This window comes from Phytoactinopolyspora alkaliphila (genome assembly GCF_010550695.1).
Lineage (GTDB): Bacteria > Actinomycetota > Actinomycetes > Jiangellales > Jiangellaceae > Phytoactinopolyspora > Phytoactinopolyspora alkaliphila.
In genome coordinates this window covers 400,489-458,159 of record NZ_JAAGOB010000003.1, presented here as the reverse complement: position 1 = coordinate 458,159, position 57,671 = coordinate 400,489, and the positions used below count along the sequence as shown (strand labels likewise).

The window sequence follows — 57,671 nt, the reverse complement described above, 5'->3', positions numbered from 1 at the left end:
GCGTGGTGGCCGTGGTCGAGAAGCTCAAGGGCCATCCGCTGTTCTCGCACATCACGCTGACACGCTCCGAGCGCTCCCCGATCGCGGCGCTGGTCACTGAGATGCTGGAACAGAACTCCGTCACCTAGCCCCAACCCCGCCGGTGTTGGTCACCTGATCGTCGAAGTGTCACCTGATCGCTACCGTGGAAACGATCAGGTGACCGAACACCCGCCTCGTGGCCCGTGTTGGTGACCTGATCGTCTCCACCATGTGGACAGAAGATGATCAGGTGACGAATCCGAGCGAACACGGCGAGTTGGTCACCTGATCGACTTCTCCTACGGCCGAGGTCAGGCCGCACGCCGACGAGCGCTGCCCCAAGGAAGCATGGTGTCGCGCCCGCACTGCCCCAAGGAAGCTTGGTGTCGTTATAGCGACATCAAGGAAGCACATTGCACGTGCGCCTCGGATGCTGTCCGATCCACAACGACGACCACCGCACCACAACGACGACCACCGCACCACCACGACGACCGCCGCATCGACAGCGACCACCGCGCAACCCGAGCAAAAGCGCGCTGAGCCTAGGGGTACGTCATGCGCAGGACGTCGAGCGCGTCGTCGAGCTGCTGCTCGGTGAGCTTGCCCTGCTCGATGTAACCACGCTCCACCACCACTTCGCGGATGGTCTTGCGCTCGGCCAGCGACTGCTTCGCCACCTTGGCAGCCTCTTCGTATCCGATGTACCGGTTGAGCGGCGTGACCACCGACGGGGACGACTCCGCGTACTCCCGGCAGCGGTCCTCGTCGGCCTTCAGCCCGGAAACGCAGCGGTCGGCGAAGAGCCGGCTGATGTTGGCCAGCAGGCGGATCGACTCGAGCACGTTGCGGGCGATGACCGGCAGCATCACGTTCAGTTCGAAATTACCGGCCGCACCCGCGAAGGTTACCGCCGCGTCGTTGCCGATCACCTGGGCGCAGACCATGCACAGCGCCTCCGGAATCACCGGGTTCACCTTGCCGGGCATGATCGACGAGCCGGGTTGCAGATCCGGCAGCGCCAGCTCGGCCAGACCGGTGCGCGGCCCGGAGCCCATCCATCGCACGTCGTTGGAGATCTTGTTGAGCGACACCGCTATGGTGCGCAGCTGGCCGGAGAGCTCGACCAACCCGTCACGAGCACCCTGGGCTTCGAAGTGGTTGCGCGCCTCGGTGAAGGGCAGGTCCGTGTCGGCGGCGAGCCGGCCGATCACCTTCTCGGCGAACCCGGGCGGGGTGTTGATGCCGGTGCCGACGGCGGTGCCGCCCAGCGGCAGCTCCGCCACCCGAGGCAGCGCCGCCTCCAGGCGCTCCACGCCGTACCCGATCTGCGCCGCGTAACCACCGAACTCCTGTCCCAGAGTCACCGGCGTGGCGTCCATGAGGTGCGTGCGGCCGCTCTTCACGACAGCGGCGAACTCTGCCGACTTCGCGCTCAGTGCGCGCTCAAGGTGCTGCAGCGCAGGTACGAGATCGCGTACGACGGCCGTCGTCGCGGCGACATGGATGGCTGACGGGAAGATGTCGTTGCTGGACTGGGACGCGTTGACGTGATCGTTCGGGTGCACGGGCGAGCCGAGCCGCTCGGTGGCCAGCGTGGCCAGCACCTCGTTCGTGTTCATGTTGCTCGACGTGCCCGAGCCGGTCTGGAACACGTCGACCGGGAAGTGGTCGTCGTACGTTCCGGACGCCACATCGGCGGCGGCCTCGTGGATCGCCGTCGCCACGTCCGCATCGACCACACCCAGCTCCGAGTTGACCGTCGCCGCGATCCCCTTGATGGACGCGAGCGCGTGGATCAGGGAGTTCTCGATGCGGGTACCGGAGACCGGGAAGTTCTCCACGGCCCGTTGCGTCTGGGCGCGGTACTTCGCCGCTGCGGGCACCCTGACCTCGCCCATGGTGTCGTGTTCGATGCGGTACTCGGTGTTGATGGCCTCGTCGCTCATGCCTGACATCATCCCGCGCCAGCTCCGCGATCAGGAGCCGGGGTCAGCGCGACGACGACATCTGGGCGGCAAGCTCGGCCGGGTCACTCGTGGGGCGCGAACACGCGAAGTGCCGGCAGACGTAAGCGGCGGGAGCGCCCTCGACCAGCGGGCGGTCTCGAAGCAGCGGGATGGCCGTGGTGTCTGTCCTGCCGGGCTCTCCGACGACGACGGCTGCGCCGGGCGACGGGTGCCGCAACGCGCTCCGGTGCAGTTCCGCCGTGCGTGCGTCGTCGATACCGCCGACGACGGCCACCTCCACCGGCCCGGCGAGCAGGGCCTCGGATACCGCCATCCCCCAGCCGGCGAAGCGCGGAGCCTGTGCCGCGAGGGCGTCGTAGACACCCAGCGCGGATTCCGCCGCGGCACGGTGCCGTGCAGAACCGGTGTACGCGGAGAACGACAGCAACGCGCCCGCAGCCGCCGAGCGACCCGAGGGCGCCGCGTTGTCGGTGGGGTCCTGGGGCCGGCGCACCTCGGCCAGCCGCTCATCCGTGGCGTCGTCCGCGGTGTCGAAGAAGCCTCCCTCGCCGTCACCGAAGTGCCCGAGCACCACTTCCAGCACCTGCTCCGCCAAGGACAGCCACGCCGGGTCCCCGGTCACGGCCACCAGCGTGAGGAAGCCCTCCGCCACGTCGCCGTAATCCTCGAGGACGCCGCTCGGCGCGCCCGCCTTGCCGTTGCGTGACACCCGCCGCAACCGGCCACGTTCGTCGAGATGGAGCCGGAGCAGCACGTCGGCACACTCGATCGCCGCGGCAATCCAGGCCGGCTCGTCGAGCAACGCGCCCGCGTCCGCGAGGGCGGCGATGGCCAGCCCGTTCCACGCCGTGACGACCTTGTCGTCGCGGGCCGGCTGTGGCCGCGTCGCTCGCGCGGTGAGCAGCGATTCGCGCACGCGTGCCCAACGCTCCCAGTCGTACGGGTCCTCGGGCAGCTGCAGGGTCGACGCGCCGTGTTCGAAGGTCCCGCGCTCGGTGACGCCGAACAGCTCGGCCGCCCAGCGGCCGTCCTCGGGGCCGAGGACGCGCTCCAGCTCGGCCGGAGTCCAGACATACGACGCTCCCTCCCGTGGATGTCCGCCCGGCACATCCGGCGCGTCGGCGTCCAGGGCACTCGCGAACGCCCCTTCGGGCGTGCGCAGATCCCGGAGCAAGAACCCGGCGGTCTCGCGGACCACCCTCTCCGCCAGCTCCGATCCGGTGGCTCGCCACAGGTGGGCGTACACCCGCAGCAATTGCGCGTTGTCGTAGAGCATCTTCTCGAAGTGCGGGACCACCCAGGCGTGGTCGACGCTGTACCGGGCGAATCCGCCGCCGATCTGGTCGTAGATGCCGCCGCGGGCCATTCGCTCACAGGTGGCCTCGGCTATGGCCAGCGCGTGGGAGTCACCGGTGCGGGCGTGATGACGCAGGAGAAACTCCAGGACCATCGACGGCGGGAACTTCGGCGCCGTTCCGAACCCGCCGAAAGTATCATCGAACGACGACGCCAGTCGCCGCATGGCCAGATCGAGCCGGTCCGCCCCCGGAGCCGCACCGTGTGGCAAAGCCCGCGGACCCCCAAGACGCTCCGCGATCTGTCCGGAGGCGCCGTTCACCTCGTCCCGGCGCTCCCGCCACGCGGCCTCGACCGCCTCCAGTACCTGCCGAAAAGACGGCATCCCCGATCGCGGCTCCGGCGGGTAATACGTCCCGGCATAAAAGGGTTTTCCCTGCGGGGTGAGAAAGACGGTCATCGGCCAGCCGCCTTGGCCGGTCAATGCCTGTACCGCCTCCATATAGACGGCATCGACGTCCGGGCGTTCTTCGCGATCCACCTTGATCGGCACGAAATGCTCGTTCAGATAGCCCGCGACCGCATGGTCCTCGAACGATTCATGGGCCATGACGTGACACCAGTGGCAGGCCGCGTAACCGACGCTGAGCAGGACGGGGAGATCCCGCCGCCGAGCCTCCGCAAAGGCGTCGTCGCCCCATTCCCACCAATCGACGGGATTATCCCGATGTTGTAGCAAATAAGGACTCGAAGCGTTGCTGAGACGGTTCACCCATGCCCTCCGGCCCGCGTCCACTGTGGTGGCCACATCTTTATCAGCTCTCACCCTCGGCGCTATCCACATTTCCACGTGTCGGCCGCGCGATGCAAAGCCGGGGCCGCCCAGCGCGACGCGTGATCAGCTGGATGCGGCGTCTTGCGCAGCGGCTCGGCCAAGCTGCGATACGTCCCATGGAGGTAGAGTCACTACGCTGGACGACACTTGGAGAGATCGATCTTGAGTGAGCACGCGTGCTGTGCGGCCACCCGGCCGGAGGGCGAATCCGTCGCGGGCCTGGAGCTGAATCCCCAGCCCTCGGCGCAGGCCGGAGCAGCAGGCCCGGCGCCGTCCGAGGCCGCCGGCACCTCCGGAATGGTGCAGCTGCCGGGTGGCAGCTTCATCATGGGCACCGACGCCGTGGACGGATATCCCGCGGATGGCGAGGGACCCGCGCGTGAGGTGACCTTGAGCCCGTTCTGGATCGACACCACCACGGTCAGCAATGCTGAGTTCACCACTTTCGTCGAGGCGACCGGGTGGATCACGGTGGCCGAACGGCTCGGCACATCCTACGTCTTCGCCGGCTTCCTTCCCGACGACTTCCCGCCCACCCGCGGTGTGCACGACGCGCCGTGGTGGCGAGAAGTACACGGCGCCGACTGGCGGCACCCTGAAGGCCCGCATTCGAACATCGAGGACCGGATGGATCATCCGGCCGTACACGTCAGCTGGCGAGACGCGCGAGCGTATGCCAACTGGGCGGGCAAGCGGCTGCCCACGGAGGCGGAGTGGGAGTACGCGGCGCGCGGTGGCCTGATACAGAACCGCTATCCCTGGGGCGACCAGCGCGAGCCGGGTGGCGAACACCGGATGAACGTGTGGCAAGGCACGTTCCCCACCAAGAACACGGCGGCCGACGGGTACACCGGTACCGCGCCGGTTGACGCCTACGAGCCCAATGGCTTCGGCTTGTACAACATGACCGGCAATGTCTGGGAATGGTGCTCGGACTGGTTCGACCCGGCGTGGCATCGCACCGGACCGCGCGTGGACCCGGCAGGCCCGCCACGCACCGGCCGTAAGGCGATGCGTGGCGGCTCCCACATGTGTCACGCGAGCTATTGCTTCCGGTATCGCGTGGACGCACGCAGTTCGAACACGCCGGACAGCTCCGCGGGCAACGTCGGCTTCCGGTGTGTCCGCTCGATACAGCGGTAGCTCTGGCGCGCCCGGCCGGTCGGCTGCCCCACCGCTCGGCTACCCCACCGCTCGGCTACCCCACCGCTCGGCTGCCGCCGCTCGGCTATCCGGCGTCGGAGCCGAACGCCTCGGCCATCGCCTTGGTGTCGAACGCCTTGTCGTTGCGTTCGTTGAGGCTGTACCAGTTTCCCGAGTTGTCCCGGAACACCGCCTCCACGCCATAGGGACGCTCGGCGGGCTCCTGGAGGAATTCCACGCCGCGGGCGGAGTACTCCTCGTAGGTGCGCCGGCAGTCGTCGGTGTCCCATGCCCCGGCGCTCAGCGCACCCTTCGCCATCAGAGCCCGGATGGACGCGGCGGTCTCTTCGTCGTGCATCGGCGGACCCGGAACGCTCAGCGCTACCTGTAACGTGGGACTGGCCGGCGGACCCACAGTCAGCCACCTGAAGCCGTTCTCCATGGTCACGTCGTGTCTTAACTCGAATCCCAGTTTGTCGATGAAGAACGCCTTCGCCTCCTCGTAGTCGGCGACGAAGACGCCTGCGACGCCCAATCCGGTGATCATGCGTATTCTCCTCTCGTCACGAGGCGATCGGTCTCATCCGACACGACCGGCCCGTTGGCACGACTCACCGCGAGAAGGAACGACGTTCCAGGCGCTCCCGCGGGGAGACCCGGGCCCGAATGTCCCGGCAACAGGAACACTAGGCACCATCGGCCGATGGTGGCTTCTCCGTGATTGCGCTCTTCCGCGGCACGCCCCACATGAGGACGTAACAGCCGGGAATCGGCGGAGGCCCGCCCCGCTGGTGTGCCGCGCGCTGGAAACGCGAGGGTGATACGCCGGCGAACTCGGTGAACAGGCTGCTGAATGAACCCAGGCTGGAGAAGCCCACGACGTGGCAGACCTCGGTGACGGTCAAATTGGCCGACCGCAGCAGCTCCTGAGCGCGCTCGATCCGCCGGCGAGTCAGATATCGCCCAGGGGTCTCGCCGTAGGCGGCCCGGAAGGCGCGAACGAAGTGATAGCGCGAGTACCCGGCGGCCTGCGCGAGCCGGTCGAGGTCGAGCGGCTCGGCGTAGTGACGGTCGATCAGGTCACGAGCTCGCCGTACAGCCACCAGCGTCTGCGCGGCCGCGGCCCCCGCCGGCGTGGCCATCCGACCGGGCTCAGCCGCCCTCGGTGTTCCGCTTAGCGCGGCCCATGCGCTCCTGATCGGTGGTGGCGTCCTCGTCGAAGTCGATGCGGCGGATCTGCTTGCGCATGCTCCGGTACAGCACGACCAGCACCAGAATCAGCGCGACGACGATCCAGAACCCGACCGACCCGGCGCTGATGGACAGGCCGCCATCGTCACGGCCGTCCCGGAACATGCCCACGGCAGCTACTACGTCCACGATGTCCACCCTACTCCGGCAACGTCGCGGTCTGCTCGTGGCCTGGTACGGCCTGCCTCGCCCACTCTCGCACGCCCGCGAACAGGTCCGTCTCGGGCGGATCGGACTCCACGACGCTGCGCACCAGCTCGTAGTCCTCGGTCGGCCAGGCAGCTTGGTGCACCTCGAGCGGCACGGCGAACCATGGGCCCTCGGGATCGATCTGGGTGGCGTGCGCGAGCAGCGCCTTGTCACGCACCGGGAAGTACTCGGCACACTCGACCTTCGTGGTCACCCGCCGGTCCCACTCCGGATCCGGCTTCCACTCGGCCAGGCGCTCGGCATACGGCGATTCCAGACCGCGGCGCTCCATCTCCTCGTGCAGGGCGACGAACCGCTGCCGATGGAACGAGTGGTGATAGTAGAGCTTCATCGGCTGCCAGGGCGCACCGGAATCCGGGTACCTGCCTGGGTCGCCGGCCGCGTCGAAGGCGGCCACCGTGACCTTGTGGCACATCACGTGATCCGGATGCGGATAGCCGCCGTTCTCGTCGTACGTCGTGACCACGTGCGGCCGGAAGCGCCGGACGATCTCGACGAGTGGCTCGGCGGCCGTATCGACGGGCTGGGCCGCGAAGCAGCCGTCCGGCAGCGGCGGAAGGGGGTCGCCCTCAGGGAAGCCGGAATCGACGAACCCCAGCCATTCCTGCCGCACTCCCAAGATCTCGCGGGCGGCGTCCATCTCCTGGCGCCGGATATCGGTGATGTTGGCCAGCACGTCGGGCCGGTCCATGTTGGGATTGAGAATGGAACCCCGTTCCCCGCCGGTGCACGTGACGACCAGCACGTCGACACCCTCGGCAACGTACCGCGCGGTGGACGCGGCACCCTTGCTCGACTCGTCGTCGGGATGCGCGTGCACGTGCATCAGCCGGAGTGCTTCTGCCATCGTTCTTCCTTCGTCACATGTGCGATTCGTCTACAAGAAGTCAACCGTACGACTATCCGCGGCTCTACGCGGGCTCCAGCCGGTGCCACCATGTACCGCCTCGGCGCCACCATGTCCCGCCGCGGGGACGCCATGTCCAGCCGGCGCCATCGCCTGCCCTGAGCGGCGGACGAGGCCAGCTCGCCCGCCCATCGGCTGAGCCCGGCCAGCTCGCGCCATCGGTGAAAGCCGGGTGATAATAGTGTCGCACCGTCCAGCACGAACCATCGGAGCCCCAGTGGCAGAACCGCAGACCCGGCGCGCCCGCATCGGCGCCACCGTCGCTATGGCCGCCGTGGCCGTCGCGATCACCGCGGTGGTCCTCTGGCTGACGGTGGACTGGCGAGACGAAGGCGTGCGCGCCGCACTGCATTCGTGGCAGGAGCCGGTGGATGACACGATGCCCGTCACCATCGAGGTGGACCGGCCGCCCCACACCACCCTCACATGCGACCTCATCGCCCGCGACGTGCGCTTCGTCGTCGTTGGACAGGTGAGCGTCGAAGTCCCGGCAGGTGGGGAACGGCGCCAGCGCATCGATGCCCTGATCCCCTTACGAGGTGACGGAATAGCACCTGAGCTGGAAGGATGCACCGCCAGCCGGTAATCGGTGGACCGCGTGGAGTCGAACATCGCCGCGGGACCGGTCAACTTGGTAATCTTGTGTGTTCATCTCGACTCGACACGTACCGGGTTGAGGCCCGGCTGACTGAGGACCACATCCAGGACCACTGGGGTGTGGTCCAACGACTATAGGCAAGGAGCAGATGCTGTGACCGCAACGAGCGACAACGTCGCCTGGCTCACCCAGGATGCTTACAACCACCTCAAGGATGAGCTGGAGCACCTGATGGGGCCCGCGCGCAGCGAGATCGCCAAGCGCATCGAGGCGGCGCGGGCCGAAGGCGACCTTTCGGAGAACGGCGGCTACCACGCCGCCAAGGAGGAGCAGGGCAAGCAGGAAGCCCGGATCCACCAGCTCCAGCAGCTCCTGCAGCGCGCGCGGGTCGGCGAGACGCCGCCTGACGACGGCGTCGTCGAGCCGGGCATGATCGTCGAGATCAAGTTCGCCGGCGACGACGAGATCGAACGCTTCCTGCTTGGTTCTCGCGAGCTTCTCCAGCTCGACGACTCGGTGGACCTGGAGGTCTACTCGACCCAGTCCCCGCTCGGGGCGGCGCTGCACGGCCAGGCCGCCGGTAGCACGGTCACCTACGAGGCGCCGAACGGCCGCGAGGTCACCGTCGAGATCGTCAGCGCCAAGCCGTACACGGGCTAGGAGGGCTCCGGCTTCTGCCAATTGGCTCGTCGCAAGCGATCGAGTCGAGACGACAGACTACCGACTCGACACGGAAGACCGGGTCGTCTCCCACCGCCCCAGCTGGGGCGGGACGGAGACGACCCGGTCTTCATGCGTGTGTCTTCAGCAGGCCCGTGACTGCTGATTGCTCGGGAGCTACGCGCCGCGCTGCGTAGGTGCGCGCGCTACTTGCTCGCGGCGGCCTTGTACTTACGCACTGCCAGCGGTGCGAAGATCACGATGATCAGCGCACACCAGATCAGCGCTGCCGGAACCGGGTGCTGCATCGGCCAGGCGTCGGAGACGATGATGCTCTCGTTGCCGAACAGATCGCGGGCTGCGGCGACGATGGCGCTGATGGGATTCCATTCGGCCATGTTCTGCACGATCGTGGGCATGGTGCTGGGCGGCACGAAGGCATTGGACAAGAACACGACCGGGAACAGCCAGATCAATCCGGCGGACGCCGCCACCTGCGGGTTACCGACCGACAAGCCGATGAACGCGCCGACCCACAGCATCGCGAAGGCGAAGAGCAGCATCAGGCCGACGCCGCCGAGGAACGGCAGGACACCGTTGTTGACCCGCCAGCCCACGATCAGCCCACACACCATCATGATGACCAGCACGATGAACTGACTGCACAGGTCGGAGACGACCCGGCCGGCGATCACGCCGGAGCGGGCCATCGGCAGCGACCGGAACCGGTCGATCAGCCCCTTGTGCATGTCGTCGGCGAGCCCGACGCTGGCCGGCGCCACCGCGAAGGCCATGGTCTGCGCGAAGATCCCTGCCATCAGGTACTCGCGGTAATTCACGCCGTCCACCGGGATGGCGCCACCGAACACATAGGCGAACAGCACCACGAACATGATCGGCTGGATGAACATGTAGATCTGCGTGTCCGGCACCCGCATGCCACCGCGGATGTTCCGCCACGCGATGATCATCGTGTCCTGCAGCACCTGGTTGATACCGCTGGTCTTGACCGCCGCGGGCGGCTGCACGGTTTCGGTGGTAGTCACTTGGCACCTCCCTCGGCCGCGACGGCCTGCTCGTCCTCGGCTGCCTTCTCTTCTTCGGGATGATGGCCGGTGAGCTCGAGGAACACGTCGTCCAGCGTCGGCCTGCGCAGGGCGATGTCGTCGATCTCGATGTTCTGCTCGTCGAGGTCACGGATCACCTGGATGAGACCCTTCGAGCCCGTGGCCGTGGGCACCGTGAGCCGGCGGGTGTGCTCGTCGACGACGCACTGGCCGTCGCTGCCCCGCTGCAGGACGTCGACGGCGCGCGACAGAGCCTCCGGGTCGTGGACGACCACTTCGATCCGCTCGCCACCGACCTTGGCCTTGAGCTCGTCGGCCGTGCCCTCCGCGATGATCCGGCCCTGGTCGATCACCACGATCCGGTCGGCCAGGGCGTCGGCCTCCTCCAGATACTGCGTGGTCAGCATGATGGTGGCGCCGCCGCTGACCCGCTCACGGATGACGTCCCAGAGGTCGAGCCGGCTGGCCGGGTCGAGCCCGGTGGTCGGCTCGTCGAGAAAGAGCACCTTCGGGTGCACGATGAGGCTTCCGGCCAGGTCGAGCCGGCGACGCATGCCACCCGAGTAGGTCTTGGACGGCCGGTCCGCCGCGTCGGTCAGGGCGAACTGCTCCAGGAGCTCCTCGGCCCGCTTCTTGGCCTGCCGGCTGGACAGCTGATAGAGGCGGCCGAACATCCACAGGTTCTCCCGGCCGGTCAGATTCTCGTCGACCGCGGCATACTGGCCCGACAACCCGATGCTGGCCCGCACCGCCTGAGGGTCGGTGGCGACGTCGTGGCCGGCGACTTCGGCGCGGCCACCATCCAAGGGCAGCAGGCTGGTCAGCATGCGTACCGTGGTTGTCTTACCGGCACCGTTGGGTCCCAGGAGACCCAAGACGGTGCCTTCCGGCACGACGAGGTCGACACCGTCGACGGCTCGGACGGCCTTCTCCCCGGAGCCGAAGGTCTTCACGAGACCCTCGGCGATGATTGCATTCACTGCTTCTTCCTCTCATGAACACGGCTGTTCCCAGCCGTGGCTGTGCAGATGACGAAGATCTCCGAACCGGGCGGATGCGGACTCCGCCAGTGATGGCATTCGTAGGGTCTCCCCTGGGGAACGAGTCAAACTCGGCGCGAACCCTACGCAAGAGACCGGTCGGCGTAACGGACGGTCATCGGCATTGTGCCCGGAGGCACCGACAAGCTCCGGCGGCGGCTCTGGGCGGGATGGCGCGCCGGGCACACGCGTTAGCTCAGCAGCTCCGTCGCCTCATCGAGATCGAGTTCCCCCGCCGCCAGCCGCCGCAACACGTCTTCGCGATCCACCGGCTCGTTGTCTGCGTGCAGTCCCCCTACCTCCTCGATACCGAGACGCCCCAGCAGCTCGGCGTAGCGAAGCCGGGCCGTCGGATAGCTCACCCCGAGTTCGCGGGCGAGCACCTTCATGTTGCCCCTGGAGACCAGGAATGCGCTAAGGATTTTCCGGTCTTGTGCGGACAGCGAACAGTACGCGCACGCCGCGAACCGCCCGGAAAGCTCCGTACCGCACGAATCACAGCCCAGGCGGGTGACGTGCAGCATGTCGCCGCAGACCGGACAGTCCCGCGGGGGCTGATGGCCCCCATGTGCGCCGGGTACCCGGGTGACGTGTCCCTGGACGGCGCCTACCTCAGCGCTGTGGCCGCCACGGCCCGCAGCCGCCCGCGCGGAGTCTCCGCTGCTCACCGCGCGTCGCCTCGATCCGGCGTCTTCAGCGACACGGAACCCATCACCACTTCGACGTCGATCTCGGCGCCGCCGAGCCCGACGACGATGTCCCGGTTGCGGTCACGTCCCTGGCGCTCAGGTTCGACGGAGAACCGGCCGAGCTGAACGTCCGAGCGAACCCGTGCGTCCGAACCGGACTCCAGGGTCAGCTGCAGTGAACCGGACTCACACCGCATTCTGGAGTGCCCATGCGTCTGCACAGTACTCACCTGTGCCGATCCTGCCTGGACCAGCAGGTCGATGGGGCTGTGCGCCCCGCTGATCCGCAGCGATCCCGCCGTGACCCGCACATGGTCCAGCGCATGCGCGCCGTCCACTTGAAGGGAGCCGGCGATCACTTCGACGCCGATAGGGAGGTCCGGGCGGATGCGCACTTTCAGCTCCAGGTTCTGCCCGAGGCTGTGCTGGATCTTGCCTGCGGCTTCCTTCCAGCCGCCACCGGTCAGCAGCACGAACGCGTTGTCCGTCGGGACGATCTCGGTCTCCCCCGCCACCACGAGCGTGGAACCGTCCCGCCGCAGCGTGTGCGGACCGTCGATGGCCACGGTGGCCACGGTGGGATCCCCCACCACCCGCACCCGGCGCGAGGTGGCGCGGACCAGGACACGGTGGATCTCCGGGGCTGCCGGCAGCGTGGAGCCCTCGACGGGTGCCTCACCGGACGCCGCCGAGGGAGATGCGGCCGCGGACCGCGCCTGCTCGTCCAGGAGTCGTGCCGCCTCGGCCGGGTTCAGCTCACCGCTCGCGACTCGTTCAAGGATGGTTCGGGTATCACCCGTGGCATCGTTCACATCGTCGATGATGCCCGACGATTTACCAAATCGTCAAGGGGACTTGCCAGAAGTAAAAGTCAGCCTTCCGGAATTGAGAGCGGATATCGCGCTTGCTCCAACCGGTTCAGCACGCGGGCTCGGTGCTCCGGACCCCTGGTCTCGAGCTGCAGCGACACTTCCACCTGGTCGACCGGCAGCGACGCACCCGTGCGCTCATGCACGACGTCGAGCACGTTCGCGTCGACCGAGGCGAGCTCACCGAGCAACTGAGCCAGCGCGCCCGGCGCGTCGGGCACCCTCACCCGGATGGACAGGTACCGCCCACCGGCCGCCATGCCGTGCCGGACCACCCGCATGAGCAGGAGTGGATCGATGTTTCCGCCCGAGAGGATCGCCACCACCGGCGGCTCGAAGGCCGACGCGTCCTCGAGGATCGCCGCCACCGCCGCCGCGCCGGCCGGCTCCACGACCTGTTTCGCCCGCTCCAGCAGGGACACGAGCGCGTGGGACAACGACTCCTCGGAGACGGTGATGACCGGCACCCGGGAATCGCGCACGATGTCGAAGGGCACGTCCCCTGGCCGGCCGACGGCGATGCCGTCCGCCATGGTCGACATGTGGTCAAGAGACAGCGGCGCACCAGCCGCGAGGGACGCCGGATAGGCCGCCGCCCCCTCGGCCTGCACGCCCACCACCTGAACGTCCGGGCGCAGGTGCCGTACCGCGAGGGAGACGCCGGCCAGCAGCCCGCCGCCCCCCGCTCCGACAATGATGGTCCGCACGTCGGGACACTGGTCGAGGATCTCCACCCCGACAGTGGCCTGACCCGCCACGATGTCCGGATGGTCGAAGGGGTGGATCAGCACGGCGCCGGTCTCGGCGGCGAACGCCCGGGCGGCGAGCAGCGCCTCGTCGACTGTGGCACCCGCGAAGCGGACGTCCGCGCCGTAGGCGTGGGTGGCCCGTTCCTTGACGATAGCGGCGCCTTCCGGCATGAACACGGTGGCCTGAGTGTGGAGCATGCTCGCCGCGAGCGCCACGCCCTGGGCGTGGTTGCCGGCACTGGCCGCCACGACACCGTACCGGCGTTCCTCATCCGTGAGCCGGGCGATACGCACATAAGCTCCGCGGATCTTGAACGATCCCGCGCGCTGCAGGTTCTCACATTTCAGGTGGACCGGCCCGCCCACCTTTCCGCCGAGCCACCGCGAGTCTTCCAGCGGCGTCGGCCGGACGACGTCCTGCAGGAGTTTGGCAGCGGCTTCTACCTCCGCCATCGTCAGGTCCATAGTGACCGATCCTGTCACTCCGGCCGCCCGCGCGCACGCCGGACCCATCTCCTACAGTAGGGCAGGTGAAGCTTGCCTGGTTGTGCAGTCATGAGTCCTACCAGCCCGAGACCCTCCTGGAGCATGCCGTCCTGGCCGAGCGCGCCGGTTTCGACATGGTGACCGGAGCGGACCACTTTCACCCGTGGGTCGACGATGCGTCGGCCTCCAGCTTCGTGTGGAGCTGGTTCGGAGCCGTCGCACAAGCGACCTCGCGGGTGGAGATGGCCACGAGCGTCACCGCGCCCCTGTACCGCTACCACCCGGGCCTGATCGCGCAGGCGGCTGCCACCCTCGACCGGCTCTCCGGCGGCAGATTCGTCCTCGGGGTCGGAACCGGCGAGGCGATCAACGAGGCGCCCCTAGGCTACGAGTTTCCCGGATACGCCGAGCGGATCGCCCGCATGGACGAGGCGCTGCGGATCATCCACGGCCTGCTGGCCGGCGAGAAGCTCGACATCGACGGCCAGTATTACCAAGCCCGAACGGCCAAGCTCTACAGCCCGCCCACGGGCCGCGTACCGGTGTGGATGGCAGCCGGTGGCCCGAAGTCGGCGACCTTCGCCGGTCAGCACGCGGAGGGTCTGATCACCAGCGTCAAGGAACCAGCGGACGCAGTGGAGCGGGTCATCACTCCCTACCGGGAGGCCGCCGCCGAACGTGGAGCGGACACCACCATCATGGCCACCCGCTGGGTCGTGCTCGCCGAGAGCGACGACGAGGCCTGGGAGGCGCTGGCGGCGATGCGCGGACTGCGCGCACCGGGCCGGCTCGAGGTGGCCGACCCGATGGTGCTGCGCGAGCGGGCCGACGCCATGGACCGTCAGGAGATCCTGAGCAAATACACTATCGTCCGCGACCTCGACCAGCTCGCCGAAGCATACAAGCCGCTCGTTCACGACGTCGGCGCCGACTACGTGGCGATCCAGGTGGCCAGCGCGGACCCGGTGCGGACCATCACGGATGTCGGAGAGCAGGTACTGCCCGCCCTGCGCGACTGGGCCGTCTAACTGCTGACGAGCTCGCTGGCCTAAGCCGGCGGCGCGCTCGTCTCGGGCGGCGCATCCCATGAGGCAGGGGCTCGCCAGCCGGGCGGCGACCCTGCTGCCCGGAAGAACGCCTGCAAGGCCACCTCCTGCCGCGCGGACAACGATCTGACCATGAGGAGGGCCAGCACGGCAGTCACGGCGAGCATGGCATCGCCGAAACCCACCACCCGGTCCGCCGCCGCGGCCTGGCGCAGCCACACATCGATACTCCCCGCGGGTTCCGGAGCCCACCGCGCCGCCGACACGATACTTGCGGCGACGAACATGATCGCCCAGGCGACGACGACTCCCGCGCCGCGGCCGCCCTGCGCAGGATGGTGTCTGCGCTCATTCAGGTCCGAGAAGCGGCTGGCCCCGAAGATCTGTATAGCGGGCAGGAGAAGGTTGGCAATCGGAATGAACCAGCCACCGATCGCCCACCCGGGTCCCAGGGCACGGTCCGAGCCGAGCACCTGAGCGTTCTTGGCATGCCGGAATTGCCAGACGAGGAACACGACGCCCGTGGCAAGCACCACCAGCACCTGGGCCACGCTAAGGAGCGCCACCAGTTCGTCGGCCCTTTGAGCGCGCTGCTCGTCGACGAAGCCGCCCGCACGGATGTCATCGAGGAGCGAGGCCCGGCTGAACATCGAACCGGCAGCGGCGATGTCCACCACGGCAGCGATCGCGAGCATCACGGTCACGGCGGCGGCAAGCCCGGAGAGCGGGCGGATCCGCGGCGCATAGGCCTGACCCGGCGACGGCGGCTGTGCGGCCGTCCGGTCAGCTCTGTCACGGCTGTCCCGGCCGTCGCTGTGCCCGCTTCCAGGTACCGCAAAGGGATCCATGCCCAGGCCCTTCTCGTCCGCGACCGATGAACCGGATATCGCGGGCGAGATGGCGCCTCCGCTCGCCCGCGTTACGTTCTCATCCGATCGGCCGCCGGTCAACCCGAAACGACGCTTCGGACCGTGAGCCCGCCCGTGGCAGACTGGCGGGCGGGCGCAGCGGAGGAAAGACGAGTCGCCGCGGCCTACTTGAGGGCGTTGTCCAAGTCCGCGAGGAGATCATCGACGGTCTCGATACCCACGGACAGTCGCACGAGATCGGCAGCAACCTCCAGCGGACTGCCGGCGGCACTGGCGTGCGTCATCCGGCCGGGGTGCTCGATCAGGGACTCGACGCCGCCGAGCGACTCGCCCAGAGTGAATACCTGTGCGCGGTTGCAAAGTTCCACGGCGGCCTCTTCGCCACCGGCGACCCGGAAGGACACCATGCCGCCGAAGCGCCGCATCTGCCGCCGGGCCACTTCATGGCCGGGATGCGACGGCAGCCCTGGGTAGAGGACCTCCGCCACGTTGGGGTGCCCCGCCAGGGCCTCGACCACCCGCTCGGCATTGTCGCAGTGCCGGTCCATCCGCACCGCGAGCGTCTTCAGCCCGCGCAGGACGAGCCACGCGTCGAACGGGCCCGCGACGCCGCCCAGAGCGTTCTGGTGATATGCGAGCTCATCGCCCAGCGCGGCGTCCCCCGTGATGAGGGCGCCACCGACCACGTCGGAATGGCCGCCGCAGTACTTGGTGGTGGAATGGACGACGACGTCGGCCCCCAGCGTCAGCGGCTGCTGGAGGTACGGAGTGGCGAACGTGTTGTCGACGACGAGCAGGGCACCGGCGTCGTGCGCCACCTCGGCGAGCGCAGGGATGTCGGCGATGTTGAGCAGCGGATTGGTCGGTGTCTCCAGCCACACCACCTTCGTCTCCGGCCGGATCGCGCCGCGGACCGCCTCGATGTCGGAGACCGGCGCAGCCGTCCATGACACGCCCCAGCGCTCCACCACCCTGCTGATCAGGCGGAAGGTGCCGCCATAGGCGTCGTTGGGAATGATGACGTGGTCGCCTGGGCTGAGCACCGTGCGCAGAAGGGTGTCCTCCGCGGCCATGCCGCTGGCGAAGGCCAGGCCCCGTACCCCCACCTCGAGCGCGGCAAGGCATTCCTCCAGCGCCGTTCTCGTGGGGTTGGCCGACCGGCTGTACTCATAGCCGTCCCGCAGGCCGCCGACACCGTCCTGAGCGAACGTGCTGGTGGCGTATATGGGAGGGATGACCGCACCCGTCCGGGGGTCCGGCTCCTGGCCGGCGTGAATAGCTCGTGTCTCGAATCCGTGCACGGTTATGGACCTTACGCCGTCCGGGGCCGTCCTCGCACGCCTTCGGTCGTGGTCGCCACGATGCACACGACTGAGCGCACGCTTGAGCCACAGGTCAGACGAGGCGACCATCACCGCACACCGGTACCTACGGGTCGACGATCGCCGGGCACAGTGAGGCGAGGCATCAGCACGTGGACCAGGGGCCCGATACTCAACGCGTACAGCACGGTCCCGACGCCGACGGTACCGCCCAGCAGCCACCCGACAGCCAGCACGGTCACCTCGAGGGAGGTACGCACGAGGCGGACCGAGCGCCCGGTTCTTCGCACCAGGCCGGTCATCAGTCCGTCGCGGGGGCCAGGTCCGAGCCGCGCACCGATATAGGCAGCGGTCGCCACCGCATTGAGGACCACCCCGCCGACCAGGAACAGTGCTTGTGTCGCCAATCCGCCGGGCGAGGGCAGTGCCCAGATCGAGACGTCGACGGCGATGCCGATCACCACCACGTTGCTGACGGTGCCGACGCCCGGGCGCTGGCGAAGAGGGATCCAGGTGAGAAGCACAGCGGCGCCGACGAGGATCGTGACCGTCCCGAACGTCAGGGGTGTTCTCGCGGTGACGCCCTCGTGGAAGACGTCCCACGGATCCAGCCCGAGACCGGAGACGATCATCAGCGCCATGCTGAACCCGTAGAGCGCGAGCCCGAGATAGAGCTGGCCGAGACGGCGGGGCAGACGCCGCTCGCCGAAGCGGGAGAAGCTGTCGTGAAGCACGGTACCGATTTCACGTCTTATTGGCCTGTTAATCAAGGTCCAATTGTGACAAAGTGGCCTGATGCAGAGTTTCGGTGGCCGGCAACTGGCTCGCGCACTTGGCCCATGGTCCCGAATCGAGGACAGCGGACCGGCCTACGCTCGGCTCGCAGCGGCGATCCGCATGCTGATCCTGGACGGAAGGGTGCCGCTGGACGCACGTCTGCCCGGCGAACGCGAGCTCGCGGGTGTGCTCGGGGTCAGCCGCACCACTGTCACCGCTGCCTACGACCTGCTTCGTTCCACGGGTTACGCGGCCAGTAGGCAAGGCTCGGGCACGCGGACCACGCTGCCTGCCACGCACACGTCGTCCCTCGCGGGGAGCTTCTGGTCACCGTTCGGCCCCGACGGCTCTGACATCCTCGATCTCGCACACGCCGCTCCGGAGGCGCCGGAGCGGACATTGCATGAGGCCTACGAGGTGGCCCTCAGTCAGCTCCCCCGATATCTGCCGACCTGCGGCTACGACCTGTTCGGGCTGCCCGCCTTGCGTGCCGCGATCGCACACCGGTTCACCGTGCGCGGCCTGCCGACCATCCCGGAGCAGATCCTGGTCACCTCCGGTGCCCAGCACGCCTTCTCCCTGGCTCTGAGCGTGTTCACCGATCCCGGGGACCGCGTGCTCATCGAGCATCCCACCTACCCGAACGCCATCGACGCTATCCGCCGGCTGAACGCGCGTACCGTACCGGTGGCGTTCGCCGGGAACGGCTGGGACACCGACGCGTTCGCCGCTGCCCTGCGCCAGACCGGACCCAGGCTGGCCTATCTGGTTCCGGACTTCCACAATCCGACCGGGCTGACGGCCACCGCCGTCGAACGAGACGCGCTGGCGTCGTCGCTGGCGGAAAACCGCACGGTGGCCGTCGTCGACGAGACCCTGTCCGAGCTTGCGCTGGAAGGCGACGCCCCGGCGCCCTTCGCCACGTGCCTGCCGGACCAGCTCGCAGTGACCGTCGGCAGCGTCAGCAAGCCGTTCTGGGGAGGCCTGCGCATCGGCTGGATCCGCGCCGACACCACCACCGTCCGCCGCCTCGCGTCCGCACGGGCCACCTCGGACATCTCGTCGGCCATGCTCGAGCAACTGGCGACGGTCGAGCTGCTGACCCGGATGGACGACGTGCTCCCGAGCCGGCGAGAGGAGCTGCGCAACCGGCGTGATGCGCTGATGTCGGCCATCGATACTCAGCTGCCCGGATGGAGCGTTCGGCGGCCTCGCGGCGGGCTCGTACTCTGGTGCGACCTCGGCAGTCCGGTCTCCAGCCGCCTGGTGGCAGCCGCGGAACGGCACGGGTTGCGGCTCGCGGCGGGGCCGCGTTTCGGCGTCGACGGCGCCTTCGAACGCCGGCTCCGGCTGCCGTACACACTCCCGGTCCAGACGCTCGAGCACGCCGTGGACGTCCTCGCCCAGGCCTACGCCGCCGTCACCGACGGCACGGCGATCTCCACGGCGAACATCCACGACCTGTTCGCCTAGTTTCTCTGGACCAGCGCTTCAGAGGGTTGCCATGGTCAGCCCATTCACCATGGTCGACGCATTCGCCATGGTCAACGCAGGTGGGTGCCCGGGCGGATGCCGCACTGGAACAATGCCGCTGCGGGTAGCGTTGCTGGAAGTACCAGTTCTTCGGAGAGAGGTGCTTCGCGTTGTCGCTGTTCGGTCAGTCCACGAAGACCCATCTGGTCGGCGCCGGCGAGGCGCTGCCCGGCCGAGACACGCGCCCGTTCGCCATCAGCGGGATCCACACGGTCCTCGGTACACCCATCGACGCCGAACCGCCCACCGGTTTCCAGGAGGCGGTGTTCGGCATGGGCTGCTTCTGGGGCGCGGAGCGAGAGTTCTGGCGCATCCCAGGCGTATGGTCCACGGCCGTCGGCTACGCCGGCGGGCACACGCCGCATCCCACATACGAAGAGGTCTGCACCGCGCGCACCGGCCACGCCGAAGTGGTCCGGGTGGTCTTCGACCCTGAGCAGGTCAGCTTCGCGGATCTGCTGAAGGTGTTCTGGGAGGCGCACGATCCCACCCAGGGCATGCGGCAGGGGAACGACGTCGGAACGCAGTACCGGTCCGCGATCTACTGGACCACGCCGGCTCAGCGCGAGGCCGCACTGGCCTCCCGCGACGCCTACGCCGCCAAGCTTGCCGACGCCGGGCTCGGCGCCATCACCACGCAGATCGAACAGCTCGGCGAGCTGTACTACGCCGAGGACTACCACCAGCAGTACCTGTCCGACGCCAAGAACCCGAACGGCTATTGCGGCCTGGCCGGTACCGGCGTGGCGTGCCCCGTGGGCACCGGAACCTCGTTCTGACCGACACCCTCCACGTTCTGACGGCATTTGCCGGCGCCCACGGCCCGCACAGACGTGGGCGCCGGCCCGCTACCGAGCGAGGTGACCGAGCAGGTCGGCCCGGGTCAGCACACCGACCGGCTTGCCGTCGTCGACCACCAGCAGAGCGTCGCGATCCTGCAAGCTCTCGTAGGCCTTCGACACGGGCTCACCCGCGCCCAGGAGCGGCAGCGGGTCGGACATGTGCTGCGACACCTGATCGGACAGCAGCGCCGTGCCGGTGAACAACGCTTCCATGAGGTCGCGTTCGACGACTGCCCCTGCCACCTCGGCTGCCATCACCGGAGGCTCGGCGCGCACGACGGGGATCTGCGACACGCCGTACTCTCTCAGGATCGCGACCGCATCGGCGATGCTCTCCGTGGGATGGGTGTGGACCAGAGCGGGGATGTCGCCCGGCTTGTGCCTGATGACGTCGCCCACCGTGGTGCCCTCCGCGGGCGGCAGGAAGCCGTGCGCCATCATCCAGCTGTCGTCGAAGATCTTCGACATGTATCCGCGGCCGCTGTCTGGTAGGAGGACCACGATGACGTCGTCAGGGCCGGCCTTCTCGGCCACCCGCAACGCGCCGGCGACGGCCATGCCGCAGGACCCGCCCACCAGCAGACCTTCCTCGCGGGCAAGGCGGCGGGTGTAGTCGAACGAGTCGTTGTCCGAGACTGCGATGACCTCGTCGCAGATGCCCTGGTCGTAGGTGGTGGGCCAGAAGTCCTCTCCCACGCCTTCGACCAGGTAGGGACGGCCCGTCCCACCCGAGTACACGGACCCCTCGGGGTCGACGCCCACCACGCGCACCTGGCCGCCCGAGACCTCCCTCAGGTACCGGCCGATGCCGCTGATGGTGCCACCTGTGCCGATTCCTGCCACGAAGTGGGTGATCTTGCCCTCGGTCTGGCGCCATATCTCCGGACCGGTGGTCTCGTAGTGGGACTGCGGATTGGCCAGGTTCGAGTACTGGTCCGGCTTCCAGGCGCCGGGGATCTCCTTGACCAGGCGATCGGACACCGAGTAGTACGAATCCGGGTCGTCCGGCGGGACGGCGGTGGGGCAGACCACCACTCGTGCGCCGTAGGCCCGCAGCACGTTGCGCTTGTCCTCGCTGACCTTGTCCGGGCAGACGAAGACGCAAGAGTACCCACGACGCTGAGCGACGAGCGCCAGCCCGACTCCGGTGTTGCCGCTGGTCGGTTCGACGATGGTGCCGCCCGGGCCGATCAGGCCGGCTTCCTCCGCCGCATCCACCATCCGTACCGCGATGCGATCCTTCACCGAGCCACCCGGATTGAAGTACTCGACCTTCGCGAGCACGGTGGCGGGATGGTCGGCGGCCATGGTCCCCAGCCGGACCAATGGGGTGTTGCCGATGAGGTCGATGACGTTCTCGTAGTACTCCACATCCCGACTCTAATCTCACTGACGCGGTTCGGGCAGCAGGACGCCGCCCGGGGAAGACCGCCACATGTCGCGCGGCGGCTTTCCGGGTTAGATTTGGGCGCATGGCAGGCGTGATCAATGCTCACAATGCTCGGCGGATAGGCACGGCAGCCGCGTACGGCGGCGGTGGAGTCAGCCTGCTCAGCGCGTCCTTCTACGGGTTGCTCCGCCTCCAGGCCAGGATGGCGCGCCGCACCATCACCAGCGTCCCGCTGAACGGCCCGCCCAACCCGGACGGCGTCTACGGCTTGTACCGGGGCGAGCCGCTCTCTCTCGTGGTGCTGGGAGACTCGTCGGCGGCGGGATTCGGCGCTCCGACGGCGGAGGAGACGCCCGGTGCACTGGTCGCTGGCGGACTCGCCGAGATCGCCGAACGGCCGGTGAACCTCACCACCGTCGCGATGGTCGGAGCACGCAGCGCCGACCTCGCCGAGCAGGTCGACAAGGCACTCGTGGTGTCGCCCGACGCCGCCCTGATCATGGTCGGCGGCAACGACGTCACTCACAAAGTCCCGCCTGCCGAAGCGGTGCGCCTGCTGATCGACGCCGTTCGCCGTCTTCGTGCCGCCGGTTGTGAGGTGGTCGTCGGCACCTGCCCGGATCTCGGAACCATCAGGCCGATCCAGCCACCTCTGCGCTGGCTCGCCCGCCGGTGGAGCCGCCAGCTCGCGGCAGCGCAGACCGTCGCGGTGGTTGAGGCCGGTGGGCGCACCGTCTCCCTCGGCTCCATCCTGGGACCGGAGTTCGCCGCGTCTCCCATGGAGCTGTTCAGCGAGGACAAGTTCCATCCGTCGTCGGCCGGATACGCCCACGCCGCTGCTGCCGCGCTACCGTCAGTGGTGGCCGCCCTGGGCCTGTGGTCGGAGGACGACGACACCCTCGAGCCGTTCGCGGGTGACAGTATTCTGCCCGTCTCCGTCGCCGCCGCCACGGCCGCGAATCAGGCAGGCTCCGAGGTGGCCGCCACCACGGTCGGTGGCAACCGACGGGGCCCGCGCGGGACCTGGGCGCGGCTGCGCAACCGCGGCCGCGCGGCGAGTCCGGACGCACTACACGCCGCGGAGAACACGGCTACCGGTCCGACGGCGGAGCAAAGGCTCGGCTCATGAGCCGGCGGGACGAGTCATCGCCCAGGTGACCGGTCCGCCGGCCGGGAGCTCGTACTCGGCCGTCACCTCAAAGCCCATCCGCTCGTAGATGCCGACGTTGACCCGCTCAGAAGTCTCAAGAAACGCGGGCACGCTCTCAGCGTCGGCGGCGGCGAGACCGGGCTCGATCACCGCTCTGCCGAGTCCCCGGCCCTGCCGAGCCGGATCTACCCCCACGCTGCCGAGAAACCAGACCGGCCCCGCCGGCCGGTGCCGCGCCATCTCCTCCTCGCAAGCGATGTACACGTCCGCCCGGTCACCGGCGAGCTCCCCGAAACGCCCGGCGATCGGGGCGAGGACATCCCCGGAATCCGCCGTGGCAGGTGTGGTCCAGACGGAGGCCGCGCTGCCGTCGGCGGTGATCCACACCCGGCCGTACGGGATGCCGATGTTCTCGACGAAGAGGCGGTGGAACTGCTCCAGCCGCTGAAGATAATGGTCGCCACTGATGACGTGCCGGGTGAAGACGTTGTCGGCGAACGCGCGAGTCAAGGTGCGAGTCGCCGCATCGACATCCTCAAGGGTGGCCGTGCGGACGGGGATGTCGTTACGCTGCACAGCTCTCCTCGGCGAACCGTCGGACTCCACTTGCCATCGGCACTCTACCAACGGGTAACATCGGGGGCTAGAAGCCTCTGGGGAGGGCACCATGGCCGAAGCCGTCGTCGTTGCTGCCGCGCGTTCGCCCATTGGCCGCGCGTTCAAGGGATCACTGGTCGACGTCCGGCCGGACGACCTCGCGGCAGCCATGATCCAATCCGCGCTGAGCGCCGTGCCCCAGTTGGATCCGGCCGAGCTCGACGACATCTACGTAGGTTGTGCGGAACCACGAGACGAGCACGGCGGCAACGTCGCACGCCGGATCGCTGTGCAACTCGGCCTCGACGCGGTGCCGGCCGCGACGATCAACCGGTTCTGCGCGTCCTCCGTGCAAACCGCACGGATGGCCTTCCACGCCATCAAGGCAGGAGAGGGCCACGCGTTCGTGTCCGCCGGCGTCGAGTGCGTGTCCCGCTACGCGGGATTCGGCGGTGCGGGGGTGGACGCGGGAGCCGCTCAGAACCCGTTGTTCACAGCCGCCCAGGAAAGGACGGCACGCCTCGCCGAGACCAACGAGCCCTGGACAGACCCGCGTGCGGACGGGCTCCTGCCGGACATCTACATCCAGATGGGCCAGACCGCGGAGAACGTCGCCACCCTGACGGGTGTGAGCCGCTCTGAGCAAGACGAGTTCGCTGTTCTATCGCAGAACAGGGCTGAGGAAGCGATCAAGAAGGGCTTCTTCACCCGGGAGATCACGCCGGTCACGTTGCCCGACGGCCGCGTCGTGGACGTCGACGACAGCCCGCGCCCAGGCACCACGCTGGAGAAGGTAGCTGCCCTGGCGCCTGCCTTCCGGCCGGACGGAACGGTCACCGCCGGGAACTGCACGCCGCTCAGCGACGGCGCGGCGGCCGTCGTCATCATGTCCGACAGCCGTGCCCACGAACTCGGGATCACACCTCTGGCCCGCGTGGTGGCTACCGCGACGTCCGCCTTGTCCCCGGAGATCATGGGACTCGGCCCGGTCGAGGCCACCCGCAGGGTGCTGGACCGGGCCGGGATGAACATCGGCGACGTCGACCTGGTTGAGATCAATGAAGCGTTCGCCGCACAGGTAGTGCCGAGTGCGCGCCAGCTCGGAATCGCCTACGACAAGCTCAACGTCCACGGGGGCGCCATCGCGCTCGGGCACCCGTTCGGCTCCACCGGCGCTCGGATCATGACTACCTTGATCAACGGCCTGCGGGAGACGGGCGGCACCGTGGGTCTGGAGACCATGTGCGTCGGCGGTGGTCAGGGCATGGCCGTGCTCATCGAAATGATCTGACAGCCGAGTTGATCAGAGAATAGGGCTTGTCATGGCCGCGAGCGTGAGGCAGAGTCGAATAAAGGAGCCCTCACGAGCAACGGAGGCGACCATGAGCCTGAACCACTCCGAGGAAACCCATCGCAATCTTCTCGCCCGAGTGCCGAGTTGCACCGGTCGAGATCTCCGGGAGTGGTTCAAGGCCTTAGAAGCCGGTCCGGCGTTCTCCCGCTTCGATGATCGGGTCCGATGGCTGCGCAGCGAGCACGGCTTGGCTCACGGGCACGCGACGGCCATCGTGCACGAGCACAACCTCCGCCGCGCCGCCCGCGCGTTCAAGTAGCCACGACGCTTCGCACAGCGACGGCCGTTGGCGTCCCCCCTTGCCCCGACGCCGGGGCATTACTATCGTGCGGCCCGCGTGGGACGTCCGTGTCATAGAAGAGGCGGGTGTCACCGGGGCGATCTTCCCCGGCGACACCCGCCTTCACTGTCTGCTGTGAACGGCCCGTTCCGACGCCGCCCTCAACGTGCCGGCGCGGTAGGCGGCGTCATTCGCCTCTGAGTATGGCCAGCAGCCGGAGCATCTCGATGTAGAGCCAGACCAGGGTGACAGTGAGGCCGAACGCCGCGGTCCAGGCGAACCTGGCCGGGATGCCCTCCTTGACGCCCTTCTCGATGAAGTCGAAGTCGAGAATTAGCATGAACGCCGCCAGACCGACCGCGAACAGCCCGATCGCGATACCGAGCCAGCCGCTGCGGAACCCGAAGGGGCTGTCGGTCCAGTTGAAGATCTGCGCCATCAGGTTGAAGACGACGAAGACCATGTAGCCGCCCATGGCCATCAAGAGGCCACGCTGGAACTTCGGCGTCACCCGTATCCGGCCACTGCGGTAGAGGAACAACGACACCGCGAAAACACCGAGGGTTCCGACGATCGCCTGAGCCACGATTCCGTTGAGCGGCGTGCCGCCCGCCGAGATGGTGGAACCCTCGAGAATGGAGCTGATGCCGCCGACGAACAGACCCTGCAAGGCCGCGTACGCGAGAATCAGCGGTGGGCTCGGCTCCTTCTTGAACGCATTGACAAGTCCGAGGACAAGGCCACCGATCAGTCCGACGTAGAACAGGCCGGTATTCATCCAGCCGATGACCGCGCCGATCAACAGCACACCGAGCGTGGCGCCCGTGCGCATGACGACATCGTCGTACGTCATCCGGCCGGTCTGCGACGGGGTGGCAGACGGGGCCGAGTACATCTGCTCGAGCTTCTCGGCACTCGGTGCCGGAACCTGCTGAACACCTGGGCGTCCGCTGAAAGCAGCCGACCGCCCGAATACCGGGTTACTACTCTGCATCGCTCTCCTCCAACGCCCACCTCTGGGCAGATCAACTCGTCCACTTCTACTGTACAGATCAGGCCCGCGTATTACCGTGGCGGGCCTCCGGCCTATCCCACTGCCAACCAGGGGCTGCCGAGTCTTCGACCATGGACCGCCGGTGCCGGCCCGTCGGCGTATACAGCATTCAGTACAACGCTGAAAGCGGTCCTCGCATTTCGCCGGACCCTAGGGTTCGGTTCGCTGAGGATCCGCTCCACACGAGGGGATGGACTAGCCTGTGTAGTGATTCGTCGTGCTTGAGATCGAGGGGACAGGAATGTCGACGTCGGACCCGGCCAGCCCAGATCGACCGCACGAGGCGCCGCCTGCGGCCCCGCCGGCCACTCCGCCGCCACCGCCACCATCATCCAGCACCCCATCACAGTCCAGCGCGCCGGAACCTTCGGCCGGCTCACCGGCGCCGTCCAGCGCGCTGCCACCGCCGCCTCCCCCTCCCAGCATCGCTGAGCAGCCGGTGGGTGAGCCGCACCCACAGCGCCGCCGTGGCGTGCTCGCCGCTGCCCTCGCCCTCGCCGTGCTGCTCCTGGTTCCGGGAGGCGTGTTCGCCTGGCGCTCGCTCGACGGCGCCGGCACCCAGCCGCATGACGTGCTTCCGGCCGACGCGGTGGGTTACTTCCGTCTCGATCTGGACCCATCCGCATCGCAGAAGATCGAAGCGATGCGATTCCTGCGCAAGTTCCCGGCTATCGGCGACGCTCTGGGCGGCGTCGCCGACGACGAGGACCTGCGCAAGCGGGTCATCGACGAGTTCACGGCGGCCACCGGCTGCGACATCGACTTCGAGGCCGACGTCGAGCCGTGGCTCGGCGACCGCCTCGGTGGAGCGATGCTGCCACCTACCGGCGAAGGCACGGACCCGGAGTTCGCTGTCGCGCTGCAGATCGAGGACCAGGACGCGGCCGAGGCGACCATTCAGCAGGGTCTGGCGTGTGGCGATCCAGGGGCTGACGAGTTCGGGCGGGTGTATTCCGACGGTTATCTGATCTTGTCGGACACGCAGGAGAACGCCGAGCGTCACGCGGCATGGGCGCAGGAATCCTCCCTCAGTTCCAACTCGGAGTTCACCGAGGCGATGAAACTGCTGGGAGATCAGGGCGTCGCGTCGATGTGGTTCTCCAGTGCCGGCATGTTCGACGCGTTCGAGATGCCGGGAGCCGAGATGCACCCGTCTGACGCCTTCTACGACCCGGACATGCCGTCGATGGACGACATGCGGGCGATGTTCGAGGGTGCGTACCGCAGCGTCGCCATGGCGTTCCGGTTCGACAGCGACTACGCCGAGATCGCCTCGGTCATCACCGGAGACGCGTACACAGAGCTCAGCGGTGGAGGCGTACGAGCCGACGTGCCGGAGGACACCACCCTGCTGCTCGGCTTCGCCAACGGCGACAGCTATCTGCGGGAGAACTGGGAGACGCTCTTCGAGGCCACACCGGACCAGTCGCGGATGATCCAAGGCCTCGCCGCCACGGCGGGTCTGACCTTCCCTGACGACCTGGGCACGTTGTTCGGTGAGAACTTCGTTCTCACGCTTGACGCTCAGAACGTGGACATCGACGCGATCACCACCTACGGCGACATGTCGTCGGTCGGCCTGGGCGCATTGGTGGACACCGACGCCGACGCCGCGCGGGAAGTGTGGGAGAAGCTTCGACGTTGGGCCGAGTGGGCCGAGATGCCGATGGACGACCTCCCGCTGGAGCTCACCGACGACGGCTACCTCATCGCTTCGAGCCCGGAGGCCGGCGCCCGGTTGATTGAGGGCGGCGGTCTCGGCGACACCGATGTCTACACCACCGCCGTCAAGGACGCCGCCAACGCCGACGCCGTGTTCTTCGTCAATGTCGACACGGTGGAGGATCTCGTCACGTCCTTCTTCGACGAGCCGGGCAACGAGGACCTCGTCGCTTCCCTGCAAGCGGTGCAGGCGATCGGCTACTCCGCGCACATCCGGGACGGACACACCGAGGTGACCATGCGGATCACGGCCAACTGAGGCCCCGGTCAGCTTTCCTGGCTGTCCTCCCGGCCGTCCCGTGGGGCGAAGACACGCAGCGCCTCGGCGTCCGACGCCGCGGAACGCGTGTAGTGGTCCACCCACATTTCGACGCCGGAGAAGTGGCTGAGCTCGACGGTCTGTACCGCGATCCGCTCGAGGTCCACCTCGGTGCGGCGTAGCTGCACCACACCGTCGCGAAGCAGCGCCCAGTGCGGACCAGGCCGCCCGTAGGGCATGCCGACACTGCCGGCGTTGACGACGAGACGCCGGTCCACCATCCGCTGGAACGGCATGTGCGTGTGCCCGCACACGACGGTGCGTACCGCTGGGTCGAGCCCGGCGAAGACGTCGGCCCATCGGGACAGGGCACTGTCCACGAGGACGACCTCCTCGTCGTCCCGCGGCGTGCCGTGACAGAACAGGACCGGGCCGAAGCCGCTGATGTCAAGTGTCACCGGATGCGGCAGGCGGTCGAGCAGGTCGACCTGGTCCGGCCGAAGCTGCCGTCCAGCCCAGGTGGACACCTCGTGCTCGCTTCGCTCGCCACGGGCGACGTCGACCAGCTCCCGGTCCGCGTTTCCCCGGACCCAGGTCACCCACTCACCGAGGGAGACGAGCAGGTCGAGTGTCTGCACCGGGAGCGGTCCGGCGGCGATATCGCCGGTGAGAACGAGCCGGTCCGCGGCCTGCACGTCCGGCTCCGCCAAGACCGCTTCGAGAGCCGGCAGAGCTCCGTGGATGTCGGACAGGATGGCCACGCTGCGCAAAGGTTCACGTCGCACTGCTACTCAGTCCTCCCCTAGGCCCGCCCGGCCGGTCATAGCCGGCTGGAGCCGCCCGACCGGCCGGTGGACCCGGACCGACGCCGTTACTCGGCAGTACGCCAGGCTCGATCTATCCGCTGATCCAGCTGGTTTCCATCGGCGTCGGTGGCAACGACGCGCACCGAGGCGAAGCCGTCCCCGTCGGCGGCGGGGACCATCGCCGCGAAGCGGCCGTCCACGGATGTCACCGGCGCCTCGGTCCAGCTGTCGCCGTCATCGTACGAGACCTCCACCGCGATCGTGAAGTCACCTGGTCCGGTGGCCTCCCGCTGGTAGCCGGGTTCGACGACGAGCGAGTACGACGAGCCGGCCGGCACCTCGTTGTACTGGCCGGTCTCCAGGTGGTAGTCCGCCTGCACAAGCGGGAGCACGGTGCGTCGTTCTCCAGTACGTCCCGACGTGAAGCTCCACGTGGTCTCGGTGCGGACCGATGTGTCGGCGAAATGGTCGTCGCCGTGGGCGACCTCCAATGTCAGCTCGATCTCGGTTTCCACCGGGGGCACAGTGAACTGCCCGAAACCGCCGCGCATGCGGTCCACGACGGCACCGTCACTGCGCAGGGTGAGCTTCGAGACGTCACCGAAGTCTCCATAGGCTTCGCCGAACACAGGTCCGTAGAGATACTCGGACAGACCGACCCGGATAGCGTCCCGGAATCGTGCGACCGGCGCGCCGTACTCTTCCAGGCCTGCCGCGTCCGCGACGCCCGGGTGGGTCAGCGGACCCCACCACAGTTGCTCGTAGGTTTCGCCGGCCTCGTAAGGCTCGATCTCGGACATGCTCCAGTAGAGGCTCGCGAAGTAGTGCGGCAACGCGAACCGCTGCCATTCGACGCCTTCGGTGCTGATGTGATCGGTGCGCACCACGGGGCCGTGCCGCCGGATGTTGAAGTTGCTGCCGAGGACCCGCTTGTCGACGTAGGGAACCCACATCTCGTTCCTCGACATGCGGTCGGAGTCCTCCCGGTAATCCGAAGTCACCTGGGCCATGGGGTGGTCAGCCGTGCGGTACGTACGCGCGCCCGGGATCCCGCCGGGCTCGAAGAACGCCAACTGATAGGCATAGCCGTGATCCTGAAGCCCGCGCACGGCCAGCGTCGCCGTGGGGTCCTCTGCCAGTGCGCGGCGCAACCGCTCACCGGTTTCCTGATCGATCATGTAGAGCGGAAAGTCCGTGCTCCATGCCGTCCCCCTCCACCGCCCGGGCCGGTCGTTGTGAGCCAGCACGAGGGCGGCACCGGCGTCCTCGACATCGCGGACCCACTGATCGATGTCACCGTCGCCCGCCCGCGTGACGAGCACTGCCGCTCCCTCCACGTCCACCGCGGCCAGCTCGTCGGGTGTCCCGGTTCCGGCGTAGACGATCGGTAGGTCCGCCTCGCCGACGAACGGGCGAGCGGTCTGCGACAGGTAGGGCGTGGTTGTGAGCTCGAAGCCCTGCGGGCCGGTGAGGTCCGCGGAGATGATCGGCTCGACGAACTGCCACGTCGAGGCGAACTCGAACGTGCCTTCCTGCGGTTCCGGGCTGGGAAACACCGACAGCTCGTCGCCGAAGAGTCCAGTGGTCGGGAACGGCGTCGCTGCCCGGCCGTCGATCTCCCGGTTCCAGGTGAAGTGGTACATGTCCAGGTCCGTCTCGAGTTCGGTCTCCACCCGGACCGGTTCAGCGCCTGCCGCATCGTAGTGCAGGTCAACATCACCGGCGATGGTCACGTCCGGGTCGCCGGCCAAGGTATGGCCCGGAGCCGCGCCCGGGCCGTCGGGCGTGTCGATCGTGGTCACCACCGTGTAGTCGCCTTCGGGGACCAGGCCGGTCGCGCGTCCCTCGGGCCCGAAGAACCGCCCGTACTCCTCCGATTCGTTGTTCCACACGTCGACGACGACGTTCGCGGGGTCACCGCGCCGGTCGACTGCCTCGACGGTCAGTTCGTGAAGGGGACGCGGCACGGTGAACGAGGTTACGGCGCGCACGTCGTTCTCACGGTTGCGCGGATCGGTCCCGACGATATGCCCCGTGTAGGTGCCACCCTCGATGCCCTCGGCGGTGAAGCGCACGTCGGTGCTCGCTTCGCCACCGGCCGGAATGCTGAGAACGGGCTTCCGGAAACGCAGAACGGGCTTGCCTTTCCCGTCGTCGCCGTGCCGGGAGAGGGCGCCGGAGAGTCGAAGCGTGACCTTGCGGTCGAGGGGGTTGTGGAATGTCAGCGTCCGCACCACCTCACCCTTTTCCGGCAGTTCACCGAGGGTAAGGACGCTCTCGTCGACCGAGACGGTGTCGTCGACGGCGCTCATCACGTCCAGTCGTCCCGCACCCTGATGCGGCAACCGCACGCCCTCGAGGGGCTGGCTGGTGGAGATCAGCCGGTTCTTGAGATCCCGCCCACCCAGGTCGGGTCGTTGCTGCGCCAGGATCGCCGCGGCGCCAGCAACGTGCGGAGCCGCCATCGACGTGCCGTTCAGCGACGTGTAGTGCTCATCGAGCAGGTTGCCCAGCGAGGTCCCGCTAGCCCGTGCGGCGACGATGTCCACTCCTGGTGCCACGATCTCCGGTTTCAACGCGCCGTCGCCCACCCGCGGCCCGCGGGACGAGAAGTCGGCTATCCGGTCGTCCTTCGTGACCGCGCCCACGGTCAGCGCCTCCGTCGCAGCGCCCGGCGATGTCACGCTCTCGTCTTGAGGACCCATGTTGCCGGCGGCCACCACGAACAACGAGTTCGACGACTCGCTTAGGCGGTTGACGGCCTGGCTCATCGGATCGGTGCCGTCGGTGGTGTAGGGCGTGCCCAGGCTCATGTTGACCACGTCTGCGCCCTCGGCCACCGCCCACTCCATGGAGGCGATGATCCAGTCCTCCATTCCGGACCCGGCGTCGTTGAGGACTTTGCCGATCAGCAGCTTGGCGCCCGGAGCTATGCCGGTGTACGCACCGTTCGAGGCCGCCCCGGTTCCGGCGATGGTGGCGGCCACGTGCGTCCCGTGACCGTTCGCGTCGGCGGCGACAGCGTCGCCGCGTGCCGTGCCGGCGGCGTTCCCGGCATCTCCCGTGGCCGTGCTGTCCCCGGTGTTCTCGCCTGGAAGCTGCTCTTCGGGCAACTGCTCTTCAGGCAGCGGCTCGCCCGGGTCGGGATCGCCGGGGCCCGGCTCGCCTGGTATCACGTCGGTGAAATCCTGTGCGGCGACGACCTGCCCGACCAGGTCTGGATGGTTCGGATCGTAACCGGAGTCCAGCACCGCCACGGTGACACCGCTGCCGTCGTATCCGGAGTCCCATGCTTCTGGTGCCCCGACCTGGGCCGCGCTCTCATCGAGAGCAGCGGTCACTTTGCCGTTCAGCCAGATACCGCTGACGGTGGAAAGCTCCGCGCCCGATGCGTCGAGCGGTGCCGGCTCCCGTCCTCGCAGCGATTCCCATGTCTCCCGCAGCCGTTGCTTCTCCGCGGATACCGAGATCGCTCCGATGCTGGGCAACTGCCGCTCCTCGCGGACTCCACGGGGCGTCGGCACCGCGTCCATCGTCGACGGCCCGTCGGGCGCGAGCAGCATCAGCGGAAGCTCGCCGGTGGCGTCGTCGTGATACCCCTGCTCGACCAGGAGCGAGACGTTGAACAGCCGCGGATCCAGGACACCCGAAGCCAGATATGGCTCGGCCTCGGCCGGGATGACGTGGAGGTGGCCGTCTCGCTCGTCGACCCGAGGCGCCGGAGCGGTTCGCACGCCCTCCGGGCCCGGCGACGCGTGTCCCTGCGGTCCCGCCACCGCAGGCGCTTGATACTCCAGCACGCTCTGCACGCCGTCGGCCGAGACCTGCAGTACGACGACATCGCCGGTCACGAGCGTCACTCGATACGTGCCTCGTGGCACGCTCCCGGCTCCGCTCCCGGGCCAGCTCCCGGTCGGCCCGGCCGGTCCAGACAGGCCGGCTAGCGATGTCTCCGGATGGCTGGAACTGGCAACCAGGTTACTCGGCGCAGTTTCCGGCTGGCTCGGCGCAGCCGCCGCACCACTCGCCCGGGGATCCGGCTGGCTCGCCGCGGGCAGGAGGGTGCCTCCCGTCAGGACCAGCAGCACGACGATCGCCAGCCCGACGGCGCGGGGACGGCGACCTGACCGGAATGCGCGCAAGATGTGCATGAGTCCTCGTTTTCAGCGGGGTCACGGCAGTGAATCAGCCTTGCGCACCCGCACGAGGGTTGCGATTGAGCAAATTACCCAATATTGGACTCGGGGCTGGATTCCGACGCTGTGCTCTCCGTTCTGGTGTGCTCATGGTCGGATGAGCTGGCGGACGCCTGACCAGTCCCCGCGGCTGCGGAGTAGGCATGGTCAAGATCGAGGAGGCCGGTGTCACTGGCCGCGAGCGCCAATGCCGCCCGCGAGCTGACATCCAGCTTTCGCATCGCCGAACTGAGGTGGCGGTCAACCGTCCGAGGTGAGAGAAACAGCGTCTCGGCCACCTTGCGGCTGGTCAGGCCGGTAGCGACGAGCCGGACCACCTCCAGTTCGCGTGGCGACAGCTGATCTCCGTAACCCCGGCGCCCTCCACGCCATGCCCGGGCCACCTCGACACCGTGTCTGCGCAGCAGGTGGGCGACCCTGTCGGCGTCCCACCGTGCGCCCGCGTCCACGAGCGCACGCTGAGTCGGGACCAGCGTGTCGACCGCACCCGCCTCGTCGCCGGCCGACAGTAGCGCGCGCCCCCTGCGCTCCATCGTGAGGAGCCCGTCGTACGGCCGCGGCAGATCCCGCCATTCCCGGGCCACGTCGCCGAACAGGGCCGCGGCGCGTCCAGGCCGACCAGCGGCTTCGATAGCCACCGCCTGGCACAGACGCGCCGCGGCCTGTGGTGCCGGTGCGTGCCGGTCTCCTAAACCAGCGGTGAAACGCCTCGCCCAAGCGGCCACAGCTTCGGTGTCGCCGGCCGCGACCAGCGCGTCCAGGAATACGGGCATGACATCCGTCGCCCACAGCCACATGTCCTTCCGGTCGATCAGTTCCACGACCGGCTGGGTGACGGCCACGGCACGGTCCGGCGCACCGTCGGCCAGATGGAGCCGGCCAAGGGCCGCCGCCGGCAGCCCCTGCACGTCGATCAGCCCCCGCCGGATCGCCTCGTCGAGCACGTTTCGCAACCGTTCGTGCGCGGACTGCCGCTTGCCTGTGCTGAGATCGAGCAGTCCGAGCAACAGCGCGGCCTCCAGCTGCGCTTCCGGGAGGGTGTCTTCGTCCTGGGCCAGTTGGCGGATCCGGTCCGCGAGACCCGTCCATGCCCCGGTCTGCCAGTCCAGATGTGCCACGGTCAGCTGGGCGGAGTTCACCAACCGGCCGTACCCCGAACTTCGCATGAGGTCCACGGCCGCGGTCAACCGTCGTCGTGACTCGGCGTAGCGGCCCCACGCGATCGCGAAATGCCCGGCGTTCATCAAGCCTCTGGCGATCTGCCGCAGCTCGAACAGGGTGGCGGGCCCGGTCTCGTCGCCGTCCTCATCCGTGTTCCGGTCTTCGATTTCGTCCACGGCGACCCAACCGGCGTCGTCGCCCAGCATCAGCAGCACGCTGGCACGGTCGACGGCGAGCCAGATGCGTTCGTCACGTGAACTCACGCGCGATCTGAGCGCCACCGCGCGATCCAGCCACGAGCGATGGCGACTGGCCGGCCAGTCGTGCCCCCGGGGAAACGCCAGCGAGATCATCGCCCGAGCCCCGAGGTCGGGACGTTCGTCCAGTTCCGCTACCGCAGCCTCGATCTCGCGCACTGCGGTCTCGAACTCGCCCAACTGCAGGTGCAGGCGGCCGAGAAGTAGCCGGACCTCGCCCCGATCCACAGCCGGGACATCGACGGCATCCAGCACGGCGCTCAACGCGTCACAGACCCGTCGCCCCATGGTGCCGAGGGAGGCTCCGCCCCACGCCGCCGCTTCACCCAGCTTCCGGGCCAGCCGGATCATCAGGTCCGAAGAGAGCTCCGCGGTCGTCACCACGTCATACAGGAACACTACGGCCGCATGGTCGTCTCCGGATTCCAAAGCCCGGGCAGCGGCGGCCTCCGCGTACTCGGCCCAACGGCCGACGTCTCCGGCTTCGCGGTAGTGCCGGCACAGCCGCGCCACAGGCACCGGCTCCATTCCCGCGAGCGCCTCTGCCGCGCGGCGATGCATGCGTCGTCGCTCTGATGCCGGAACCGCCTCCTCTACCGCGCGTGAAGCCAATGCGTGCCGGCAGACGAACTGGTCGGGTTCGGTTTCGATGAGCAACCCCGAACTCAATGCGGCGGCGAGCCCACGCCTGGCGTGCTCCGCGTCGAGTTCGCTCACCGCGCCCAGGGCCGGCTCGCCGGCTGGTTCGCCAAACGTCGCGGCGGCTTCAAGCACGCGCTGCGCGGCCGGGTCGAGCCGTTCGACCCGCTCCAGGACCGAGTCACGCACCGTGGGCGGCACCTGCAGCTCGCTCAACGCCCGTCTCCCCCACCCGTCGGCCGCTGGAAAGATGTCGCCTCGGTCACGCAGCAGCCACATCGTCTCTTCCAGGGCCAAGGGCAAACCAGCGGTGCGTTCGTGGATGAATGTGGCGAACTCGCCAGATACCTGTCGGGTCTCGAAGACGCCGGCGATCATCTGCGTCGTCTCCGTGACGGTCAGCGGCTCCAAGACGATACGCGCCGAGCCTGTCCGGGCCGCGGAACTCGACGTGAGACGGCGCAGAACCGACCCAGCCGGGACGTCGGTGGAACGGTAGGAAACGATCAGGTTCATCCTCCGCAACGGCGAGGCCGCCAGCATGAGCAAGAGCTCCAACGACGCCGCGTCCGCCCAATGGGCGTCGTCGAAGACGAGCACGTTCACGCCACAGCGTTCGATCAGCTCCATCAACGCACGCAGCAGCCGGTGCCGCGTGGCCTTCGGATCGTCGAGAGACTCCATGGCAGGCGGCAACGCCTCTGCCCACTCTGGAAACAACGGCCGCAGGGCACCCGTCAGCGGGCTCAGTTCGATTCCAGCCGTGCCGTCCGCGATCTTTCGCATCGTTTCGCGGAGGGTCGCCTGGAGCGCGTCGACCACGGCCCCGAGAGGAAACGGCTCCAGCAAAGGCGGACATGTGACCTGCAGTGTGTGCGGCTTCACCGGTCGCGCGGCCAGGCATTCGTGGATCAGCCTAGTCTTTCCGATTCCGGCTTCACCCTCGAGGAGAACCAACGCCGGTGCGTCATCTAGCGCAGCGGTCATCACAGCAAGCTCGTGACGACGGCCCACGAAGGACACGGGCCCGGTGCGAGGTTTCACGTGTTCAAGTTTGGGCCATCGCCGACCGAAATCTTGGCAGAACCACGCGGCCTCGCATGTCCACAGTGACGAGACCGTGCCGCAAGGTCAGCTCCCCGGTTGCCGGCTGCCCGGCTTGCCCGGCTTGCCCAGTGCCCGCCGCCCGACTTGTCCGGCTACCCGCCGCCCGGCTTGTCCGGTGCCCGGTGCCCGGCTTGCCCGCTACCCGGCTTGTCCGGCTGCCCGGTCCCCGGCTTGCCCGGTGCCCGCTGCCCGGTGTCAGAACGGTGGAATGTCGGTGCCGTCCGCGCCGGCTGCCTTGGCATCCATATCGCTCCTCGGACATCCCCGCAAGAATGCGTGCTCATGACCGGGATGCACGTGGGCGGCCCTAGTCCGAGCTACAGCCGGAGCACTTCTCGTGACGGTACGCACGGAGCCATACCGAGGAGCAATCAGCGGCGCTTCCCGACAGCCGCAATGGCCGTAACAGCCGCAGTCGCCCCTCTCCGATCCACCGCGCTCGTGGACACCGCGGCACATTCCGGCCGGATCTTCCGGAACGCGGGCGCTCTTGGTCGGCGGGACGCTGCTCGCTTGGAGACGTTCCCGCACACTCTCGAGGACATCCGGCTCCACGCAACGACGAGCAGGCCTGGGCCGAGGTACCGGCGGCATCACCGGCGGTGTCCGATTGACATAGGTGTGGCCGAGCGGGCTGATCCATACCGTCACGTGTGGATCGGGCTTGTGGACGCGCCATCCGCCGTCATGCTTCAGTCGATGATCGAACCGGCAGCACGAGCCCAGGTTCTGGTGATTCGTCAGCCCACCGCTGGAGCGGGCTCGTGCGTGATCCTGGTCAGAGCGAGTGGCCGGAGCCCGGCAAGCCGGATGGACGCAATCCCGGTCGCGGACCTGGATCGCGCGACGGAGCCCCGCGTCAGGGCTTCGCCTATAGGCTCGGCGTACATCCGCTCGGAACGCGGCTCCACCCACACTCGACGAAGCGTCGCCTGGTTCCCGATCGTGGCCAAGCCCGCCTTCAGCCTCTCGATATCGCCGCATCACATCGGCGACAACACCTGCCCACTCAGCATTCTCGCCGCAGGTGAGGCGCATCCGTTCCAACTCTGCGACCTTGACGTGTAGCTCGACGATGCCACGGCGTCGCCCGGGGTCACGCGAGACCCGTGCCGCGGCGAAATGCGCCGTGGCCGGTCGTGCCGTAGTGATGCCGCAGCCAACGGGTCGCCCGCGCTCGTCGCAGACCACCCACCGCCATTCCGCGCCATGCATCGTGCTGATCGTCTGGCGCGCCAAGACAGCTGTGATGAAGTCCCAACCGACGATCTCCCCCGGGTGCTCGTTCCACCCGAGCATCGTCGCGATCTCCACCCGCAGCTCACGGACAGACCATGCCCGACCCGCCGTTGGGGCCTTATTTCCGGCCGTGCCAATGTCTCGCGAGCCACGTTGCCGCGTGCCGTCACCGTCCGGGGAACCGTCACCCGCTGGACCATCGCCACCCGCTCGACCACCGCCACCCGCTGAGCCTCGGCCACCTCCTGGACCCCCGCGACCCGCTGGACCCCGGCCACCTCCTGGAGACGGGCTACCTCCTGGACCTCCGCTATCCACACCTCCGTCGCCGCCTCCGTCGCCGCCTCCGTCGCCGCCTCCGTCGCCGCTGGCGTCCTCACCATCGCTGCCGTCAACGCCGTCGCGGTCGGCACGGTTGCCGCCCCCGCTGCTGCGTGGCGAGTTGTCAGAGGTGCCGTCCGATGGCGCGGTCTCTTGGTTTCCGAAATGTTGATCATTCACAAAGGGGTTCGCAACGACGCAGGCGACGATGTCGTCGTCGCTCATGCGCTCAAAAGAACCGTCAAGCATGCCGAGGAAGATGTCGACGCGCACGTGCTGGATTCTCCGCCTGTCGCCCGCCCGCTTGCAGGCCCTGGCCAGAACGTCGACCCGGTCTCCTGCGGCGGCCGCCCGGTCGACGGGTAGATCCAGTCCACTGATGTTCGCCGTGCCGTCCTCATTGCGGCTGCCTTCTACCCGGCGGCCTCGCACCGCGCGGCGGTACTTTCGTTCAGCCCACTCGGGATCGATGGCGATTGCCATTCGCTTGATTCGGTCGATCAACGCCCCGACGAGCAATCCCGGCGCCTGCGGCAGAAGCTCCGCGACGATCTGTGCGGCCTGATCGTCGGTCAGGCCGGACGTCCATTGTGTGAACGCCCGAGCGCGAGGCTCGTCAAGAAGGCCGGCGAACATAGCCTCACCCAGCATGGGGAGACGATGGTGCACATCCCAGGCGAAGGCGAACGTGGTGTCGGCACGCCTGCGAGACCAGACAAGCGCTGCACGCGCCTCCTGCGCGGCGAACTCACTGGGGGCTTGGACCCGTGAAACCGTCTCCGACGAGAGCGCCTCACGCATCCCTGTCTCGAGCAACGCTTCCAGGAAGACTGCTTGGTGGTGGCAGAGCTGTCGGTACGTTGCCGTCATCACGTCGACCGTGTCACGACCCGGCACGACCTGAACGGCAAGGTTGTCGAGGATGGCACCCAGTTGCGGACCAGGCGGCATCGCCGCCAATCCAGAAGGCACTCCAGCACCGGCCGACTCAGGACGTGGGGCAGCCCGGCCCGACTCGCCGAACGTGTGCTCTTCGCCGGACCGCCTAGGGTAGCCGTCACCCTCGTTCGCCCGCTCGCCCTCTGCTGCGCCCGAGGTGGAAGCACCATCCTCACTCTCGCAGCCAGTGATCACAACATCGCTGTTCACGCCGGTGGTCACGACGTCATTGATACCGGTGGTCAGGACCTCGCTATCCGCGCCGCCGGTGGCCACGACATCGTCACTCATACCGGTGGCCACGACGTCGCCATCCGCGCCGTCGGCCGACCCCGCATCACTGGTTCTGGAGTCATCGCCCGTACCACCGTCATCAGTGTCGACATCTGTGGCATCGACTTCCGCGCACGCCGGGTTAGCAGGCTCGCCAGTAGTGGGAGCGACGGCGACGGGCGCGGTGTCGTCACTCGGGTATACCCAGCGCATGTCGACGTCAAGGACGCCACGCCTGATCCTCGGTGTCAGCCCAGCGAGAGCACATTCGATGACCGTGGCCATGCCTAGCTCCCTCCAACCGCATACCGTCAAGCGTTAGTTCACGCCGACAGGCCTTGAAAAACGTAGATATAGCTAACCGAGAGGCAACTAGATCAACTAATATCATCATAGTTAGAACGCTTGTTCGATTCAAGGCCGACGCGTTTGCGGTTCGTTGCGTCCTGCACATCGAGCCCCCTGGCGCTCACTCTGCAGGACGCAACGGGAACGGGAGCTTTGCCTCCCCTGGGAGTCATTCGCCTGGATAACAGATGCGGCAGCAGACCTCTCACGCAAAGGACCAGGTCTATCCCAAGCGTCTAGCCCGCCATCGAGCTCTTCCGGTTGAGCCCCGGCACAGAACCGATCGCGGGCTGGACCGCAACCTGACCTGACCTCACGAGCAAGAAATCGAAGCCCGGCCTTTCGACACCAGACCGCCCACGGCGCATTCACATGGCGGGCCGCGTTTGCCGGACGTGTTCGAGCTCGATACCCGATGGCGGCTTGGCGGGCATCCTTCGCAAGCTCAGCCGCAGGTCCTGATCGGGCACCTGGTAGGTCATCTCGGCGGACAGGATGCGTGCGATCTTACGCATGGTGGCGATGGTCAAGTGCTCGCCGGCGCAGCGATGGCCCAGATCCGGGTCGCCACCGCCTTGCGGTATGAAATCAAAGCCCTCGGGGTCCCGGTCCCGGAACCGGTCGGGAACGAACTCGCCAGGAGAAGGCCACATCCTGCCGTCGCGATGGGTGCCGAAGACGTCCAAGATCACGAGTGTGCCGCGCTGAAAGTGGTGACCGTTCCAGTCGAAGTCCTCCCGGACCCGAGCGCCGAGCATCGGCGCGAAGGGATAGAAGCGGCGGACCTCGTGGACGAACATGTCGGCATCAGCATCGTCGCCGGTGCGAAGGCGCGCTTTCCAGCCCGGATGATCGTGCATCGCGAGGGCCATGAATGCGATGAACCACGACACGGCGACGAACGGCCGCACCATGTTGAGCAATTCGACGGCGGCAGTGCGCTCACTGAGCAGCTCCCCATCGTGGTCCCGGTGGAAGGCCACGATGTGTAACGCGCGATCGTCCGGGGTCTCCAGCCGTCCAGCCCTGACATCAGCGACGACGTCCTCGAGCCACGCCTCGGACCGGCGCCTTCCCAACCTCCCACGCCAGTGTCGCCAGCCAAGGGCACCGAACCCATCGACCGCGGCGATCAGGTCTTCGGCCCGACGACGACGATCTCCCGCGGGTAGGGCAACGCCGGCCCAGTCACATCCCGCTTGGCACAGCACCTGCGCCGCCTCGTCAAACAGCACCATGCGGCCGCGGGATTCCCACTTCGGCAACGCTGCGCGCCACAGCGATGTCGTGCGGGCGACAAGGTCGTCGATCGACTCCGGCGTCATCACCGCCATGAACATCGCTTTGCGATGCCGATGTGCGGCGTCGTCGAGGCCTTGAACGCCGCCTTCGCCGAACACGGTCTTGAGCACGAACCCCGGTACGGCACCGCTACGCTCGAACCGGGTGGTGTCGTAGAAGAGGTGCCCCGCGTCGGCGCCGCGCATGCAGATAGCCTGCCGGCCGAGGAGCCGTGCGCCGAAGATGTCGCTTTGGTAGCGTTCAAATCGTCGCGGCAGGAAGCTGTATCCCTCACGGAGGAGCGAGAGAGACGAGTCTGGAGCCGGATCGTGCGGCATGCTGTGCTCGTGGACTTTTCCCGCGGGGATCATACGCATGCGCGGCCACATACCCACGTTCCAAGGCGGTCATGCCCGCATGCCGATATATGCCGCGCTCACATGTCGATCAAGGGCGGCGGATAGTCCAGCGCTTGGCGCACGTTCTCAGGTAGAAGCCACGGGGTGTGCACGGCGGCACCTTGCACCTCTGCCAGTTCAGGAACGTGCCGGCGCACGTAGACGCCATCGGGATCGAACCTGCGGGCTTGCCGCAGCGGATTGAGGACCCGGTTAGGCCTGGTGTCGTTTCCCGTACCGGCAACCCACTGCCAGTTCCCGGCATTGTTCGCGATGTCGCCGTCGCAGAGCCAACGGAAGAAGTGATCGGCTCCCACTCGCCAGTGAACCTTGAGGTTCCTGGTCAGGAACGACGCGGTGATCAGCCGCGCTCGATTATGCATCCAGCCTTCGGCAAGGAGCTGACGCATGCCGGCATCGACCACAGGCACGCCGGTCTGCCCGCGTCGCCACATCTCCGCGGCGTGCGGGTCGTCGCGCCATGCCTGGTCGCGAGCGCGGTAGTCGCGACGGGCGATATCCGGGAACGCCGCCGTGACCTGATGGTGAAAGTCCCGCCAAGCGAGCTGGCGCACCACACCGGGCGCATGATCGCGCAGCCGCTCCGCGACCTCACGAGCGGAAACGCAGCCAAAATGCAGATAGGGGCTGAGCCTCGTCGTGTGATCGCCGGCCAGGTCGTCGTGGTCCGGCTCCCAGTCCGCGCGTTTACGTACGGCGGCAGCAAGGAGCTTGCGGGCCTCAGTCTCTCCGCCGGCGGGCAACGACGGCGACACGGGCCCCTCGCCCGCCAACTCGCGTCCGGGAAGCTCGCCCGCCGTCATTCCCGGTGGCATGCGGATCTGGCGTGGCGCCGCGAGTATCGGACGCCACGAACCAGCCTCCCAGGCTCGCCAGTACGGGGTGAAGACACGATAGTGGTCTCCTCCAGCCGGGCGAATGTCACCTGGGGGCACGACCGTGACGCCCGGATAGGTGCGGAACGCGACGTTCTCAGTACCGCACGCCGCCGCCAGCCGCTGTTCCCGCCGACGGGCGTAGGCGCTCACGTCGGCACTGCACACCACGGCCGTCGCCGAGGTCTCCCGGACCATGCGCATCGTCTCGGTCACGATGTCTCCACGCCGGATCACCAGGTCGCCACCACGCTCGCGGAGGAGCGCACGCAGGTCTTCCAACGCCTTGGCCAGGAACACCAGTCGATTCGGCGCGGCGAAGCCTCGGCTCAGAATCGCGTCGTCCAGGACGAATAGCGGCACCACGGCGTCCGCGTGAGAGCACGCCGCTGCGAGGGCGGGGTGATCATGGACGCGCAGATCGCGGTTAAGCAGGACGACGGCCGTCCTGTCGGTATCTATGTCCGTCATCTGTGGTCTCCTGCCTTCACCGGCTACGGCAGCTTTCCGCCCAGCCGAGCTGCACGGCGTCAGGCCGGCAGATGTCGCCTGCACGGCATTCGCCTGCACAGTCTCCACCTGCGCGTTGACCACATGCGACGTGCTCACCTGCTCAATGCTCTCCGGCAAGGCACTGTCCGTACCGGCCGTATCCGGCACGATACTCACCGGCCACAGTACTCAGCTGGCAGGAGCTCAGCTGCTCATCCCACGCGTCGCCCGCTAGCGACGCGTCGCCGGGCTTGGTGTGTTGCGCTTGCGATCCGTGAAACGCCGATGGGCCGGCACCTTGCGGTGCCGGCCCATCGCTGAGACCTCAGTCAGGCAAGTGGTACTCGCCCGGAAGTTCAGACAGCGCGAACGTTGGTGGCCTGGGGGCCCTTGGCGCCCTGGGTCACCTCGAACTCCACGGCCTGGTTCTCCTCGAGGCTACGGTAACCGTCGCCGGAGATCTCCGAGTAGTGAACGAACACGTCCGGTCCGTCCTCGCGGGCAATGAAACCAAAGCCCTTTTCCGAGTTGAACCACTTGACAGTTCCCTGAGTCATGATACTCCTTACAGGGCTGGAAAACAGGACACCACACCGTGCAGTGCCCTCGGTCGGTCTAGACGCGACCTCTCCAGAAACCTGAAGGTATACGACGCGCCCGCAACATCATTCCATGCGAGCGTGCATCCAACACGAACACAAAGACTGCGACCGCGGCAATAGTACAACGCGATTCGACTTCCGCCAGCATGGGCGACACAAATCGTTATTTGCACCTCACCGCTGTGTCGAGCTTACCACCTTCTCGGCGTGGAACGAGGCGCCGCGGCGCTCCCCCACGTTCACCCACGTTCAGCCGCCTCCATGTACGCACGACGCTGGTCCGCGTCCAAGCGCTCGACGGCGTATCGCACCATGGTGCGCGGCATCCTCCGGGCATGCTCGTCCAGGAAACGCAGCAGCCGGGAGCGGTCTTTCGCTCCGGCTGCCCGGAGCCAGCCACCGGTCGCTTTGTGAATCAGATCGTGATCATCCGCGAGCAGCATCTCGGCGATCGCGAACGTGTCGTCCAGGTCGTCCTGCCTGATGAAGTACGACGTGCTCACTATGGCCGTGCGTCGCTCCCACAGGACACCGGAGCGCGCCAGTTCGGCGAGGACGCCGCGTGGCTTGTCGAACAGGTAACCGCCGATCACGAACGGCGCGCCCAGGTCAACCAGGTCCCAGTTGTTGATCCGGTCGTGTCTGCGCAAATACAGCTCGTAGAGGTCCTTGCGACGGCTCTCCGTGGTCCGTTTTCTCCGCGCCTGCTTGTCCATGATGCTCATCGCACCCGCCCTGACCTCGTGCAGCGGACTGTCGAGGAGGTGCTCGAGCTCCTCCGGGGGCATCTCGATGAACTCCTTCGCGAGCGCGAAGACCTGACCCATGCGCACGCCGAGGAAGACGTCGCCCTCGCCGTACTCGCCCGGCCCAGTCTTGAAGTAGCGCTGAATCTTGGCGAGCTCTTCGGCCGATTGATGGGCCTTCAGCCGCTCGATGAAGACCGGTGCGCCGATGTCCGCGGCCATATCACTCCTCACCGGCCACGGCGATCAGCATGTCGTCGAGGCGCTGGTAGCCCTCCTCGACGCCGCGCTCCATCGCGGAGCTGAGCACCAGATCACGGACGTCTCGCGTCGAATATCGCAGCGTTGTGGTCAGGGCCGTGCCGCCTCGGTGGCCGGTGAGCACATGGACCACCACGGACTCCCCCGGGTACCAGTGGTCGTCGAACTCCTCGCTGTAGACGAGCCGTTCCGGCGCCGCGATCTCCTGGTACATGCCGCCTGCGCTCATCCGCTCGTCGTCGGGACCGTGCCAGGTGAACCGCCAGCGGCCACCCACCCGAAGGTCGACGCGGCATTCCACGATGTGCCAGCCCCGGGCGCCGTACCAGCGCTTCAGCAGTGCCGGTTCGGTCCACGCGGAGAAGACGAGCGCCGGCGGCGCGGCGAACCAGCGGGTCATCACGATCTCGGTGTCGGTGGGCGTAGTCACCGTCGTGCCAGGGTAGTCGTGCGCGTCAGCGCTCCAGCCCGGGTCACGACCGAAGAATCCGAGCAGCCTGTCATGCAGGGGCGCGTCGTCGGGCACCGCGACCTCCGGGCCCAAGACCTCGATGCCGGGACCGAATGCTTCGGGGGTGCGCAATTGCTCTACGACGCCGGCCGGGACCGTCGTGCTGCGTGCCCACATCCGCTCCACATCCTCGTCTTCCATGGTGTCGTCCTGGCGAGTGGCCCGGGCAAGATCCCAGCCGTGGATCACGAGATCGTCACTGACAACCTGGTCGATGTGCTGCTCGGTGGTGATCCGGCCGGTGGGTGTGTCGCATTCGGCCCGGGCGAGCCGGGTGTCGTCAAGAATCTCCTCGACATCGGCCCGAGCCGAGAAGAAGGCGCCCAGCGGATCGTCGTCCAGCGACGGCGCCGGCCGAAGCTCGCGACCCAGCGGACGCAGCATCGCGCCGTGCATGTCGATGATGTGCCCGACCACCGCCCTGGCGTCCCAGTGCTCGCAGGGCGACTGATTCGACCATTGATGCGGCCGTACGGCGGCGATCTTACGTTCGAAGGCCGCCGCCCGGCGGCGATACCGTTCAGCGATCTCATTCATCGTCTCTCTCCTGTTCGGCGGCTGCCATGAGTTCGTCCAGCACGGTGTCGAGCCCTTGAAAGCGCTCCTCCCACAAGCTGCGGAAGTCCTCCAGCCACGTCGCTGCCGCTTGAAGCGGCTCCGTCTGGAGTGTGCGTGGCCTGCGCTGTGCTTCGCGGCTACGCAAGACCAAGCCGGCGCGTTCGAGGACCTTGAGGTGCTTGGAGACCGCTGGCTGGCTCATGTCGAAGGGCGCGGCCAGCTGCGCGACGCTCGCCTCACCGGCAGCCAGCCTGGTGAGAATGGCCCGCCGGGTCGGGTCCGCGAGGGCCGCGAATGTGGCGTCGAGCTGGTCACTGACTCTCATTCATAACCCAATCGTTTAATAACCAATTGGTTATTTCATGCTCTGACGCTTGCTGTCAAGCGCCATCTCGACGGCTCGCGCGGCCGGCTTGCGCAAGGCACCTCCAGGCGGGATGAAGACACGTGGCGTGCGGGTTGTAGCGGGCATGGCTGTTGACCTTGGCACCGTGGGAATCTGGGACACCGTGGGAATCTGGCAGCGAACGGGCGCGCTGAACGCCCGAGTCGCCTCCGACATCGAGCAGCTCGGCTACGGGAAGGTCTGGATGCGCCAGCCGGATGCCGGCGCGAACCATGTGAACGTCAGGGAACGAAGTGAGACTCCGATGCGTGGATACTGCGTGCTCGCGGAGGTGCTCCGGTGACGGCAGCGGCTCCATCTGTGTTGGTCGTTCAGCACACGAAGAACGGCGGCGCTCGTCGCCTCGGTGACTGGTTGAACGACGACGGCCTCAAGCTCGACGTCGTCCCGGCCTTCGACGGAAGTGCGCTGCCGGCACGGCTGGAGCACGACGCCGTCGTGGTACTCGGCGGCGGCTACCTTCCCGACGACGACCAGCGCGCGCCCTGGCTGCGGCAGACGCGCGCACTGGTGGCCGAGGCGCTCGGCCGTGACCGGCCGATCCTGGGTATCTGCCTGGGCGGCCAGCTGCTGGCACAGGTGGCCGGTGGCACGGTCGAGGCGGAGACTGGACTACCGGAGAACGGCAGCACGCCCATACACATGCGCGCGGAAGCCCACGACGATCCGCTGTTCCACGACCTGCCGGACGTGGTACCCGCCATCGAGCATCACGAGGACGCCATCACGGCTCTCCCGGCAGAGGCCGTGTGGCTGGCCTCGAGCGAGCGCTGTCCGTACCAGGCGTTCCGCTACGGAAGATCGGCTTGGGGAGTGCAGTTTCACCCGGAGGTCACGCCAGACCGAATCCTGGAGTGGAACGCGGACAAGCTTCGCCGGCAGGGCTTCGATCCCCAGGAGTTGTACCGGCAGGCGCTCACCGACGACGCCGCTTCCGCCCGCCACTGGCGCACGGTCGCGAGCCGGTTCGCCGACGTCGTCCATGCCAGCACCGACACTTCTGCGGCCGCAGAAGAGAAGCGCGAGGACCACCCATGACGGTACGGCTGTCGATCCTGGATCTGGCCACGGTCACCGGCCAGCGCACCCCGCATGAGGCTCTTCAGGGCAGCGTGGCCACTGCCCAGGCGGCCGACAGCCTGGGCTATGTCCGGTACTGGTTCGCCGAGCACCACAACATGCCGAGCATTCTGTCGTCGGCCACGAGCGTGCTCATCGGGCACATCGCCGGGCAGACGTCGAACATTCGGGTCGGATCCGGCGGCATCATGCTTCCCAACCATTCCCCGCTGGTCATAGCGGAACAGTTCGGCACGCTGGAGACCCTGTATCCGGGCCGGATCGACCTCGGCGTCGGCCGGGCACCGGGCGGAGACCGGGAGACATTCCTCGCGCTGCGCCGCGACCCGGCGGCGGCCGAGCACTTTCCGCAGGACGTCGCCGAACTGCGCGACTTCCTGGGGCCGGCGCAGCCGGGGCGACGAGTGCTAGCCGTTCCGGGAACGGACACCAACGTCCCCATCTACATCCTCGGCTCGTCGTTGTTCGGGGCGAAGCTGGCGGCGTCCCTCGGACTCCCCTACGCATTCGCGTCACACTTCGCTCCTGCGGCCCTGAACGACGCCCTCGATGCGTACCGGAGCGGGTTCCAGCCGACCGAACACCTCAGCCGGCCCTATGTGATCGCCGCGATGAACGTCTACGCCGCGAACACCCGCGACACCGCGGAGGAGTTGTTCCGGGACAACCTCGTGCGCATGGCGCGTGGCCTCATCAGCCGCGCCGGGAACGCGCCGCTCGAGGTCGACGACGACACGCTGCTCGCCTCGCCAGTGGGGGAACAGGTCCGGTCAATGTTGCGGCACACCGCCGTCGGTGCCGCCGGCGACGTCCGGTCCGAGGTGCGCGCGTTCGCGGAGCACACGCGAGCCGACGAGCTGATGATCGTCACCAACATGGGCGACGTCGACGCCAGGATCCGTTCCCTCCAGATCCTCGCCGGGGTTGTGCCACCCAGTGGATGACCTCCCGCCGGGACCGTGGGGATCAGCCCGCCGCGACGGGACGGCTGCGGTCGGTGGCCAGTTTGACCGCCAGCCCGCCCAGCACCGTGCCCATGACGTAGCGCTGCGCCCGGAGCCATAGCGGCCGCTGCGCGAGGAACGTGGCAAGGCTTCCGGCGAACAGGACGATCATTGCATTGACCAGCAGCGCGATGGCGATCTGGCTGGATCCGAGGATCAGGCTCTGCAGGGCGACCGAGCCGCGGGTGGGATCGATGAACTGCGGCAGTAACGACACGTAGAGGACCGCGATCTTCGGGTTCAGCACATTGGTGACCAGCCCCATGGTGAACAGCCGGCGTGCCGGATCGACGGCCATCTCACGCGGCGCGAACACGGACGTGCCACCAGGCCGGACCGCCTGCCACGCCAGGTAGAGGAGATACGCCGCTCCGGCGAGCTTCAGCACGGTGTAGGCGGCAGGGACCGCGGCGAACACGGCCGTGAGGCCCGCCGTCGCCGCCGTCAGGTAGATGAGGAACCCGGCGGCCACGCCCAGTAGCGAGATCAAGCCGGCGCGCCGTCCTTGCGTGATGGACCGTGACACCAGGTAGATCATGTTGGGGCCGGGTGTTAGCACCAGGCCGAGGGCGACAACCGCTATTCCGAGGATTGCTGCGGTGCTGACCATCAACGGCTCACTTTCGTTGGTTCCCACCATCGACGGTCCCGCTTCGGCACCGTGACCGTGAGAACCGGCGCCGGTCGCGGCATATTCCACCGTCACCCGCATTCCACCGTCGTCCGCACACGCCCATGGCCGAGCGTGGCCCGAATGAAGCGCTCACCCATCGGGTACCCCGCGGGAGGAGAGAAGCAATCGCCATCAGGAACGATGCGATCAAGGAGGGAGTCGTCGTGGCACAACGACTTGAAGGCAAGAGAGTCGCGGTCCTCGTCGCGAACGAGGGCATCGAACAGGTTGAGCTGACCGAACCCTGGCGGGCGATCGAGAACGCGGGCGGCAGGCCCGAACTCCTCGCACCAGAAGGCGGCACCGCACAGGCGATGAACCACCTCGACAAAGCCGACACCTTCCCGGTCGACAAGGCGGTCGGTGACGCCGATCCCGGCGACTACGACGCACTCATGTTGCCGGGCGGAGTGGCGAATCCGGACAGCTTGCGGGCCAGCCCGCAAGCCGTCGACTTCGTCCGCGCGTTCGTCGACGCCGGCAAGCCGGTGGCCGCCATCTGCCACGCTCCGTGGACGCTGGTCGAGGCCGACGCCGTCCGCGGGAGGACCCTGACCTCGTGGCCAAGCCTGCAGACCGACATCCGCAACGCCGGCGGCACCTGGGTCGACGAGGAAGTGCACAACGATCACGGCCTGGTCACCAGCCGGAAACCTGACGACCTTCCTGCCTTCTGCGTCAAGATGGTGGAGGAGTTCGCCGAGGGCAAGCACCCGGTCCACTCCTAGTGCTGCTGCGGGGAGAGTATTAGGTGTCTGGGATCGTCCGGAGTTGTTGAGCCGCGTTCTGCCCGCATCCATGCTCGAGGAGCATGGTCTCCGCGAGGGGGGCCCGCGGCGCCCAGACACTTGGTGCGCCGCGTCGAGCAGAGTACAGAAGGAGCGGAGCAGATGAAGCTCGCAGCAAAGATCGTCAGGCGCACCCTCATCCCGGTCGTCGTCGCTGGTGGCATCGCGTGCGCGAGTGCGGTGGGTGCGTCCGCAGCGGTGGTTCCCGTGGCGTGCTACGCCGACGGAACCGTTCTCTACTACGACACCGAGTCGGGCGCCTACGCCCTGTTCCAGCAGTAGGGCGCTCCAGCAGTACGGGGGAAGGGCTTCTCGCTCCAGGGGGCAACAGCAGGCCTGGGCGCCGGGACTTGACCGGGCGCCCAGGCCTGTCGGCTTGTCTCACATCTCGATCCATGGCCGGTACCGCTGAACCGCGGCCCCGGAATCGCCTCCCGACCTGCGTCGTCGTCGAGTCGGCGAGCCTGCTCCACGCCCCCGTTCAGGAACATCTCGTTGTCCCACCTTCCACCATTGGGACGATCCGGGTTAGGTTGGGTAGAGCCGAGAGGCGTTGCAACGGGCCTCGCGACGAAGGGAGACCCGCCACGCTCGGCCGGTAACAACAAGGGCGCCTTCCGCGACGACGGAAGGACCGCCATGGCCGCAGAGCAGCACTGGAGCCCGGACGCTACGGATGAGCTCGCTGCACTGTTGAACGAGCGGATAGTCATCCTCGACGGTGCGATGGGCACCGCGATCCAGCGGGACCGCCCCGACGAGGCGGGCTACCGCGGCGAACGGTTCGCCGACTGGGCCAGCGACATCCAGGGCAACAACGACCTGCTGTCGATCACGCAGCCACAGCTGATCGCCGGCATCCATAGGGAATACCTCGACGCCGGCGCAGACCTCATCGAGACGAACACGTTCAGCTCCAACAGCATCTCGCTTGCCGACTACGGCATGGAGGACCTCGCCTACGAGTTCAACCATGCCTCGGCACGCCTCGCCCGAGGCGTCGCCGACGAGGTCGCCGCGGCAACCGGACGGAAGCGATACGTCGCCGGAGCGCTCGGCCCCACCACCCGGACCGCCTCGATCAGCCCCGACGTCAACGACCCCGCGGCGCGCAACGTGAGCTTCGACGAGCTCGTCGAGGCCTATCTGACCGCCGCTCGCGGCCTGGTCGACGGCGGCGCCGATCTGCTCTTCATCGAGACGATCTTCGACACCCTCAACGCGAAGGCCGCCATCTTCGCTGTGGAGACCCTGTTCGACGAGACCGGCCGACGCTGGCCACTGGTCATCTCCGGGACCATCACCGACGCCTCCGGGCGTACCCTCTCCGGGCAGGTCACCGAGGCGTTCTGGTACTCGGTCCGGCATGCGCGTCCGCTCGTCGTCGGCCTCAACTGCGCGCTGGGCGCCAAAGAGATGCGGCCCTACCTGGCCGAGCTCGCGCGGGTTGCTGACACGTTCGTCTCCGCATATCCCAACGCCGGTCTGCCGAACGCGTTCGGCGAGTACGACGAGGCACCGGAGGACACCGCGGGGGTGCTCGCGGAGTTCGCGGAGGCCGGTTTCGTCAATCTGGTCGGCGGCTGCTGCGGCACCACGCCTGAGCACATCGCCTCCATCGCGGCTGCAGTGGACGGGGCGCCGAGGCGGGAGCCGGCCGTGCACCCGGCGGCGCTGCGGCTTTCGGGGCTGGAGCCGTTCGTGGTCACCGACGACTCTCTCTTCGTGAACATCGGTGAGCGCACCAACATCACCGGCTCGGCCCGGTTCCGCAAGCTGATCAAGGACGGTGACTACGACACCGCGCTCTCCGTCGCGGCGCAACAGGTGGAGAACGGCGCGCAGATCATCGACGTCAATATGGACGAGGGCATGATCGACGGCGTCGCCGCGATGGACCGTTTCCTCAAGTTGGTGTCGTCCGAGCCGGACATCAGCCGGGTACCGGTGATGGTCGACTCGTCCAAGTGGGAGGTCATCGAAGCCGGGCTGAAGAACGTCCAGGGCAAGGCGATCGTCAACTCGATCTCTCTCAAGGAGGGCGAGGAGAAGTTCGTCGAACAGGCGCGGCTGTGCCGGAAGTACGGTGCGGCCGCAGTGGTCATGGCGTTCGACGAAGACGGGCAGGCGGACAACTACGAGCGCCGGACCGCCATCTGTGAACGCGCCTACCGCATCCTCGTGGACGAGGTCGGCTTCGAGCCGACCGACGTCATCTTCGACCCGAACGTGTTCGCCGTCGGGACCGGCATCGATGAGCACGCGACGTACGGCGTGGACTTCATCGAGGGCACGCGGTGGATCAAGCAGAACCTTCCGGGCGCCAAGGTGTCCGGGGGCATCTCCAATGTGAGCTTCAGCTTCCGCGGGAACAACCCGGTGCGCGAGGCGATCCACGCGGTCTTCCTCTACCACGCGATCGACGCCGGGCTCGACATGGGCATCGTGAATGCGGGAGCGCTGACGGTCTACGACGAGGTCGATCCGGAGCTGCGCGACGCGATCGAGGATGTCGTCCTCAACCGTACCGACGACCCGCAGGCGGCCACCGAGCGGCTGCTCGAGCTCGCCGAGAAGTATCGCGGTTCGGGGGAGGCAGCCGAGGAGACCGTCGAGGAGTGGCGCGAACTTCCGGTGAGCGAGCGCATCACTCATGCCCTCGTCAAGGGCATCGACACCTATACCGAGGCCGACACCGAAGAGCTGCGGGCCGAGATCGCCGCCCGAGGTGGCCGCCCGATCGAGGTGATCGAGGGACCGCTGATGGACGGCATGAACGTCGTCGGCGATCTCTTCGGCGCCGGCAAGATGTTCCTGCCGCAGGTGGTGAAGTCCGCGCGAGTGATGAAGAAGGCGGTCGCCTATCTGATCCCGTTCATCGAGCAGGAGAAAGTGGACCTTGGCACCGTCGGCGAGAAGGACACCAACGGCACCATCGTGCTCGCCACCGTGAAGGGCGACGTCCACGACATCGGCAAGAACATCGTCGGCGTGGTGCTGCAGTGCAACAACTACGAGGTCATCGATCTCGGTGTGATGGTACCGGCACAGAAGATCCTCGACGCCGCCCAGGAAGCCGGCGCGGACATCATCGGGCTCTCCGGCCTGATCACGCCGAGTCTCGACGAGATGGTCAACTTCGCCACCGAGATGCAGCGCCTGGGTCTCGACGTCCCGCTGCTGATCGGTGGCGCGACGACGTCCCGCGCGCACACAGCGGTGAAGGTCGATCCCAAGTACCACGGACCGGTGGTGTGGGTGAAGGACGCGTCCCGGTCGGTGCCGACCGCGGCCGCGCTGCTGCACGATGAGCAGCGCGCTGATCTGCTCGCGGATGTGAAAGCCGACTACGACTCGCTGCGTGCCCGGCACGCGCAGAAGTCGGAGCGCCCACAGCTCTCGTTCGACGACGCGAAGGCCAACGCCACCCCGATCGACTGGACCGGCTACGCCCCACCGGCACCGCGCACGCCCGGTGTGCAGGTATTCGACGACTATTCCATCGCCGAGCTCCGGGAGTACATCGACTGGCAGCCCTTCTTCAACGCGTGGGAGATGAAGGGCAAGTTCCCCGACATCCTCAACAATCCGTCGACGGGCGACGCCGCCCGCAAGCTGTACGACGACGCCCAGGCGATGCTGGACCGCATGATCGCCGAGAAATGGGTGACGGCGCGCGGTGTCCACGGGCTGTTCCCGGCCGCCAGCACCGGCGAGGACGTCCTAGTCTACACCGACGACGAGCGGGCCGACGTGCGGGCGACCCTGTACCAGCTGCGGCAGCAGGGCGAACACCGCGCCGGCATTCCCAACCGGTCGCTCGCTGACTTCGTCGCGCCGGTGGACGCCGAGACCGGCGGTGGCGACTGGATCGGCGCCTTCGCGGTGACCGCGGGCATCGGGCTGCCGGAGAAGGTCATGGAGTTCAAGGAAGCCCTGGACGACTATTCGGCCATCCTGGCGGAGTCACTCGCCGACCGGCTCGCCGAAGCCTTCGCCGAGCGGCTCCACGAGCGGGTGCGCACGGAGTTCTGGGGCTACGCAGACGAATCACTCTCCGGCGAGGATCTGATCGCCGAGCGCTACACCGGCATCCGACCGGCGCCCGGCTATCCGGCCTGCCCGGACCACACCGAGAAGCAGACCATCTGGGAGCTGCTCGACGTCGAATCCGCGACCGGGATCAAGCTCACCGAGTCGATGGCCATGTGGCCCGGTGCGTCCGTCTCCGGCCTGTACTACAGCCACCCCGAGTCCCAGTACTTCGTCGTCGGCAGGCTGGGCAGGGACCAGATCGCCGACTACGCCAAGCGCAAGGGCTGGACGCTGGCCGAGGCGGAGAAGTGGCTGTCCCCCAATCTCGGATACGACCCCGACGACTGAGGACGTCTGGTCGCGGAGATCACGACGAGCGCGCGAGCCGTGGCGTCCCCGACATGGACGACGACGCCACGGCTGTCGCGCCCACGTTGTGCTCAGATTTCGCGGAGCTCCGAGGTGAGATCTCCGCCGGCGTCGCCAGTGTTGATCGTTCCCTTGGGCTCGAACAGCAGCGCCTTGACGTCCTCTTCAGCACGGGGACGGTGCTCCACGCCCGCGGGGACGACGAACACGTCGTCGGGACCGAGCACGACGTCACGATCGCGGAGCTCAATAGTGAGCCGGCCCGACCGCACGAGAAACAGCTCGTCCGTGTCCGGGTGGGTGTGCCAGACGAACTGGCCTCTGATTCTGACGACCTTCACGTCGTAGTCGTTGACACTGACGAGCCGGTGCGGCTGCCACGGCTCGGTGACGCGGCCGAAGACCTCCGCGATGTTTCGCACGTCATCGTTCATTCCTCGAGTATCTCAGTCGGCCGATCGTGTACCGCACGACAGCGCCGGCCAACGGCAAGGTCGTGGCCTGTCTGGGATCGTCCGGGATCGTTGAACCGGCCCGGGGATGAGCCAATGATCGAGGAGCAGTAACGGGCACAACGGGGCGAGGGGCAAGGGTCGGGGGGACCCTTGCCCCTCGCCCCGTTGGGGGCAGGTCTGGGCGCGCGGCGGCACTGGCGCGCCCGGCCCTGCCCACGTCTCACTCGTTAAGTGCCGCCAGGTTCGACGGCACCGGCCCCTCCACCGGACGGTGCTCGCACTTCGGCAGCATCGAAGCTATCAAGACTGTGCCGCTGTCGGCCTCGGCTAGACAGCACTCCCGGCAATCACCGCCGCCGACCAGATCGAAGCCGGCGATCTCCGGGATCCTGAAGGGTCCGACCTTGCCGGATTGCGAAAGTCACGCCTTGACACACCCCCGCCGGCATCGCAGCCACGCGGTCGCCGTCGTCCTCGACATGCTCCGCGAAGCGTGGGACTCACCGAGCTGAACTTCATCCGCTCCGCACGCGCGGGGACACGTCATCTCAGCGTGCGCAGGCATACCAGTGAGCCGAGTAGTTGTTGTCTCGCTAGTGCAGACTGGCCGCGAACTCTGCGAGGTCAGCCGCCAACGCGTCAGGGGCTTCCCACTCGGGAAAATGTCCGGCACCCGGTAAGAGTGTGTACCGCGAGAGCGGCTGGAACCGCTGATACCACGATTTCGGTGCCAGATACTCCTCAAGGCTCGGCTGGTTGACGGCCACCGGGGCGATCGAGCGCGGCACGGGCGTTCCGAGCAAGTCCTCTCGATACAAGCGCATTGAGGAGGCGATCGTGTTCGTCGCCCAGTAGATCGTCGCGGTGCTCAGCAGGTCATCCGGGCTGAAGCTGGCGTGCAGATCATCGGGTGTTGCGCACCAGGTGCGGTATTTCTCCGTGATCCACGCCAGCAGGCCGACCGGTGAGTCCGAGAGCGCGTGAGCCACGGTCTCAGGCTTCGTGGATTGAATCGCGACGTAGCCACCTTCCTTCGCATACCAGCGTCGTGAGGTGTCCACGAACGTTCGCTCTTCATCCGTCAGGTCGGTGGGAAGGTCTGCATCGTCGGGAACCGCCAGATGCGTCCCACCGATGTGCACGCCCGCGACCTGGTTGGGATAGAGCGCTCCCAGGTGCAATGCGACCGTGAGGCCGTAGTCGGTGCCTCGAACCAGATATCGGGTGTACCCGAGGTGTTCAGTCATCAGTGTCTGCATGGCGTGGGCGATCCGCGCGAGATCCCACCCGGGTTCGGCCGGAGACGCGCTAAAGCCGAAGCCGGGCAACGACGGAACTACGACGGTCATCGCGTGCGGCGGGCCACTCAGGCGGTCAGCGAGCCGAGTCATCTGCTCGAACGTCGAGGGCCAGCCGTGCAGAGCCAGCAGCGGTAACCCGTTCCCTGGTTCGGTCGGCTGGCAGATCATGGTGTGCACGCTCACGCCATCGACAACAGCCCGCACATGTCGGTATCGATTTAGGGCTTTCTCCCGGGCACGCCAATCGAAGCCGACCTGCCAATATTCCGCGAGGAAACGAACCAGATCCGGGTCGATGCCGTCGGACCAGCCGGGACGGACGGGGGCGGTGGGTTGGCGCGTGCTGGCGATACGGCGTGCCAGATCAGTCAGAACTTCGTCGCTGATGTGGATGCGTTGGTCACGGAGCTTCATCCTGTTTATCATTCCAGGCAGATCGTCACCCTCAAGGCACGAGTGCGGCGCTGACGCTGCTCACCATGGTGACAATCACGCTCCGGCCCGTCGAAGGACGCCGACCTAGAGCGGATCTTCGCCTAGGAAAATGACCCCGCCAGCGTTCGGCGGCATCTTGCCGCCGTCGGCGAGCACGATCGCGACCCAGTGGAACTCCTTGGCGATGTCGATCCCGACGGCCACTCTCATCGATCCCTCGCTTCCTTTGCTGTCGGTGTGATGCGTCCCCGTTCCGCCGGAGAAACGCATGAGCACCCGAGGAGATGAACCGATGACAACCACCTGCGCTGAATCGCCCTGATCCCGCTGGCACTCGTCGCGATCGCGATGTTCGTCGCGTGGAGCTGGCCACTCGAGGAGCATCACCACGACCGGGGGCTCCCCGACGCATGACGTCGGGGAGCCCTAGGTGCGGCATACGGAGGACGTTCATAGAAGGTCAGCGATCACGACGTACAGCTCGTCGGTCAGCCGGGACGACAGATCGGTGATATCGGCGTTGGAATCCGCGTGCCGTTTCACATGCCGACCAGGCCGCGATCCAGGCTCTGCGGATCCCTCGCCGTCCACTCGCCGCGCTGAGCCCGCTGGAGGAAGTCCAGCAGTTGCCGGTTGAACTCGCCGGGATCCTCCAGGTTAGGCGTGTGGCCGGTACGCGGGAGAACCGCAAGGCCGCTGGCCGGGATGGTGCGTTTAAGCATGAGATTAGTCTCCAGGCAACCGTCGTCCTCATCACCGACCACGAGCAGCACCGGCATCTCCAGGCGGGCCAGCTCATCCCGCAAGCTGAACAGCGACGGCCGCTTGCCCAGCACCTCGGTAAACGTATATGCCTGCCCGATCGGGCTGTGCCCGGCCAACGCGTCACGGAACCGCTCCCACCGCTGGGGCGCCTTGGCCCGCAACTGCAGGCGGGCGGGACCGTTCGCGTAGCTGATCGCCGCCGAATGCGGATCTTCCCGGAAGCGCCGCCCGGCAGACTCCATCTCGGCCAGGAAGGTCTGCCCGTGCTCGGGGTTCGAGCCGTAGCCAGCACCGACTACCACAGCCGATTGCACCCGTTCCGGTGTTCGCAGGCATGTATGGAGTGTGCAGAAGCCGCCCATGGAGAAGCCCAGGAAGTGGGCGCTGCCGATACCGAGTGCGTCGAGTACGTCCAACGCGTCGTCGACCGCGATCGACTGGCTATAGGCCGCAGGCGACTCCGGGACCGAGGAGGGAGGGAAGCCGCGCGCGTTGTACCTGATGCAGGTGAACCGGTCGCGCAGTTGTTCCACCTGCGGATCCCAACTGCGAATTCCACCCGCCACTTCATGCAGCATCAGCAGTGGCGGCCCGGTGCCGTCGATCTCGAGCGCCAAAACGGTACCGTCCCGGGCGGTGATGCATGTGGTGCGGTCGCTCACGGCGCCAGTCCATCCGCGCGCCCTGCCCACACGTGCCGGAGCATCTGGAACGTGAGTGCCGACATCGGCATTGACACCACGTCCTGGTCTGCCTCTCGGAGCACGGATCGCAGATCCTTGAGGAGAATCTCCAAGTCACCCCCGGGACTGTGGTTCTTCCACCAAGGGGTGACGCGGTCCCAATTCTCAGTGACCCAACTCCCGCCCACGCTGACGGAGAGGATCCGCATGAGCACGGACTCGTCCACGTCATGCTTGCGGACCGCCTCCAGTGCCTCGAAGACACCCATCATGTTGATCCCGAACGCCAACTGCACAGCGAGTTTGGTCGCCTGGCCGGTTCCCACCTCGTCACCGACCACGAAGATGTTCTCGCCGATCACCCGCAGCAATCCGTCGAGCTCAGTCACCGCGGTCTGCGGACCTGACACCATGAGGGTGAGCGTGCCGGCTTCGGCTCCCCAAGGCCCGCCGGACATGGTGGTGTCCACCGCGGTCACACCCTCTGCGGCCAACCGGGTGGCGAGCTCGGCCATGGTAGTCGGGTCCAGCGTGCTGGAGATTGCCACGTTCAGGGGAACTCCAGCGGCGACGACACCGTCGTCACCGAAGAGCACGTCCTGGGTCTGCTCCTTGGTCCGGACTACGGAGAACAGACTCCGTTCCGTCACCTCTGCCACG

General features: G+C 67.5%; 50 protein-coding genes and 1 pseudogene (2 of these 51 only partly in view). 17 read left to right on the top strand and 34 right to left on the bottom strand.

Annotation, left to right across the window (positions count from 1 at the left end; translation table 11 throughout):
• On the top strand, positions 1 to 128 hold the final stretch of the coding sequence (phoH2, locus tag G1H11_RS08085) for an RNA 5'-3' helicase PhoH2 (RefSeq protein WP_216843562.1). It extends 1,219 nt beyond the left edge of the window; only the last 128 of its 1,347 coding nucleotides appear in the window; the start codon falls outside the window, past its left edge; the stop codon is at positions 126 to 128.
• A 438-nt stretch (positions 129 to 566) separates the two neighbouring features.
• On the opposite strand, the gene G1H11_RS08080 is transcribed toward phoH2, so the two are convergent.
• Positions 567 to 1,970 carry a class II fumarate hydratase gene (locus G1H11_RS08080; protein ID WP_163817768.1) on the bottom strand — a complete coding sequence of 468 codons (1,404 nt, stop codon included), beginning with the start codon at positions 1,968 to 1,970 and terminating at the stop codon, positions 567 to 569.
• 43 nt (positions 1,971 to 2,013) lie between these two features.
• Positions 2,014 to 4,059, bottom strand: a complete 2,046-nt coding sequence (locus G1H11_RS08075; protein ID WP_163817766.1) for a DUF255 domain-containing protein — start codon at positions 4,057 to 4,059, stop codon at positions 2,014 to 2,016.
• Between the two features lie 222 nt (positions 4,060 to 4,281).
• Here G1H11_RS08075 and G1H11_RS08070 point away from each other — a divergent pair, with 222 nt between their 5' ends.
• Positions 4,282 to 5,265, top strand: a complete 984-nt coding sequence (locus G1H11_RS08070; RefSeq protein ID WP_484555960.1) for a formylglycine-generating enzyme family protein — start codon at positions 4,282 to 4,284, stop codon at positions 5,263 to 5,265.
• Positions 5,266 to 5,350: 85 nt separating this feature from the next.
• On the opposite strand, the gene G1H11_RS08065 is transcribed toward G1H11_RS08070, so the two are convergent.
• From G1H11_RS08065 to mca, 4 genes are all read right to left on the bottom strand, one after another.
• A complete protein-coding gene (locus G1H11_RS08065; protein ID WP_163817764.1) occupies positions 5,351 to 5,812 on the bottom strand; it encodes a VOC family protein in 462 nt (153 codons plus the stop codon).
• 139 nt (positions 5,813 to 5,951) lie between these two features.
• On the bottom strand, positions 5,952 to 6,407 hold the full coding sequence (locus G1H11_RS08060; protein WP_163817762.1) for a helix-turn-helix domain-containing protein: 456 nt from the start codon (positions 6,405 to 6,407) through the stop codon (positions 5,952 to 5,954).
• Between the two features lie 10 nt (positions 6,408 to 6,417).
• Positions 6,418 to 6,645, bottom strand: a complete 228-nt coding sequence (locus G1H11_RS08055; protein WP_163817761.1) for a hypothetical protein — start codon at positions 6,643 to 6,645, stop codon at positions 6,418 to 6,420.
• A gap of 10 nt (positions 6,646 to 6,655) precedes the next feature.
• Positions 6,656 to 7,573, bottom strand: a complete 918-nt coding sequence (gene mca, locus G1H11_RS08050) for a mycothiol conjugate amidase Mca (protein WP_163817759.1) — start codon at positions 7,571 to 7,573, stop codon at positions 6,656 to 6,658.
• Positions 7,574 to 7,850: 277 nt separating this feature from the next.
• Between mca and G1H11_RS08045 the strand changes: the two genes are divergently transcribed.
• On the top strand, positions 7,851 to 8,219 hold the full coding sequence (locus G1H11_RS08045) for a DUF4307 domain-containing protein (protein WP_163817757.1): 369 nt from the start codon (positions 7,851 to 7,853) through the stop codon (positions 8,217 to 8,219).
• A 165-nt stretch (positions 8,220 to 8,384) separates the two neighbouring features.
• Positions 8,385 to 8,891, top strand: coding sequence for a transcription elongation factor GreA (gene greA / locus G1H11_RS08040; protein ID WP_163817755.1), 507 nt, complete (start codon positions 8,385 to 8,387; stop codon positions 8,889 to 8,891).
• Positions 8,892 to 9,097: 206 nt separating this feature from the next.
• Here the strand turns inward: greA and G1H11_RS08035 are convergent, their stop codons facing one another.
• From G1H11_RS08035 to ilvA, 5 genes are all read right to left on the bottom strand, one after another.
• The gene (locus G1H11_RS08035) at positions 9,098 to 9,937 is read right to left on the bottom strand and encodes an ABC transporter permease (protein ID WP_216843559.1); all 840 of its coding nucleotides are present in this window, start codon (positions 9,935 to 9,937) and stop codon (positions 9,098 to 9,100) included.
• The gene (locus G1H11_RS08030; RefSeq protein WP_163817753.1) at positions 9,934 to 10,938 is read right to left on the bottom strand and encodes an ATP-binding cassette domain-containing protein; all 1,005 of its coding nucleotides are present in this window, start codon (positions 10,936 to 10,938) and stop codon (positions 9,934 to 9,936) included. Before G1H11_RS08030 ends, G1H11_RS08035 begins: the two co-directional genes overlap by 4 nt.
• Positions 10,939 to 11,189: 251 nt before the next feature.
• On the bottom strand, positions 11,190 to 11,666 hold the full coding sequence (locus G1H11_RS08025) for a DUF2089 domain-containing protein (RefSeq protein ID WP_216843558.1): 477 nt from the start codon (positions 11,664 to 11,666) through the stop codon (positions 11,190 to 11,192).
• Entirely contained in the window at positions 11,663 to 12,499 is an 837-nt protein-coding gene (locus G1H11_RS08020) for a hypothetical protein (protein WP_163817751.1), read from the bottom strand. Before G1H11_RS08020 ends, G1H11_RS08025 begins: the two co-directional genes overlap by 4 nt.
• 59 nt (positions 12,500 to 12,558) lie before the next feature.
• Entirely contained in the window at positions 12,559 to 13,770 is a 1,212-nt protein-coding gene (gene ilvA, locus G1H11_RS08015; RefSeq protein ID WP_163817749.1) for a threonine ammonia-lyase, read from the bottom strand.
• 65 nt (positions 13,771 to 13,835) lie between these two features.
• Here ilvA and G1H11_RS08010 point away from each other — a divergent pair, with 65 nt between their 5' ends.
• Positions 13,836 to 14,819 (top strand): TIGR03557 family F420-dependent LLM class oxidoreductase, encoded by a 984-nt coding sequence (locus tag G1H11_RS08010; RefSeq protein WP_163817747.1) that lies wholly within the window; start codon positions 13,836 to 13,838, stop codon positions 14,817 to 14,819.
• A gap of 20 nt (positions 14,820 to 14,839) precedes the next feature.
• On the opposite strand, the gene G1H11_RS08005 is transcribed toward G1H11_RS08010, so the two are convergent.
• From G1H11_RS08005 to yczE, 3 genes are all read right to left on the bottom strand, one after another.
• A complete protein-coding gene (locus G1H11_RS08005) occupies positions 14,840 to 15,685 on the bottom strand; it encodes a DUF4328 domain-containing protein (RefSeq protein WP_163817745.1) in 846 nt (281 codons plus the stop codon).
• Positions 15,686 to 15,870: 185 nt separating this feature from the next.
• Entirely contained in the window at positions 15,871 to 17,013 is a 1,143-nt protein-coding gene (locus tag G1H11_RS08000) for a cystathionine gamma-synthase (RefSeq protein ID WP_343074830.1), read from the bottom strand.
• Between the two features lie 104 nt (positions 17,014 to 17,117).
• The gene (gene yczE, locus G1H11_RS07995) at positions 17,118 to 17,762 is read right to left on the bottom strand and encodes a membrane protein YczE (RefSeq protein ID WP_163817742.1); all 645 of its coding nucleotides are present in this window, start codon (positions 17,760 to 17,762) and stop codon (positions 17,118 to 17,120) included.
• A gap of 61 nt (positions 17,763 to 17,823) precedes the next feature.
• Between yczE and yczR the strand changes: the two genes are divergently transcribed.
• On the top strand, positions 17,824 to 19,278 hold the full coding sequence (yczR, locus tag G1H11_RS07990; RefSeq protein ID WP_163817740.1) for a MocR-like transcription factor YczR: 1,455 nt from the start codon (positions 17,824 to 17,826) through the stop codon (positions 19,276 to 19,278).
• A gap of 170 nt (positions 19,279 to 19,448) precedes the next feature.
• Complete coding sequence (gene msrA / locus G1H11_RS07985) at positions 19,449 to 20,117, top strand: peptide-methionine (S)-S-oxide reductase MsrA (RefSeq protein ID WP_163817738.1); 669 nt, start codon at positions 19,449 to 19,451, stop codon at positions 20,115 to 20,117.
• Between the two features lie 69 nt (positions 20,118 to 20,186).
• Here msrA and G1H11_RS07980 read toward each other — a convergent pair whose 3' ends face one another.
• Entirely contained in the window at positions 20,187 to 21,551 is a 1,365-nt protein-coding gene (locus G1H11_RS07980) for a cystathionine beta-synthase (protein ID WP_163817736.1), read from the bottom strand.
• Positions 21,552 to 21,652: 101 nt separating this feature from the next.
• Between G1H11_RS07980 and G1H11_RS07975 the strand changes: the two genes are divergently transcribed.
• Positions 21,653 to 22,699, top strand: a complete 1,047-nt coding sequence (locus G1H11_RS07975; protein WP_163817734.1) for an SGNH/GDSL hydrolase family protein — start codon at positions 21,653 to 21,655, stop codon at positions 22,697 to 22,699.
• Here the strand turns inward: G1H11_RS07975 and G1H11_RS26970 are convergent.
• Entirely contained in the window at positions 22,694 to 23,296 is a 603-nt protein-coding gene (locus G1H11_RS26970; protein WP_216843557.1) for a GNAT family N-acetyltransferase, read from the bottom strand. The genes G1H11_RS07975 and G1H11_RS26970 overlap by 6 nt on opposite strands.
• A 91-nt stretch (positions 23,297 to 23,387) precedes the next feature.
• Here G1H11_RS26970 and G1H11_RS07965 point away from each other — a divergent pair, with 91 nt between their 5' ends.
• Entirely contained in the window at positions 23,388 to 24,608 is a 1,221-nt protein-coding gene (locus G1H11_RS07965; RefSeq protein ID WP_163817730.1) for an acetyl-CoA C-acetyltransferase, read from the top strand.
• 91 nt (positions 24,609 to 24,699) lie between these two features.
• Positions 24,700 to 24,930: a DUF4287 domain-containing protein gene (locus tag G1H11_RS07960; protein WP_163817728.1), complete on the top strand. Its 231-nt coding sequence runs from the start codon at positions 24,700 to 24,702 to the stop codon at positions 24,928 to 24,930.
• Positions 24,931 to 25,138: 208 nt separating this feature from the next.
• Here the strand turns inward: G1H11_RS07960 and G1H11_RS07955 are convergent, their stop codons facing one another.
• Positions 25,139 to 25,945, bottom strand: a complete 807-nt coding sequence (locus G1H11_RS07955; protein WP_163817726.1) for a Bax inhibitor-1/YccA family protein — start codon at positions 25,943 to 25,945, stop codon at positions 25,139 to 25,141.
• 499 nt (positions 25,946 to 26,444) lie between these two features.
• Between G1H11_RS07955 and G1H11_RS07950 the strand changes: the two genes are divergently transcribed.
• The gene (locus G1H11_RS07950; RefSeq protein WP_163817723.1) at positions 26,445 to 27,986 is read left to right on the top strand and encodes a DUF3352 domain-containing protein; all 1,542 of its coding nucleotides are present in this window, start codon (positions 26,445 to 26,447) and stop codon (positions 27,984 to 27,986) included.
• Between the two features lie 8 nt (positions 27,987 to 27,994).
• Here the strand turns inward: G1H11_RS07950 and G1H11_RS07945 are convergent, their stop codons facing one another.
• The 11 genes and pseudogenes from G1H11_RS07945 to G1H11_RS07895 form a co-directional block, all read right to left on the bottom strand.
• Positions 27,995 to 28,771: a metallophosphoesterase family protein gene (locus G1H11_RS07945; protein WP_163817721.1), complete on the bottom strand. Its 777-nt coding sequence runs from the start codon at positions 28,769 to 28,771 to the stop codon at positions 27,995 to 27,997.
• A gap of 86 nt (positions 28,772 to 28,857) precedes the next feature.
• Positions 28,858 to 32,943: a S8 family serine peptidase gene (locus G1H11_RS07940; protein WP_163817719.1), complete on the bottom strand. Its 4,086-nt coding sequence runs from the start codon at positions 32,941 to 32,943 to the stop codon at positions 28,858 to 28,860.
• 74 nt (positions 32,944 to 33,017) lie between these two features.
• Complete coding sequence (locus G1H11_RS07935) at positions 33,018 to 36,059, bottom strand: helix-turn-helix transcriptional regulator (RefSeq protein ID WP_343074829.1); 3,042 nt, start codon at positions 36,057 to 36,059, stop codon at positions 33,018 to 33,020.
• A gap of 288 nt (positions 36,060 to 36,347) precedes the next feature.
• A complete protein-coding gene (locus tag G1H11_RS07930) occupies positions 36,348 to 39,209 on the bottom strand; it encodes an HNH endonuclease signature motif containing protein (protein ID WP_163817716.1) in 2,862 nt (953 codons plus the stop codon).
• Between the two features lie 431 nt (positions 39,210 to 39,640).
• Positions 39,641 to 40,930, bottom strand: a complete 1,290-nt coding sequence (locus tag G1H11_RS07925; protein ID WP_216843556.1) for a cytochrome P450 — start codon at positions 40,928 to 40,930, stop codon at positions 39,641 to 39,643.
• 59 nt (positions 40,931 to 40,989) lie between these two features.
• Entirely contained in the window at positions 40,990 to 42,318 is a 1,329-nt protein-coding gene (locus G1H11_RS07920; protein ID WP_163817714.1) for a cryptochrome/photolyase family protein, read from the bottom strand.
• A gap of 377 nt (positions 42,319 to 42,695) precedes the next feature.
• A complete protein-coding gene (locus G1H11_RS07915) occupies positions 42,696 to 42,896 on the bottom strand; it encodes a cold-shock protein (RefSeq protein ID WP_163817712.1) in 201 nt (66 codons plus the stop codon).
• A gap of 284 nt (positions 42,897 to 43,180) precedes the next feature.
• Complete coding sequence (locus G1H11_RS07910) at positions 43,181 to 43,909, bottom strand: DNA alkylation repair protein (protein WP_163817710.1); 729 nt, start codon at positions 43,907 to 43,909, stop codon at positions 43,181 to 43,183.
• 1 nt (position 43,910) lies between these two features.
• Positions 43,911 to 44,348, bottom strand: coding sequence for an SRPBCC domain-containing protein (locus G1H11_RS26965; protein WP_163817938.1), 438 nt, complete (start codon positions 44,346 to 44,348; stop codon positions 43,911 to 43,913).
• An 87-nt stretch (positions 44,349 to 44,435) separates the two neighbouring features.
• Positions 44,436 to 44,996: pseudogene (locus tag G1H11_RS26960) on the bottom strand (maleylpyruvate isomerase family mycothiol-dependent enzyme); the annotation flags it as partial.
• Entirely contained in the window at positions 44,989 to 45,342 is a 354-nt protein-coding gene (locus G1H11_RS07895; protein WP_163817708.1) for an ArsR/SmtB family transcription factor, read from the bottom strand. The gene G1H11_RS07895 and the pseudogene G1H11_RS26960, both read right to left, overlap by 8 nt.
• A 145-nt stretch (positions 45,343 to 45,487) precedes the next feature.
• Between G1H11_RS07895 and G1H11_RS07890 the strand changes: the two genes are divergently transcribed.
• From G1H11_RS07890 to G1H11_RS07880, 3 genes are read left to right on the top strand one after another with little or no spacing between them, the layout of a single operon-like run.
• Entirely contained in the window at positions 45,488 to 45,706 is a 219-nt protein-coding gene (locus G1H11_RS07890) for a hypothetical protein (protein WP_163817706.1), read from the top strand.
• Complete coding sequence (locus G1H11_RS07885) at positions 45,703 to 46,461, top strand: type 1 glutamine amidotransferase (protein ID WP_216843554.1); 759 nt, start codon at positions 45,703 to 45,705, stop codon at positions 46,459 to 46,461. Before G1H11_RS07890 ends, G1H11_RS07885 begins: the two co-directional genes overlap by 4 nt.
• Positions 46,458 to 47,447: an LLM class flavin-dependent oxidoreductase gene (locus G1H11_RS07880; RefSeq protein ID WP_163817704.1), complete on the top strand. Its 990-nt coding sequence runs from the start codon at positions 46,458 to 46,460 to the stop codon at positions 47,445 to 47,447. Before G1H11_RS07885 ends, G1H11_RS07880 begins: the two co-directional genes overlap by 4 nt.
• 22 nt (positions 47,448 to 47,469) lie before the next feature.
• On the opposite strand, the gene G1H11_RS07875 is transcribed toward G1H11_RS07880, so the two are convergent.
• Positions 47,470 to 48,117, bottom strand: coding sequence for a LysE family translocator (locus tag G1H11_RS07875; protein ID WP_163817934.1), 648 nt, complete (start codon positions 48,115 to 48,117; stop codon positions 47,470 to 47,472).
• Positions 48,118 to 48,344: 227 nt separating this feature from the next.
• On the opposite strand from G1H11_RS07875, the gene G1H11_RS07870 reads away from it, so the two are divergent.
• The 3 genes from G1H11_RS07870 (at position 48,345) to metH (ending at position 53,351) form a co-directional block, all read left to right on the top strand.
• Positions 48,345 to 48,908 (top strand): type 1 glutamine amidotransferase domain-containing protein, encoded by a 564-nt coding sequence (locus tag G1H11_RS07870; RefSeq protein WP_343074825.1) that lies wholly within the window; start codon positions 48,345 to 48,347, stop codon positions 48,906 to 48,908.
• Between the two features lie 162 nt (positions 48,909 to 49,070).
• Positions 49,071 to 49,250, top strand: a complete 180-nt coding sequence (locus G1H11_RS07865; protein WP_163817700.1) for a hypothetical protein — start codon at positions 49,071 to 49,073, stop codon at positions 49,248 to 49,250.
• Between the two features lie 357 nt (positions 49,251 to 49,607).
• Positions 49,608 to 53,351 carry a methionine synthase gene (metH, locus tag G1H11_RS07860; protein WP_163817698.1) on the top strand — a complete coding sequence of 1,248 codons (3,744 nt, stop codon included), beginning with the start codon at positions 49,608 to 49,610 and terminating at the stop codon, positions 53,349 to 53,351.
• 92 nt (positions 53,352 to 53,443) lie between these two features.
• Here the strand turns inward: metH and G1H11_RS07855 are convergent, their stop codons facing one another.
• The 5 genes from G1H11_RS07855 to G1H11_RS07835 all read right to left on the bottom strand — a co-directional run.
• Positions 53,444 to 53,806, bottom strand: a complete 363-nt coding sequence (locus G1H11_RS07855) for a cupin domain-containing protein (RefSeq protein WP_163817695.1) — start codon at positions 53,804 to 53,806, stop codon at positions 53,444 to 53,446.
• Positions 53,807 to 54,420: 614 nt separating this feature from the next.
• Positions 54,421 to 55,542 carry an epoxide hydrolase family protein gene (locus G1H11_RS07850; protein ID WP_163817694.1) on the bottom strand — a complete coding sequence of 374 codons (1,122 nt, stop codon included), beginning with the start codon at positions 55,540 to 55,542 and terminating at the stop codon, positions 54,421 to 54,423.
• A 105-nt stretch (positions 55,543 to 55,647) separates the two neighbouring features.
• On the bottom strand, positions 55,648 to 55,773 hold the full coding sequence (locus tag G1H11_RS25170; RefSeq protein ID WP_163817692.1) for an IS110 family transposase: 126 nt from the start codon (positions 55,771 to 55,773) through the stop codon (positions 55,648 to 55,650).
• 329 nt (positions 55,774 to 56,102) lie between these two features.
• Positions 56,103 to 56,990, bottom strand: coding sequence for an alpha/beta fold hydrolase (locus G1H11_RS07840; RefSeq protein ID WP_216843552.1), 888 nt, complete (start codon positions 56,988 to 56,990; stop codon positions 56,103 to 56,105).
• Positions 56,987 to 57,671: the 3' portion of an NAD(P)-dependent oxidoreductase gene (locus G1H11_RS07835; protein WP_163817690.1), read on the bottom strand. 161 nt of this gene lie beyond the right edge of the window; only the last 685 of its 846 coding nucleotides appear in the window; its start codon lies beyond the right edge, outside the window; the stop codon is at positions 56,987 to 56,989. Before G1H11_RS07835 ends, G1H11_RS07840 begins: the two co-directional genes overlap by 4 nt.

Bases quoted from the DNA above. Each gene is read 5' to 3' on its own strand.
- G1H11_RS08080 (WP_163817768.1), bottom strand. From the start codon at position 1,970: ATGAGCGACGAGGCCATCAACACCGAGTACCGCATCGAACACGACACC.
- G1H11_RS08065 (WP_163817764.1), bottom strand. From the start codon at position 5,812: ATGATCACCGGATTGGGCGTCGCAGGCGTCTTCGTCGCCGACTACGAG.
- G1H11_RS08060 (WP_163817762.1), bottom strand. From the start codon at position 6,407: ATGGCCACGCCGGCGGGGGCCGCGGCCGCGCAGACGCTGGTGGCTGTA.
- mca (WP_163817759.1), bottom strand. From the start codon at position 7,573: ATGGCAGAAGCACTCCGGCTGATGCACGTGCACGCGCATCCCGACGAC.
- ilvA (WP_163817749.1), bottom strand. From the start codon at position 13,770: ATGGACCTGACGATGGCGGAGGTAGAAGCCGCTGCCAAACTCCTGCAG.
- G1H11_RS08005 (WP_163817745.1), bottom strand. From the start codon at position 15,685: ATGGATCCCTTTGCGGTACCTGGAAGCGGGCACAGCGACGGCCGGGAC.
- yczR (WP_163817740.1), top strand. From the start codon at position 17,824: ATGCAGAGTTTCGGTGGCCGGCAACTGGCTCGCGCACTTGGCCCATGG.
- G1H11_RS07975 (WP_163817734.1), top strand. From the start codon at position 21,653: ATGGCAGGCGTGATCAATGCTCACAATGCTCGGCGGATAGGCACGGCA.
- G1H11_RS07965 (WP_163817730.1), top strand. From the start codon at position 23,388: ATGGCCGAAGCCGTCGTCGTTGCTGCCGCGCGTTCGCCCATTGGCCGC.
- G1H11_RS07960 (WP_163817728.1), top strand. From the start codon at position 24,700: ATGAGCCTGAACCACTCCGAGGAAACCCATCGCAATCTTCTCGCCCGA.
- G1H11_RS07955 (WP_163817726.1), bottom strand. From the start codon at position 25,945: ATGCAGAGTAGTAACCCGGTATTCGGGCGGTCGGCTGCTTTCAGCGGA.
- G1H11_RS07940 (WP_163817719.1), bottom strand. From the start codon at position 32,943: ATGCACATCTTGCGCGCATTCCGGTCAGGTCGCCGTCCCCGCGCCGTC.
- G1H11_RS07930 (WP_163817716.1), bottom strand. From the start codon at position 39,209: ATGGCCACGGTCATCGAATGTGCTCTCGCTGGGCTGACACCGAGGATC.
- G1H11_RS07925 (WP_216843556.1), bottom strand. From the start codon at position 40,930: ATGCGTATGATCCCCGCGGGAAAAGTCCACGAGCACAGCATGCCGCAC.
- G1H11_RS07920 (WP_163817714.1), bottom strand. From the start codon at position 42,318: ATGACGGACATAGATACCGACAGGACGGCCGTCGTCCTGCTTAACCGC.
- G1H11_RS07915 (WP_163817712.1), bottom strand. From the start codon at position 42,896: ATGACTCAGGGAACTGTCAAGTGGTTCAACTCGGAAAAGGGCTTTGGT.
- G1H11_RS07910 (WP_163817710.1), bottom strand. From the start codon at position 43,909: ATGGCCGCGGACATCGGCGCACCGGTCTTCATCGAGCGGCTGAAGGCC.
- G1H11_RS26965 (WP_163817938.1), bottom strand. From the start codon at position 44,348: ATGACCCGCTGGTTCGCCGCGCCGCCGGCGCTCGTCTTCTCCGCGTGG.
- G1H11_RS07895 (WP_163817708.1), bottom strand. From the start codon at position 45,342: ATGAGAGTCAGTGACCAGCTCGACGCCACATTCGCGGCCCTCGCGGAC.
- G1H11_RS07890 (WP_163817706.1), top strand. From the start codon at position 45,488: ATGGCTGTTGACCTTGGCACCGTGGGAATCTGGGACACCGTGGGAATC.
- G1H11_RS07880 (WP_163817704.1), top strand. From the start codon at position 46,458: ATGACGGTACGGCTGTCGATCCTGGATCTGGCCACGGTCACCGGCCAG.
- G1H11_RS07875 (WP_163817934.1), bottom strand. From the start codon at position 48,117: ATGGTCAGCACCGCAGCAATCCTCGGAATAGCGGTTGTCGCCCTCGGC.
- G1H11_RS07865 (WP_163817700.1), top strand. From the start codon at position 49,071: ATGAAGCTCGCAGCAAAGATCGTCAGGCGCACCCTCATCCCGGTCGTC.
- metH (WP_163817698.1), top strand. From the start codon at position 49,608: ATGGCCGCAGAGCAGCACTGGAGCCCGGACGCTACGGATGAGCTCGCT.
- G1H11_RS07855 (WP_163817695.1), bottom strand. From the start codon at position 53,806: ATGAACGATGACGTGCGAAACATCGCGGAGGTCTTCGGCCGCGTCACC.
- G1H11_RS07850 (WP_163817694.1), bottom strand. From the start codon at position 55,542: ATGAAGCTCCGTGACCAACGCATCCACATCAGCGACGAAGTTCTGACT.
- G1H11_RS25170 (WP_163817692.1), bottom strand. From the start codon at position 55,773: ATGAGAGTGGCCGTCGGGATCGACATCGCCAAGGAGTTCCACTGGGTC.